The 56,672-nt window shown below is 71.6% G+C and carries 52 protein-coding genes and 1 pseudogene (2 of these 53 only partly in view); 30 read left to right on the top strand and 23 right to left on the bottom strand.

Annotated elements, in window-relative coordinates; genetic code table 11:
• Window positions 1-2,454 carry the 3' portion of a SpoIIE family protein phosphatase gene (locus ABT078_RS07190; RefSeq protein ID WP_351224721.1) on the top strand. 288 nt of this gene lie to the left of the window's left edge, so 2,454 of the gene's 2,742 nt are visible here — the last part of the coding sequence; its start codon lies beyond the left edge, outside the window; it ends in the stop codon at window positions 2,452-2,454.
• A gap of 144 nt (window positions 2,455-2,598) precedes the next feature.
• On the opposite strand, the gene ABT078_RS07195 is transcribed toward ABT078_RS07190, so the two are convergent.
• Both ABT078_RS07195 and ABT078_RS07200 read right to left on the bottom strand, forming a co-directional pair.
• Window positions 2,599-3,237: an SRPBCC family protein gene (locus tag ABT078_RS07195; protein WP_351224723.1), complete on the bottom strand. Its 639-nt coding sequence runs from the start codon at window positions 3,235-3,237 to the stop codon at window positions 2,599-2,601.
• The gene (locus tag ABT078_RS07200; RefSeq protein WP_351224725.1) at window positions 3,234-3,596 is read right to left on the bottom strand and encodes an ArsR/SmtB family transcription factor; all 363 of its coding nucleotides are present in this window, start codon (window positions 3,594-3,596) and stop codon (window positions 3,234-3,236) included. The genes ABT078_RS07195 and ABT078_RS07200 overlap by 4 nt, the downstream gene beginning before the upstream one ends.
• A gap of 141 nt (window positions 3,597-3,737) precedes the next feature.
• On the opposite strand from ABT078_RS07200, the gene ABT078_RS07205 reads away from it, so the two are divergent.
• A complete protein-coding gene (locus ABT078_RS07205) occupies window positions 3,738-4,724 on the top strand; it encodes a glycosyltransferase family 2 protein (protein WP_351224727.1) in 987 nt (328 codons plus the stop codon).
• Window positions 4,721-5,179, top strand: coding sequence for a GtrA family protein (locus ABT078_RS07210; protein ID WP_351224729.1), 459 nt, complete (start codon window positions 4,721-4,723; stop codon window positions 5,177-5,179). The genes ABT078_RS07205 and ABT078_RS07210 overlap by 4 nt, the downstream gene beginning before the upstream one ends.
• Here the strand turns inward: ABT078_RS07210 and ABT078_RS07215 are convergent.
• The 7 genes from ABT078_RS07215 to polX form a co-directional block, all read right to left on the bottom strand.
• A complete protein-coding gene (locus ABT078_RS07215; RefSeq protein WP_351224731.1) occupies window positions 5,154-6,650 on the bottom strand; it encodes a DUF6056 family protein in 1,497 nt (498 codons plus the stop codon). The two genes, ABT078_RS07210 and ABT078_RS07215, sit on opposite strands and share 26 nt — an antisense overlap.
• Before the next feature lie 141 nt (window positions 6,651-6,791).
• Window positions 6,792-7,685, bottom strand: coding sequence for an amino acid ABC transporter permease (locus ABT078_RS07220; RefSeq protein WP_351224733.1), 894 nt, complete (start codon window positions 7,683-7,685; stop codon window positions 6,792-6,794).
• Window positions 7,682-8,347 carry an amino acid ABC transporter permease gene (locus ABT078_RS07225; protein WP_351224735.1) on the bottom strand — a complete coding sequence of 222 codons (666 nt, stop codon included), beginning with the start codon at window positions 8,345-8,347 and terminating at the stop codon, window positions 7,682-7,684. Before ABT078_RS07225 ends, ABT078_RS07220 begins: the two co-directional genes overlap by 4 nt.
• A gap of 24 nt (window positions 8,348-8,371) precedes the next feature.
• Window positions 8,372-9,214 (bottom strand): glutamate ABC transporter substrate-binding protein, encoded by an 843-nt coding sequence (locus tag ABT078_RS07230; protein WP_351224737.1) that lies wholly within the window; start codon window positions 9,212-9,214, stop codon window positions 8,372-8,374.
• An 11-nt stretch (window positions 9,215-9,225) separates the two neighbouring features.
• Window positions 9,226-9,975: an amino acid ABC transporter ATP-binding protein gene (locus ABT078_RS07235; protein WP_351225065.1), complete on the bottom strand. Its 750-nt coding sequence runs from the start codon at window positions 9,973-9,975 to the stop codon at window positions 9,226-9,228.
• A 134-nt stretch (window positions 9,976-10,109) separates the two neighbouring features.
• A complete protein-coding gene (locus ABT078_RS07240) occupies window positions 10,110-12,137 on the bottom strand; it encodes a SpoIIE family protein phosphatase (RefSeq protein ID WP_351224739.1) in 2,028 nt (675 codons plus the stop codon).
• A gap of 140 nt (window positions 12,138-12,277) precedes the next feature.
• The gene (gene polX / locus ABT078_RS07245) at window positions 12,278-13,999 is read right to left on the bottom strand and encodes a DNA polymerase/3'-5' exonuclease PolX (protein ID WP_351224741.1); all 1,722 of its coding nucleotides are present in this window, start codon (window positions 13,997-13,999) and stop codon (window positions 12,278-12,280) included.
• A gap of 207 nt (window positions 14,000-14,206) precedes the next feature.
• Between polX and ABT078_RS07250 the strand changes: the two genes are divergently transcribed.
• Entirely contained in the window at window positions 14,207-15,010 is an 804-nt protein-coding gene (locus tag ABT078_RS07250; RefSeq protein ID WP_351224743.1) for a class E sortase, read from the top strand.
• Window positions 15,011-15,300: 290 nt separating this feature from the next.
• Here ABT078_RS07250 and ABT078_RS07255 read toward each other — a convergent pair whose 3' ends face one another.
• Genes ABT078_RS07255 through ABT078_RS07265 form a run of 3 tightly spaced genes read right to left on the bottom strand, consistent with a single transcriptional unit; the run spans window position 15,301 to window position 18,890 of the window.
• Window positions 15,301-17,604: an FtsX-like permease family protein gene (locus ABT078_RS07255; protein ID WP_351224745.1), complete on the bottom strand. Its 2,304-nt coding sequence runs from the start codon at window positions 17,602-17,604 to the stop codon at window positions 15,301-15,303.
• Between the two features lie 3 nt (window positions 17,605-17,607).
• Window positions 17,608-18,378, bottom strand: a complete 771-nt coding sequence (locus ABT078_RS07260; RefSeq protein WP_351224747.1) for an ABC transporter ATP-binding protein — start codon at window positions 18,376-18,378, stop codon at window positions 17,608-17,610.
• A complete protein-coding gene (locus ABT078_RS07265) occupies window positions 18,375-18,890 on the bottom strand; it encodes a PadR family transcriptional regulator (RefSeq protein ID WP_351224749.1) in 516 nt (171 codons plus the stop codon). Before ABT078_RS07265 ends, ABT078_RS07260 begins: the two co-directional genes overlap by 4 nt.
• 120 nt (window positions 18,891-19,010) lie before the next feature.
• On the opposite strand from ABT078_RS07265, the gene ABT078_RS07270 reads away from it, so the two are divergent.
• From ABT078_RS07270 to ABT078_RS07290, 5 genes are all read left to right on the top strand, one after another.
• Window positions 19,011-20,297, top strand: a complete 1,287-nt coding sequence (locus ABT078_RS07270; RefSeq protein WP_351224751.1) for an ABC transporter substrate-binding protein — start codon at window positions 19,011-19,013, stop codon at window positions 20,295-20,297.
• A gap of 231 nt (window positions 20,298-20,528) precedes the next feature.
• Window positions 20,529-22,214, top strand: a complete 1,686-nt coding sequence (locus tag ABT078_RS07275) for a glycoside hydrolase family 13 protein (RefSeq protein ID WP_502981171.1) — start codon at window positions 20,529-20,531, stop codon at window positions 22,212-22,214.
• Between the two features lie 95 nt (window positions 22,215-22,309).
• Window positions 22,310-23,635, top strand: a complete 1,326-nt coding sequence (locus tag ABT078_RS07280) for an ABC transporter substrate-binding protein (RefSeq protein WP_351224753.1) — start codon at window positions 22,310-22,312, stop codon at window positions 23,633-23,635.
• 6 nt (window positions 23,636-23,641) lie between these two features.
• Entirely contained in the window at window positions 23,642-25,018 is a 1,377-nt protein-coding gene (locus tag ABT078_RS07285) for a carbohydrate ABC transporter permease (protein WP_351224754.1), read from the top strand.
• Window positions 25,015-25,854, top strand: a complete 840-nt coding sequence (locus tag ABT078_RS07290) for a carbohydrate ABC transporter permease (protein WP_351224756.1) — start codon at window positions 25,015-25,017, stop codon at window positions 25,852-25,854. Before ABT078_RS07285 ends, ABT078_RS07290 begins: the two co-directional genes overlap by 4 nt.
• Window positions 25,855-25,934: 80 nt before the next feature.
• On the opposite strand, the gene ABT078_RS07295 is transcribed toward ABT078_RS07290, so the two are convergent.
• Complete coding sequence (locus tag ABT078_RS07295; RefSeq protein ID WP_351224758.1) at window positions 25,935-27,578, bottom strand: FAD-dependent oxidoreductase; 1,644 nt, start codon at window positions 27,576-27,578, stop codon at window positions 25,935-25,937.
• A gap of 262 nt (window positions 27,579-27,840) precedes the next feature.
• On the opposite strand from ABT078_RS07295, the gene ABT078_RS07300 reads away from it, so the two are divergent.
• From ABT078_RS07300 to ABT078_RS07330, 7 genes are all read left to right on the top strand, one after another.
• Complete coding sequence (locus ABT078_RS07300; protein ID WP_351224760.1) at window positions 27,841-28,956, top strand: SchA/CurD-like domain-containing protein; 1,116 nt, start codon at window positions 27,841-27,843, stop codon at window positions 28,954-28,956.
• Window positions 28,957-29,105: 149 nt separating this feature from the next.
• Window positions 29,106-29,546, top strand: coding sequence for a cupin domain-containing protein (locus ABT078_RS07305; protein ID WP_351224762.1), 441 nt, complete (start codon window positions 29,106-29,108; stop codon window positions 29,544-29,546).
• Window positions 29,543-30,811, top strand: a complete 1,269-nt coding sequence (locus tag ABT078_RS07310; protein ID WP_351224764.1) for a beta-ketoacyl-[acyl-carrier-protein] synthase family protein — start codon at window positions 29,543-29,545, stop codon at window positions 30,809-30,811. Before ABT078_RS07305 ends, ABT078_RS07310 begins: the two co-directional genes overlap by 4 nt.
• Window positions 30,808-32,058, top strand: a complete 1,251-nt coding sequence (locus ABT078_RS07315; RefSeq protein WP_351224766.1) for a ketosynthase chain-length factor — start codon at window positions 30,808-30,810, stop codon at window positions 32,056-32,058. The genes ABT078_RS07310 and ABT078_RS07315 overlap by 4 nt, the downstream gene beginning before the upstream one ends.
• Before the next feature lie 15 nt (window positions 32,059-32,073).
• Window positions 32,074-32,340: an acyl carrier protein gene (locus ABT078_RS07320; protein WP_351224768.1), complete on the top strand. Its 267-nt coding sequence runs from the start codon at window positions 32,074-32,076 to the stop codon at window positions 32,338-32,340.
• Between the two features lies 1 nt (window position 32,341).
• Window positions 32,342-32,821 carry an SRPBCC family protein gene (locus tag ABT078_RS07325; protein WP_351224770.1) on the top strand — a complete coding sequence of 160 codons (480 nt, stop codon included), beginning with the start codon at window positions 32,342-32,344 and terminating at the stop codon, window positions 32,819-32,821.
• Between the two features lie 27 nt (window positions 32,822-32,848).
• A complete protein-coding gene (locus ABT078_RS07330) occupies window positions 32,849-33,175 on the top strand; it encodes a TcmI family type II polyketide cyclase (protein WP_351224772.1) in 327 nt (108 codons plus the stop codon).
• A gap of 103 nt (window positions 33,176-33,278) precedes the next feature.
• Here ABT078_RS07330 and ABT078_RS07335 read toward each other — a convergent pair whose 3' ends face one another.
• The 5 genes from ABT078_RS07335 to ABT078_RS07355 form a co-directional block, all read right to left on the bottom strand.
• Window positions 33,279-34,325 carry a methyltransferase gene (locus ABT078_RS07335; protein WP_351224774.1) on the bottom strand — a complete coding sequence of 349 codons (1,047 nt, stop codon included), beginning with the start codon at window positions 34,323-34,325 and terminating at the stop codon, window positions 33,279-33,281.
• A 48-nt stretch (window positions 34,326-34,373) separates the two neighbouring features.
• On the bottom strand, window positions 34,374-35,453 hold the full coding sequence (locus tag ABT078_RS07340; protein ID WP_351224776.1) for a right-handed parallel beta-helix repeat-containing protein: 1,080 nt from the start codon (window positions 35,451-35,453) through the stop codon (window positions 34,374-34,376).
• Between the two features lie 102 nt (window positions 35,454-35,555).
• On the bottom strand, window positions 35,556-36,665 hold the full coding sequence (locus ABT078_RS07345) for a hypothetical protein (protein ID WP_351224778.1): 1,110 nt from the start codon (window positions 36,663-36,665) through the stop codon (window positions 35,556-35,558).
• Between the two features lie 101 nt (window positions 36,666-36,766).
• Complete coding sequence (locus ABT078_RS07350; RefSeq protein ID WP_351224780.1) at window positions 36,767-37,096, bottom strand: hypothetical protein; 330 nt, start codon at window positions 37,094-37,096, stop codon at window positions 36,767-36,769.
• A gap of 100 nt (window positions 37,097-37,196) precedes the next feature.
• The gene (locus ABT078_RS07355; protein ID WP_351224782.1) at window positions 37,197-38,114 is read right to left on the bottom strand and encodes a UbiA family prenyltransferase; all 918 of its coding nucleotides are present in this window, start codon (window positions 38,112-38,114) and stop codon (window positions 37,197-37,199) included.
• A gap of 77 nt (window positions 38,115-38,191) precedes the next feature.
• Between ABT078_RS07355 and ABT078_RS07360 the strand changes: the two genes are divergently transcribed.
• The 5 genes from ABT078_RS07360 (at window position 38,192) to ABT078_RS07380 (ending at window position 41,559) form a co-directional block, all read left to right on the top strand.
• Window positions 38,192-39,253, top strand: coding sequence for a type III polyketide synthase (locus ABT078_RS07360; RefSeq protein WP_351224784.1), 1,062 nt, complete (start codon window positions 38,192-38,194; stop codon window positions 39,251-39,253).
• Window positions 39,254-39,261: 8 nt separating this feature from the next.
• Complete coding sequence (locus tag ABT078_RS07365; protein ID WP_351225069.1) at window positions 39,262-39,813, top strand: isoprenylcysteine carboxyl methyltransferase family protein; 552 nt, start codon at window positions 39,262-39,264, stop codon at window positions 39,811-39,813.
• Window positions 39,810-40,835, top strand: a complete 1,026-nt coding sequence (locus tag ABT078_RS07370) for an NAD(P)/FAD-dependent oxidoreductase (RefSeq protein WP_351224786.1) — start codon at window positions 39,810-39,812, stop codon at window positions 40,833-40,835. Before ABT078_RS07365 ends, ABT078_RS07370 begins: the two co-directional genes overlap by 4 nt.
• 83 nt (window positions 40,836-40,918) lie before the next feature.
• Window positions 40,919-41,242 (top strand): plasmid stabilization protein, encoded by a 324-nt coding sequence (locus ABT078_RS07375; RefSeq protein ID WP_351224788.1) that lies wholly within the window; start codon window positions 40,919-40,921, stop codon window positions 41,240-41,242.
• A gap of 122 nt (window positions 41,243-41,364) precedes the next feature.
• A complete protein-coding gene (locus ABT078_RS07380) occupies window positions 41,365-41,559 on the top strand; it encodes a hypothetical protein (protein ID WP_351224790.1) in 195 nt (64 codons plus the stop codon).
• Window positions 41,560-41,651: 92 nt separating this feature from the next.
• Here the strand turns inward: ABT078_RS07380 and ABT078_RS07385 are convergent, their stop codons facing one another.
• Window positions 41,652-42,455: a VOC family protein gene (locus tag ABT078_RS07385; protein WP_351224792.1), complete on the bottom strand. Its 804-nt coding sequence runs from the start codon at window positions 42,453-42,455 to the stop codon at window positions 41,652-41,654.
• A 96-nt stretch (window positions 42,456-42,551) separates the two neighbouring features.
• Window positions 42,552-42,824 (bottom strand): ribosomal protein L7/L12, encoded by a 273-nt coding sequence (locus ABT078_RS07390; protein WP_351224794.1) that lies wholly within the window; start codon window positions 42,822-42,824, stop codon window positions 42,552-42,554.
• Window positions 42,825-43,102: 278 nt separating this feature from the next.
• Between ABT078_RS07390 and ABT078_RS07395 the strand changes: the two are divergent.
• From ABT078_RS07395 to ABT078_RS07410, 4 genes and pseudogenes are all read left to right on the top strand, one after another.
• Window positions 43,103-44,257: pseudogene (locus ABT078_RS07395) on the top strand (alpha-L-fucosidase); the annotation flags it as partial.
• A gap of 56 nt (window positions 44,258-44,313) precedes the next feature.
• Window positions 44,314-44,463, top strand: a complete 150-nt coding sequence (locus ABT078_RS07400; RefSeq protein WP_351225083.1) for a hypothetical protein — start codon at window positions 44,314-44,316, stop codon at window positions 44,461-44,463.
• Window positions 44,460-44,816 (top strand): hypothetical protein, encoded by a 357-nt coding sequence (locus ABT078_RS07405; RefSeq protein ID WP_351225085.1) that lies wholly within the window; start codon window positions 44,460-44,462, stop codon window positions 44,814-44,816. The genes ABT078_RS07400 and ABT078_RS07405 overlap by 4 nt, the downstream gene beginning before the upstream one ends.
• A 186-nt stretch (window positions 44,817-45,002) precedes the next feature.
• A complete protein-coding gene (locus ABT078_RS07410; RefSeq protein ID WP_351224796.1) occupies window positions 45,003-47,444 on the top strand; it encodes a SpoIIE family protein phosphatase in 2,442 nt (813 codons plus the stop codon).
• A 435-nt stretch (window positions 47,445-47,879) separates the two neighbouring features.
• Here the strand turns inward: ABT078_RS07410 and ABT078_RS07415 are convergent, their stop codons facing one another.
• Window positions 47,880-48,758: a (2Fe-2S)-binding protein gene (locus ABT078_RS07415; RefSeq protein WP_351224798.1), complete on the bottom strand. Its 879-nt coding sequence runs from the start codon at window positions 48,756-48,758 to the stop codon at window positions 47,880-47,882.
• Between the two features lie 186 nt (window positions 48,759-48,944).
• On the opposite strand from ABT078_RS07415, the gene ABT078_RS07420 reads away from it, so the two are divergent.
• From ABT078_RS07420 to ABT078_RS07435, 4 genes are read left to right on the top strand one after another with little or no spacing between them, the layout of a single operon-like run.
• Window positions 48,945-50,162 carry an ATP-grasp domain-containing protein gene (locus tag ABT078_RS07420; RefSeq protein WP_351224800.1) on the top strand — a complete coding sequence of 406 codons (1,218 nt, stop codon included), beginning with the start codon at window positions 48,945-48,947 and terminating at the stop codon, window positions 50,160-50,162.
• The gene (locus tag ABT078_RS07425) at window positions 50,159-51,931 is read left to right on the top strand and encodes an IucA/IucC family protein (RefSeq protein ID WP_351224802.1); all 1,773 of its coding nucleotides are present in this window, start codon (window positions 50,159-50,161) and stop codon (window positions 51,929-51,931) included. Before ABT078_RS07420 ends, ABT078_RS07425 begins: the two co-directional genes overlap by 4 nt.
• A 6-nt stretch (window positions 51,932-51,937) precedes the next feature.
• The gene (locus tag ABT078_RS07430) at window positions 51,938-53,887 is read left to right on the top strand and encodes an IucA/IucC family protein (RefSeq protein WP_351224804.1); all 1,950 of its coding nucleotides are present in this window, start codon (window positions 51,938-51,940) and stop codon (window positions 53,885-53,887) included.
• Window positions 53,884-55,107, top strand: a complete 1,224-nt coding sequence (locus ABT078_RS07435; protein WP_351224806.1) for a type III PLP-dependent enzyme — start codon at window positions 53,884-53,886, stop codon at window positions 55,105-55,107. The genes ABT078_RS07430 and ABT078_RS07435 overlap by 4 nt, the downstream gene beginning before the upstream one ends.
• On the opposite strand, the gene ABT078_RS07440 is transcribed toward ABT078_RS07435, so the two are convergent.
• A complete protein-coding gene (locus ABT078_RS07440; protein WP_351224808.1) occupies window positions 55,097-55,423 on the bottom strand; it encodes a hypothetical protein in 327 nt (108 codons plus the stop codon). The two genes, ABT078_RS07435 and ABT078_RS07440, sit on opposite strands and share 11 nt — an antisense overlap.
• A gap of 197 nt (window positions 55,424-55,620) precedes the next feature.
• Between ABT078_RS07440 and ABT078_RS07445 the strand changes: the two genes are divergently transcribed.
• The gene (locus ABT078_RS07445) at window positions 55,621-56,346 is read left to right on the top strand and encodes an AAA family ATPase (RefSeq protein WP_351224810.1); all 726 of its coding nucleotides are present in this window, start codon (window positions 55,621-55,623) and stop codon (window positions 56,344-56,346) included.
• A 49-nt stretch (window positions 56,347-56,395) separates the two neighbouring features.
• Here ABT078_RS07445 and ABT078_RS07450 read toward each other — a convergent pair whose 3' ends face one another.
• Window positions 56,396-56,672, bottom strand: partial view of a hypothetical protein gene (locus ABT078_RS07450; protein WP_351224812.1) — the 3' portion only. The gene runs 245 nt beyond the window's last position; the window shows 277 of its 522 coding nt (coding positions 246-522); the start codon falls outside the window, past its right edge; its stop codon occupies window positions 56,396-56,398.

Consider the following 56,672-nt stretch of genomic DNA (forward strand, 5'->3'; position numbering starts at 1 on the left):
CGCCGGGCGGCGGGCGTGGACTTCATCGTGGTGATGAACACCAATGGGATCCGCTACACGCATCCACAGCCGGACCGGATCGGACAGCGCTTCGTCGGCACCATCGAACCGTCGCTGAGGGGCGAGGTTCTGCTCGAGAGCGTCCAGGGGCCACTGGGCCATGAGGTGCAGGCGGTGGTCCCCGTCACCGACCGGCAGGACCGGGTCGTGGCCCTCGTCTCCGCCGGCCTCACTGTCAAGAACGTGACCGGCACGGTGAACCGTCAGCTCCCGGTCATTCTCGGCGCCGGCGCCGCGGGCCTCGCCCTGGCCACCGCCGGTACCGGGCTGGTTACCCGGCGGCTGAAACGGCAGACGCACGGCCTCGGGCCGACCGAGATGACCCGTATGTACGAACACCACGACGCCGTCCTGCACGCCGTGCGGGAGGGAGTCGTCATCGTCAGCGGCGACGGCCGGCTGCTGCTCGCGAACGACGAGGCCAAGCGGCTCCTGGGGCTGGGCCCCGACGGCGAGGGCAAGACCGTGACGGAGCTGGCGGGGCTCGACCCCGACACCACCGAGCTGCTGGCCTCCGGCCGCACGGCGACGGACGAGGTGCACACGGCGGGAAACCGGCTCCTCGTGGTGAACCAGCGGCCCACCGACGGCCCCGGCGGCCCCCTGGGCACGGTGGCGACCATTCGCGACTCCACGGAGCTCCAGGCGCTGACAGGCAAGGCGGACGTCGCCCGCAACCGCCTCCAGCTCCTGTACGACGCCGGGGTGTGCATCGGTACCACGCTCGACGTCACCCGTACGGCCGAGGAGCTGGCCGAGGTCGCGGTCCCCCGGTTCTCGGACTTCGTGACCGTCGACCTCGCCGACCCGGTCCTGCAGGGCGAGGAGCCGAACGGGTCGACCTCGGCCGTGCGGCGCACCGCCGTCTCCGGCATCCGCGACGGCCATCCGCTCTACGAGCGCGGCAGGCTGATCGCGTTCCTCCCGTCGACACCGCAGGCCATCGGACTCGGCAGCGGACGGGCGGAGCTGGTGCCCGACCTGTCCGACGCGCCCGGCTGGCAGGCCCAGGACCCGGAGCGGACGCTGGGGGTCGTCGAGTACGGCATCCACTCGCTGATCACGGTGCCGCTGCAGGCCCGCGGTGTCATCCTGGGCGTGGCCAACTTCTGGCGCTCGGAGAAGCCCGAGCCGTTCGACGAGGACGACGTCTCACTGGCCGAGGAGCTGGTCGCCCGCGCCGCGGTGTCCATCGACAACGCCCGCCGGTACACGCGCGAACACGCCCTGGCCGTGACCCTGCAGCGCAGCCTCCTCCCGCGTGCTCTGCCCGAGCAGAGCGCGGTCGAGGCGGCGCACCGCTACCTGCCCGCGCAGTCCGGGGTCGGCGGGGACTGGTTCGACGTGATTCCGCTGCCGGGCAGCCGTGTGGCGCTGGTGGTCGGCGACGTCGTCGGTCACGGACTGCATGCGGCCGCGACGATGGGCCGGCTGCGCACCGCCGTGCACAACTTCTCCACTCTCGACCTGCCGCCGGACGAGCTCCTCGGCCATCTCGACGACTTGGTCGGGCGCATCGACCAGGACGAGCCGGGCGCCGACAGCGTCTCCGAGGGCGGGCCGTCGATGACGGGTGCCACCTGCCTCTACGCGGTCTACGACCCCGTGTCCCGCCGCTGCGCCATGGCCCGGGCCGGACATCCGCTGCCCGCGCTGGTCCACCCCGACGGCACCGTCGAGTTCCCCGAGCTGCCGGCCGGGCCGCCGCTGGGGCTGGGCGGCATGCCCTTCGAGACCGCGGAGCTGGACATCGCCGAGGGCAGTCGGCTCGTCTTCTACACCGACGGCCTGATCGAGGACCGCAGCCGGGACATCGACGTCGGGATCGAACTGCTGCGCCGGACTCTCGCCCGCGCCGACCGCACACCGGAGGAGACCTGCCAGGACGTGCTGGGCGCCCTGCTGCCCGCCCGTCCGAAGGACGACGTGGCCCTGCTCATCGCCCGCACCCGGGTCCTCGGCCCCGACCGGGTCGCCGAATGGGAGGTGCCGTCCGACCCCAGCGCGGTCTCGGGCATGCGCGCCGAGGCCGTGCGGACCCTCGAGGACTGGGGTCTGTCCGATGTGGCCTTCGGAACCGAGCTGATCCTCAGCGAGCTGCTCACCAACGCCATCCGCTACGGCTCCGGGCCGATCCGGGTACGGCTGATCCACGACCAGTGCCTGACCTGCGAGGTGGCCGACGGCAGCAGCACGTCCCCGCATCTGCGGTACGCGGCCACGACGGACGAGGGAGGCCGCGGACTGTTCCTGGTGGCCCAGATGGCCGAGCGCTGGGGCGTGCGCTACACCCCCGAGGGAAAGATCATCTGGGCGGAGCAGTCCCTGCACGGCGCCCCGCCCCACATGGAGGCGGCGGCGCTGCTCGGCTTCACGGACAGCGAACTCCTCTGAGCCGGCGCGGCCGCCGCCGCGACGGACGGACCCGCGCCGGCGCCCGGCGCCCCCGCACCGCCGGTTCGCCTCGCCGAATCGTCACGACCGCCTCGCCGGCTCGTCAACCGCCTCGTCAGGGCCGAGGAACTCGCCGCCGCCCGGTCACTGCGCCGGCTTCGGAGGCGCGTAGAACGCCGTCGTCGCCTGCACCGCCGCGGCCACCACATCGGCCGGTGCACCCGACGCCCCGTACGCGGCACCCCAGGCCTCACTGCTGCGGGCCATGAACTCCCGGGCCTCGTCGGACGCCTCCCACTCCGACGGGTCGCCGATCGAGCCGCCCCGCAGGTGCAGTCCGAGCCCGAGAACGCTCAGATCCCAGCCCACGCCGACCGCGCCGGGGCCGAACTGGTCCCACATCTCCGGCGGGACGACCGCGACATGCTCCAGCTCGAACACCGTCCGCTCGTCGCCCTCCGGCGTCAGCCGCACCTCCACCTCGCTGAACCCGGGGTTCTCGCCGAACAGCCAGCTCACCTTGAGCAGCTTGGGCGGCTCGCAGCGCAGGATCTCCCCGCTCGCGTTGCCCTCCAGCCTGTAGTGGCCGCCCAGTTCGAACTCGCCGCTGACCGGGAGGAACCAGCGCCTGATCCGCTCGGGATCGGTGCACGCGTCCCACACGTCCTCGGCCGTGGCGTCGTAGGTGCGGCGCAGCAGGACCGTGCGGGCCTCGCCCTCGGCCACGGGCCGCATGCCGACCTCGCGGTGGATGTCGTTGATCTGGTCGACGATGTCGCTCATCGCTGCTCTTCCTGGTTCTCGTTCTCGTTTTGTCCGCGGCGCTCGCGCTTGCCTCGCGCGAGCTCGGTACCGAGCGCGTCCAGCCGCTGCTCCCAGAAGCCGCGGAACCGGTCGAGCCAGGCGTCCACCTCACGCAGGGGCGCGGAATCCACGGCGTAGAGCCGCCGGGTGCCCTCGGCGCGCACCGAAGCGAAGCCCGACTCGCGCAGGACGCGCAGGTGCTGCGAAACGGCGGGCTGCGAGATCCCGAACTCGTCCCGAATGACGGAGCTGACCGTGCCCGATGACTGCTCACCGTCGGCCAGCAGCTCCAATATCCGGCGCCGTACCGGATCCCCCAGTACATCGAAGGCGTGCACGGGCCCGACTATGGCATGTGCCGCTTATATAAGTCAACGCTTAACAATGCACGGCGCGACGCACGGTGCTGCGGATCGCCCGCACACCCGGGCGGAGTACGTGCGGCAGCCCCGTCGTGCTCCCCGCGTTCCACTGGGGAGATGCCAGTGATTTCGGTCGTCGTCCCGTGCTTCGACGAGAGCGAGGTGCTCGGCGCCTTCCACGACGCGCTGACCGCCGCGCTGGAGCGGACCGGGGAGCGCTTCGAGATCTGCTATGTCGACGACGGCAGCACGGACGGCACCGTGGAGCGCCTGCGGGACCTGGCCGCGGCCGCTCCGCAGGTGCGCTACACCTCCTTCAGCCGCAACTTCGGCAAGGAGGCGGCCATGCTCGCCGGGATGCGCATGTCCCGGGGCGCCGTGGTCGTCCTCATGGACGCCGATCTGCAGCACCCGCCCGAGCTCGTCCCCCGCATGCTGCAGCTGCACCGGCACGGCTACGACCAGGTCGTGGCGCGCCGCGACCGCACGGGAGAGGGCATCGTGCGGACCGTGCTCAGCCGCGCCTACTACCGCCTCGTGCGCCACTTCACGGACGTCGAGATCGTGGACGGCGCCGGCGACTTCCGGCTGCTGTCGCGCCGCGCCGTGAACGCCGTGCTGTCCCTGCCCGAGGGCAATCGCTTCTCCAAGGGACTGTTCTCGTGGGTCGGCTTCGACACGGTCAGCTTCACGTACCCGAACGTCCGGCGTGCCGGTGGGCGCTCCAAGTGGGGCGGCCGACGACTGATCAACTACGGCATCGACGGACTGCTGTCCTTCAACAGCCGTCCCCTGCGCCTCGCGATCCACACCGGTCTGTGGCTGTTCCTGTCCGCCGTCCTCTACGCGCTGTGGATCGTCGCCAACACCGTCCTGAACGGGGTCGAGACACCGGGATACGCGACCCTCATCACCGCCGTCGTCGCGCTCAGCGGAATCCAGCTCGCCACGCTCGGCGTCATCGGCGAGTATGTCGGGCGGATCCACCACGAGGCGAAGCGGCGACCGCACTATGTGGTGCGCGAGACGGACCGGTCGGGCCCCGCCCGCGGCACGGCCGGACTGCCGCCGTCGGCCGTCGCACGCGTGCGGCCGGAGCCGTGACGGCACGTGACGGGACGCCCACGGCCAGAACCAGGACTTCCGGCCTGTGGCGGTTCACCCTCTTCCAGTTCACCCTCTTCGCCGCGATCGGACTCGCCAACACCGGCGTGTACTTCGCCGTGTACGCCGTGCTGAACATCTGGCTGCCCTATCTGGCCGCCCACGCCGTGGGCTACGCGGTGAGCCTCACCGGCTCGTTCCTGCTCAACTCGTACATCACCCTCCGGACCAGGCCGACCTGGCGTGCCTTCGTCCGGTATCCCCTGTCGGGCCTGGCCAATCTCGTGGGAAGCGGGGTACTGCTCCATCTCGCCGTGACGAGGCTGGGCATGGACGAGCATCTCGCCGCGCTGGCCGCGGGTGTGCTCGTCACCCCGCTCTCGTTCCTGCTCGCCCGATGGGCCATCACGTCCGGCACGAACGAGCGCGTCACGGAGGGCGCGTCGAGTAGGTGACCCGGTCCAGGCGGTAGTAGTCGGCGACACACCGCGCCGGCCACGGGAGGCGCCCCTGGGCGCGGAAGGGTTCGAGCATGCCGCTCACCGGCAGCGGGGTGTACGGGAGGACCGTCGCGCCGCCGGCGGCACCGGCGCGCAGCCACGCGTCCTGCCGGTCCCACTGCTGCGCCCGGACGCGCATGTCCTGGCCCAGCTGGTGGAGCGGAACCGCGAGCCCCACCACGGTGATGGCGTACACCGCCGCGGCCGCTGCCGTCGCCACGCCCGCCCACCGCTCGTGCGTACGGGTACGCAGTGCGCGCCCCAGGAAGGCGCCCGCGGCCACCAGGAGCGCGACGTACAGCAGGAGGTAGTCGTTCCAGGTCCGTTCGGCGGACACCACGCGGGGGCCGAAGACGGGATAGGTGACGACGGTGCAGAGGTAACCGGAGACGAGGAAGGCGAGCGCGCCCGAGCAGAGCAGCAACCGCCCGGCGGGGCGCAGGATCCTGGGTGCGGTCGGCCCGGGGCCGGGCGCCCTCGGCCGCCACAGCAGCCCCAGCAGCACTCCCGCGGCGACGGCTCCCGCGTACTGCCAGGTCGTCAGGACGGTCTCCAGGATGCGTGCGTAGGCGCGCGCCGCGGCGAGCAGGGTCTCGGGGGCGACCATGGAGGCGGTCTCGGCGCCGAACCGTTCGCGGCGCCGGAGCGATCCGGGCGAGGTCACCAGTACGGCCGTGCCGATGGCGACGCCCGCGATACCGAGCAGGGCCCAGCGCCGGACGTGGGCCCGCATCCGCGCGGTGACGATGCGGCCGCCGAGCAGAACGACCGTGCCGAGCACCACGAGCGCGACGACCGAGGTCTCCTCGGAGAGCGTGCCCACGAAGATTCCCGCCACCAGGACGACGGCCAGGGCGGCGATCCTGCCCCGGCGGCTCCGGGCGCGCAGCAGTGGAATGACCGCCGCGCAGGCGAGCACGGGGGCGAGCGTGTGCGAGACGGAGGCGGCGGGCCAGTAGTACGTCTTGTACGTGTTGGGCGTGGCGAGGAGGAACACCGTGGTGACCATCGCAGCCACGAGCAGCGGCACTCCACGCGGCGTCACCAGGCCCGCCCGGCGCAGCAGGAGCACGGTGATGGACCGGAGCAGCGCGAGGACGAGGACCCCGCCGGCCAGGGCGAACCACTGGTGCCCGGCAACCGGGAACTGCGCGTAGAGCCCGACGAGCAGGCCGTTGCCGATCCGGCCGTTGTCGGTGACGTAGAACTTCCCGATCAGACCGCCGATTCCGTGGTCACGCACGACGGGCAGGAAGCACCATTCGTCGGCGCTGGGCCTGACATGGCGTCCGAGCCAGGCGGCGTACGCCAGCAGCCCGAGAGGCAGCAGGGACATCGCCACGGTCCAGGACAGCAGCCGTGAACGCGGGACGGGGGGCCCGCCCGGTTCCGGCGGGACGGTGACGCTCTTCGCGCCGACGGCCATGGTCGCACTGCCTCTCGGACACCCCCTTCACCGCCGGGCGCCCGGCGGGCCCTTCCCACTCGACGTCAGGTCGTCGCCGCCCGCAACCGGCGGCGGTCGGGCGGAGCAATCGCGGCCTGCCGCGGAGCGGGGCGTGAACCGTCACTTCGGAACGATGTGCTCGCCCGGCGCCGCCGCCTCCGCGACCGCGTCGACACCGACCACCGCTCCCGTGGACTTCTTGCCGCGCCGCAGCCGCCCCTCCAGCCAGGCGGCGAAGGTGGTGAGGGCGAAGTTCAGGACGACGAAGACCACGGCGACGACCGTGAAGCTGGCGATGGTGTTCGCCCCGTAGTTGGCGCTCATGGGCCGGACCGATGCCAGCAGCTCGGAGAAGCCGAGCAGCGCACCGCCGAGTGCCGTGTCCTTCACGATGACCACGAGCTGGCTGACGATCGCGGGCAGCATCGCCGTGACCGCCTGCGGCAGCAGTACGCACCGCATGGTCTGACCCTTGCGCATGCCGATCGCCTTGGCCGCGTCGGTCTGGCCGCGGGGCAGGGAAAGGATTCCCGCCCGTACGACCTCGGCGAGCACCGAGGCGTTGTAGAGGACGAGACCGGTGACGACCGCGTAGAGCGGGCGGTTGTCGGGACTGACGTCGGTGAACTCGGAGTACGCCGCGTTGGCGAACAGCATCAGGATGAGCACAGGGATGGCGCGGAAGAACTCCACGAACGCGCCGGCGGCGGCGCGCACCCACCCGTGGTCGGAGAGCCGGGCGATGCCGAAGAACGCTCCGAGCGGCAGGGCGATGACCATGGCGAGGGAGGCGGCGATCAGGGTGTTCTCGAGCCCCGGCCAGATGTAGGTGCTCCAGATGCGCGGGTCGGTGAAGAACGGCTCCCATTTGGCCCAGTCCAGCTGGTTCTTGTCCGCGAGGCTCTGGGCCACCCACCACAGCAGCGCGGCGAGGGCGACCAGGAAGACGACCGTGCAGAGGGCGTTGCGCCGCCTGGCGCGCGGCCCGGGGGCGTCGTAGAGGACGGAGGTCATCGCTTCACCGCCACCTTCTTGCTCACCCGGCCGAGGAACAGCCCGGTGGGGAGGGTGAGGCAGATGAAACCGACCGCGAAGATGGCGGAGATGAGGATGAGCTGGGCCTCGTTCTCGATCATCTCCCGCATCAGCAGGGCGGCCTCGGCGACACCGATCGCGGCAGCCACGGTGGTGTTCTTGGTCAGCGCGATCAGCACATTGGCGAGCGGCCCCACCACCGAGCGGAAGGCCTGTGGAAGGACGATCAGCGTCAGCACCTGGGTGAAGCCCAGGCCGATGGCGCGCGCCGCCTCGACCTGGCCGACGGACACCGTGTTGATGCCGGACCTCAGCGCCTCGCAGACGAACGCGGCGGTGTAGGCGATGAATCCGAGCACGGCGAGCCGGAAGTTGATCCCCTCGAACGTGTCCGCGCCGAGACTCACTCCGAGCGTCTGGAACAGGCCCAGTGAGGTGAAGACGATGATGACCGTCAGCGGGATGTTCCGCACCACGTTGACGTACGCGGTGCCGAAGCCGCGCATCAGGGGCACGGGGCTGACCCGCATCGCGGCCAGCAGGGTCCCCCAGACCAGTGCGCCGACGGCGGAGTACAGCGTCAGCTGCACGGTCGCCCAGAAGGCCCCCAGCAGGTCGTAGCCCTCGAGGAAGTCGAACACGGTCCGATGCACCTGTCCCGTGGCTCAGTTGACGACGACGCCGATTTCCGGCGGGGGCTCGTTCTTGTAGCCGGCCGGACCGAAGTTGGCCTCCACGGCCTTCTGCCAGGAGCCGTCGGCGACCATCTTCTCCAGGGCCGCGTCGATCTTGTTCTTGAGTTCGGTGTCGCCCTTGCGCACACCGATGCCGTAGTTCTCGTTGCTCAGCTTGAAGCCGCCCAGTTTGAACTTGCCCTTGAACTGGTCCTGCGCCGCGTAACCGGCGAGGATCGAGTCGTCGGTGGTCATGGCGTCGATGACCTTGTTCTCGAGGCCGGTCAGGCACTCCGAGTAGCCGCCGTACTCCTGGAGCTGGGCCTGGGGCGCGAGTTTCGTCTTGACGTTCTGCGCCGATGTGGATCCGGTGACCGAGCAGAGCTTCTTGTTGTTCAGGTCGGAGGGCTTGGTGATGGAGTCGTCGTCCGCCCGCACCAGGACGTCCTGGTGCGCCAGGAGGTACGGTCCCGCGAAGTCGACCTTCTTCTTCCGCTCGTCGTTGATGGAGTACGAGGCGACGATGAAGTCGACGTCGCCGCGCTGGAGCAGCGTCTCGCGGTCGGCGCTCTTGGCCTCCTTCCACACGATGTCGGCCGGGTCGTAGCCGAGTTGCCTGGCCACATAGGTCGCGACGTCGACGTCGAAGCCGGTGAAGTTGCCGTCCGGGGTCTTCAGGCCGATGCCCGGCTGGTCGTACTTGATGCCGATGGTGATCTTCTTCCCGTCGCTGTCCGCGCCGGTGTCGCCGCCCCCGTCCGATCCGCAGCCCACGGCGGTCAGGGACAGCGCGAGCGCGACGGCGGCCGCCGCGGTGGCCTTCTGAAGCTTCATGGTGATCATCCTCAGTGGTGAAGGATCTTCGACAGGAAGTCCTTGGCACGGTCGCTGCGGGGGTTGGTGAAGAATGCGTCGGGCGTCGTCTCCTCCACGATCCGGCCGTCCGCCATGAAGACCACGCGGTTGGCGGCCGAACGGGCGAAGCCCATCTCGTGCGTGACGACGACCATGGTCATGCCGTCGCGGGCGAGCTGCTGCATGACCTCCAGCACCTCGTTGATCATCTCGGGGTCGAGCGCCGACGTGGGCTCGTCGAAGAGCATGATCTTCGGATCCATCGCCAGCGCTCTCGCGATGGCGACGCGCTGTTGCTGGCCGCCGGAGAGCTGGGCAGGGTACTTGGCGGCCTGGGAGGCGACACCCACCCGGTCGAGCAGGGAGCGGGCCCGCTCCTCCGCGGCCTTCTTCTCCGTTCTGCGGACCTTGATCTGGCCGAGCGTCACGTTCTGCAGCACGGTCTTGTGCGCGAAGAGATTGAAGGACTGGAAGACCATGCCGACGTCCGCCCGCAGCCGGGCCAGCTCCTTGCCCTCGGCGGGCAGCGGCTTTCCGTCGATGAAGATCTCACCGGAGTCGATGGTCTCCAGCCGGTTGATGGCACGGCACAGCGTGGACTTGCCGCCGCCGGAGGGACCGATCACGACGACGACCTCACCGCGGTCGATCCGCAGGTCGATGTCCTGGAGCACATGCAGCGCGCCGAAGTGCTTGTTGACCTTGTGCAGCACGACCAGGGCACCGTCCGTGCCCGCCATCGCAGGGTTGTACGTCACTGTCGCTCCGCTCCTCGGCTTCATGCTCCGTCCTCGCCGGGTCGGCCGCACGCCGGAGCCCTGCCGGCCCGCGGTCGCGAGGCGGGCCACACTGCGGTGTCGCCGGGGCAGGGCGCTCAGGGAAGCGGCTGCTGCGTCCAGATGGTCTTGCCGCTCGCGCTGCGGCGGGTGCCCCAGTGCTGGGTGAAGTGGGCCACGAGGTCAAGCCCCCGGCCGCCCTCGTCGTCGTCCTCGGCATGGCGCAGATGGGGGGCGGCGCTGCTGGTGTCGGAGACCTCGCAGGTCAGGGTCGTGTCGCGGATCAGCCGAAGCCCGACGGGACCAGAGGAGTAGCGGACGGCGTTGGTGACCAGTTCACTGGCGATGAGTTCGGTGCTGAAGGCGAGATCCCGCAGATCCCAGTCCGCCAGTCTGCCGCCGACCAGCCGGCGGGCCACGGCGGCGCTCGCCGGCTCGTTCGGCAGCGTCCAGGAACCGAGCCGGTCCTCGCCGAGTACGCGGGTGCGTGCCAGAAGCAGCAGGACGTCGTCGTCGGGGCGCTCGGTGAGCATCGCGGTCACCAGGGCGTCGCACAGCTCCCGCACGCCGCCGGTGGGGGCGCCCAGCACCTCGCGGTAGAGATCGAGCCGGCCGTCGGCGCGGCCGTGGAGGAGTCCCGCGTTCTGGAGGGTGAGGATGCTGCCCTCGTACAGCTCCAGCTCGGTGTTCGTGTACGAGGGCAGGCCCCGCCCGAGGACCGGTCCCTGCGGGCAGTCGACGAACCCGACCGTGCCGTCGGGCAGGGCGAATACGGGTGGCGGGTGGCCGGCCCGGGCGACGACACACCTGTGGGTGGCCGGGTTGTAGACGATGTAGAGGCACGTCGCGGTCAGCAGTGGCTGGCCGGGGTCGTCCGTCGGGTACTCCTGTGCGAGGTCGCCGGTCACGTCGTGGAGCCGTTCGAGGAGTTCGTCGGGCTGCAGCTCCATGGCGGCGAAGGCGCTGACGGCCGTGCGCAGCCGGCCCATGGTCGTCACGGTGCGCATGCCGTGTCCTGACACCTCGCCCGCCACGAGCGCGACACGCGCTCCGGACAGCGGAAGGACGTCGTACCAGACGCCGCTGGAGGCCACCGGCATATAGGTGTACGCGGTCTCCACCGCGGTGTGCACGGGCAGCCGGGACGGCACGAGTGCCCGCTGGGTGAGGCGGGCGAGGGTGTGCTCCCGCGTGTACTGGCGGGCGTTGTCGACGCAGACCGCGGCCCGCGTGACGACGTCGCGGGCGAGCAGGAGATCGTCGTCGTCGAAGGACGGGGAGCCTCGCGTGCGGTAGAAGGCCGTCATGCCGAGCAGAACACCGCGGGCGGTCAGCGGGATGGCCAAGAGCGAGTGCGCGCCCGCTTCCCGCAGCAGCTCGGCCCTGGCCGGGTCCCGGACCAGCCATGCGTCATCGACGTCGAGATGGCGAAGGAGCCGGGGCCGCAGATCGGACAGGGCCTGGGCGTAGGGGGTGCCGAAGCGCAGCACGTTGACATCCCCGATCTCGTACAGGCCCGGCACCGCGACCGCGGCGGAGACCCGGAACCCCGCCCGGCGCACGGTGACCTGGTCGAGCGGCGGCCCGGGGGCGGGTGCCTCGCCGTGCAGTACGGCGTCCAGGATGTCGACCACCGCCACATCGGCGAGCCCGCGCGTGGCGGCGTCGGCGAGTTCCTGTGCCGTACGGAAGACGTCCAGCGTGGTGCCGATGGTCTCACCGGCCCGGTAGACCGCCTCCAGGCGTCGCTCGGCGCGGTCCCGCTCGGTGACGTCGACCACCATGACGGCGACGCCGAGGGGGCGGCCTTCGGCGTTGTCGAAGCGGAACGCGGAGATGGACAGCGTCCATTCCCCGTCACGGTTCGGCAGGCGCCCTCGGTACCGGAAGTCGTCGACGGGCCGGCCGGTGTCCAGCACCTCTCGGAGCATGCGTTCCACATCGCCCGCGCCGAATCCCAGGTCCCTCCAGGTACGGCCCAGGACATCGCGGGGGTCCACGCCCTGCGAGCCGGGCGCGGCAGCGCTGAACCGCACGATCCGCAGCTCCGGATCCAGCACGTGCAGCCCGACCCGGGAGTTGGTGAACAGTGCGTGCAGCAGGGCCGCACCGTATTCGGGGTCCATCCCGTGCGGGACCTCCTCTGTCGTACGGCGCCGTGCGCACACCCCTGTCGTGCGGTGTCCGGCGCACACCTCGCCCTCCATTGACCCGCAGCGTGATGCGTCCCGCATCTCCTGCGAGTGCCGCGCACGGGGTCGCGAGGTCAGGCGTTCGGGCGCAGGAACCGCCGCAGCTTCGCCAGGGTCCAGGTGTTGATGATGTCGTCCTCGGTCAGCCAGCCTCGCTGCGCCGTGGCCACTCCGTAGCGCATGTAGGGCAGGTGGGTGACGGAGTGGGAGTCCGAGTTCACGGCGAACTTCACCCCGTACCGCTTCGCGCGCAGGATGTCCTCGTCGCAGAGGTCGAGCCGCTCGGGATGCGCGTTGATCTCCAGAGCGGTGCCGGTTCTGGCACAGGCCTCGAAGACCGCGTCGAAGTCGGCGTCGATGCCGGGGCGCTTGCCGATGCGGCGGGTGGTGGGGTGGCCGATGATCGCGACGTACGGGTTCTCGCAGGCGCGGACGAGGCGGCGGGTGAGCTGCTGCCGGCTCTGGTTGAAGTGCGAATGGATCGAGGCGACGCAGATGTCGAAGTCCGCGAGGAAGTCGTCGGACCAGTCCACGTCGCCCTCCGGCCCGATGTTGAGCTCCGTGCCGTGCAGCAGCCGCATCCCCCGGTGCTTCCGGTCGAGCGCGCGGACGCGTTCGCGCTGCGCGAGCATCTTCTCCTTGGTCATGCGCTGCATGGCGAGATCGGGTGCGTGGTCGGTGACCGCGTAGTAGGCGTACCCGCGCTCGGCGGCCGCGGCGATCATGTCCTCCAGCGGGGCGAGGCCGTCGGTGAGGTCGGTGTGGGTGTGCAGGTCGCCTCGGATGTCCTTCTCGGTGACCAGGTCCGGGAGTTCGCCGCGCAGCCCGGCGGCGATCTCACCGCGGTCCTCGCGCAGGGTCGGCGGGATCCACGGCAGCCCGAGGCGGTCGTAGATCTCCTCCTCGGTCCTGGACGTGATCTTCTTGCCGCTCTTGGCGTCGAAGAGCCCGTACTCGGACAGTTTGAGCTTGTGCCGGACCGCGATCTCGCGGGTGCGGATGTTGTGGTCCTTGGAGCCGGTGAAGTACTGAAGCCCCGCGCCCCAGGAGTCGGGCGGCAGGACCCGCAGATCGACCTGGAGGCCCCGGGTGGTGCGGATGGAGGTCTTCTTCTCGCCGTGCGCGATGACTTCGGCCGTGTACGAGAGGCTCCCGAGCGCCTCCATGAAGGGCGCCGACTTCTCCGCGGCGACCAGGATGTCGATGTCCCCGATGGTCTCGCGCATGCGTCGCAGCGACCCGGCGTACGTGCACCCTTCGCAGCCCTCGATCCGGGACAGCTCGGCGATGATCTGCTCGGCGGAGTCCATCGCCGCGTTGAGGAGGATGCGGTTGCCGGCCTTCTGCATGAGGGCGATGCCGTGGAGGAGGTTCGCCTCGGTCTTCTCACCGAACCCCTTCAGATCGCGCAGCCTCTCCTCGTGGATGGCGTCGAGGAGCTGGTCCACGGAGGAGATCTCCAGCTCCTGGTAGAGCAGCATGGCCTTCTTCGGTCCGAGCATGGGGATCGTCATCAGCTCGCGGACGCCGGACGGGACTGACCGCCTGCGGTCCTCGACGGCAGAGATCTGACCGGTCGTCAGGTACTCGACGACCTTGTCTGCGATGGACTTCCCGACGTTGGGGATCTCCTGGAGCCCCTTGGCGTCGAGTTTCGATACGTCGGCGTGGTAGCCGCCGATGGCGCGGGCGGCCTTCTCGTAGGACCGGGCCCGGAAGGCGTCGCCGCCGGTGATCGCGATGAGGTCGGCGTACTCCTGGAGGAGCGCCTCGATCTCTTCGTTGGCCCTGGGCATGACTCCAGCGTCACACGGTGTCCGGCGGCGCGCCCGGCTGGTGCGTACACGACATCCCACGAGGTACCTCGGGTACGGGCAGCCCTGAGAAGCCGCAGGTCAGGGGGCCGACTTCATGGGTCGGGAGCACCTGATCGAGCCGTGGCATTCTTGGTTGCGAAGGCGTCCGTCGTCGACGAGCAGCGCCCTGGCCCCCTGCGGAGATGCATGTCCCGTTCGCGAACCTCCCCCTTCGCCCTGCGGCGTGGGGGGACCGCCACCGCCGCGCTCGCCGGTGCCGTCGTCGCCGTGCTCGTCGGCTGCTCCACCGGGAGCGGTGCCGGTGCGGCCGACAAGGCGGCCGCCGTGGGCACGGCGGCACCACGGGCGGGCGTGACGACGGCGATACCCGCGGCTCCGCCCCCGGCCGCGCCGACCACCACGCCGACGCCGCCCTCGACGCCCACCACGCCCCCCGCTCCCAGCGAGACCGGCACCCGGACGGAGCCGGCGTCGCTCTCCATCCCTTCGATCGGCATCGAGGGCCTGCGCGTGGTCCCGTACGAGGGGACGACCGACGATCTGCCGGGCACGCGGATCCAGAACGGCGGCGCGGCCGCCAGTCCGTACGGAGAGCACGGCGGCGTCGGCCCTGGCGAGGTCGGGAACTACCTGGTCACGGCCCACCGCCTCTCCGCCGGCGGGCCCCTGCGCGAGCTCCCGTCCGTCGGCGTCGGCGACAAGGTCCTGGTCGCCCACCGCGGCACGATCTACGAGTACACGGTCACCGAGAATCGCAGGACCTCCTTCCGCTCCGAGCGCTCGCCCGCCGAGCAGCGTGCGGCGGTCCCAGGCTCCCCGGGCAAGCAGCCCACCAAGGGGATGATCACACTCTCGACCTGCGCCACACCGGAGGACAACGCGGCCGGGAACTACTGGCGCGACGACAGGGGCAACCCCGAGCACCGCATCGACCGGGTCGGTGTGCTCACCGCGATGCGGGACTCGGCGAGCACCGGCACCGCTCCGTAGAACGAAGAGGCGCGCGCCGAGGTCCCAGCGTCGGCGCGCCGCCCCGGCAACAGCTCTCCGGTCCGCCCCGGACGAGAGCAAGGCGTGAACGGCTCCGTCGGCGCCGCGTACCGGTGACGGAGCAACGCTCCGGGCACCGTCCACGACTTCGTCGATACCCGGCGCCTTGCGCGCGGGACGGGGACGGCCGGGGCCGCCATCGCCCGGGAGCGCCGCGGCCACACCGGAGAACGCGCTCGACGGCGGCGGCCGAGTCCGAGTGGCAGAGCGTCGCCGGCGGCCGGCCGCCGTCAGGCGGCCGCGGCCAGCGTGTCCACCAGCCTGCGCCGGGCGGCACGCGCCGCGGGCAGCACCGAGAGCGCGACCGCCCCCAGCACGGCCGCCGCCGCCACCGCCAGCAGGAGCCCCGGGGACGGCGCACGGGCGATACCGGCGCCGATGCCGCTGGAGCGGCCCTCGGCGTCGATCAGCCAGTGCGCGAAGGGCACCCCCAGCGCCGCGCCGACCGCGGCGGCGGCCAGCGCGGTGCAGCCGACGGCCGTCACCGTGACCGCCGTGATCTGGCGCGGGGACAGCCCGATCGCCTTCAGCGCCAGCAGGTCGCGCTCGCCTTCGCGTACGGTCCCGCCGATCGCCGTCGACAGTTCGATGAGGCCGATCAGGGCCAGCACGGCGATCAGCCCGACCACGACCCCGCGCATCGGCGAGAGCCGGTCCGCCGGGCTGGTGACCTCGTGGATGTCCAGTCGTCCACGTGAGGCCTCCGCGAGCGCCGTGCGCACCTCGCCGGGATCGGCTCCCGGGCGCAGCTGGACCCGGTAGAGCGTCGCGCGCAGCGCCGGGTCGTTCTCGCGCAGGGTGTCGAGCGAGGTGGAGACGGTCCTGCCGCCGTTCTCGGGCTCGATGCTGCGGCCGACGATGTGCAGGACCTGCGGGTGCCCGCCGACCGTCATCCGGACCCAGTCGCCGACGCGTACGCCGAGCAGGTCCAGCAGGCCCTGGCCCGCCACCGCCTCGTCCGGCCCGTGGGGGGTCCGGCCCTCGACGACCGTGTACGGATAGGGCTGCTGCCGGGTGCCGAGTCCGCGCAGCGCGAGGGTCCCGGTCTGGCCGGGGACGAGGGCCGCGACCTCCACGCCCGGGTGGGCGGCGGCCACACGGTCGTCGGCTTCGAGGAGGGCCTGCGCCTCGCGTGGGCCCAGGCTTGCGTCGGCCCGCGCGGTGAGGGCGGCTGCGAGGCCGAGCTCCTCGGGCCTGCTGTCGAAGCGGCCGATGGTCGTCCAGGCGCTGAGGGCCACGGTGATCAGCAGGAGCGGCAGGGCCAGCCGGGCGACCGTGGCCGGGCCCTGGGGACCGCGCGCGAACGCCCGGTGGAAGCCGAGGACGAGCGCAGGCGGCACCCGTAGCCCCAGGGCGCGGCGGGCCGGGCCGCTCAGCGGTCCGCCCGCGCCGGGCGCGGCCGGCAGCACCGGTACGGGCGGCACCCGGCCCGCCCGCCACGCGGCGAGACAGGTCGTGGCGCCGATGAACAGCACCGCGGCGACCGGCACGGCGAGCAGTGCGGCGGTGTACGCGGGCAGTTCCTGCCATACGCCGACGGCCTCGCCGAGCCGGCCGGGCACACGGCTGCCGAGCGTCTCGATGAGCGTCGTGGCGACGAGCGCGCCGAGCGCGGCGAACGCGAGGTGCTGGACGAGGAAGACCCGTACGACCTGGCCCGGGGTGAAGCCGATGGCCTTCAGCACGGAGATGTCCCGCAGATGGCCCCGGACCCGGGTGCTGATCGCGCCGTACACGGCCAGCGCCGCGGCGAGCAGCGCACCGAGTCCGAAGAGTCCCAGCACCTGGCCGAGCAGTCGGGTGTCGCCCTGGGCCTCGGCGCGCGCCTCCTGCCAGTTGGACACGTCGGTGACGGCCCCGGCGCCGAGCCGGGTGACGGCGCGCTGCACGGCGTAGTCGGTGTCGTCGGGGTCGGCGAGGAGCAGCCCGACGACCTGCCCCGGGCGGTCGACGGTGCCCTGCACCGCCTGCACGGCGGAAGGCAGGGCCCAGACGGTGCCGGGGCGTTCGCCGGGGCGGTAGCGGGGCTCGGCGCTGTCCGCGATGCCGAGGACGGTGAAGGTGCGGCCGGTGCCGGGCAGGGTGAGGCTGTCGCCGGGCCCGGCGACCAGCGCTCGGGCGAGACTGCTCTCCAGGACGACGCCGTCGGGGGTTCCGGGACCGAGCCACCGGCCGGACGTGAGCAGCGGGCGGCCGGTCGTCGGCGGCTCCTGACCCGCGCCCCGCAGTTCCGCGGTGGCCCGTGCACCGCGCGACTCCACGGTGGCGGTGGAGGTGCGGTACGGCCCCGACACGGCTCTGACACCGTCCAGGGCCGCGAGCCCGCCCAGGTCGGCGGCCGGTCCGGTACGGATCCAGACATGCGCGCCGTGGGACTGGGCGAAGACGCGCTGCCAGGGGTTGGTCGCGTAACCGAACAGCGCGGCGGCCAGAAGCAGCGCGGCGACGATCCCGGCGGTGGCGGAGACGAGGAACAGCGCTTCACCTCGGTGCGTGCGCAGATCGGCGTGCGCCCAGCGCAGGGTGGCCCGCACGGGTCAGTCCTTCAGCTCGAGGACGCCGGCCAGACCGATGCCCCGGGCCGGCGTGCCGCCCAGCTCGGCGTCGTCGGCTATGCGCCCGTCGAAGAAGCTGATGACGCGGTCGGCGGCACTGGCGAGCCGTGCGTCATGGGTGACGAGCAGGATGGTCTGCCCGCGCTGGTGGAAGCGGGACAGCAGCCTCATCACCTCGCGCGTGCCCTTGCTGTCGAGGCTGCCCGCGGGTTCGTCGGCCAGCAGCAGCCGCGGATGGTTGACCAGCGCCCGCGCCAGCGCGACGCGCTGCTGCTCCCCTCCGGACAGCTCGCCCGGCATGCTGCGCGCCTTGCCCTCCAGGCCCAGCTCGGCCAGCAGCTTCTCCCGCTCGGCGCGGGCCTGTTTGGGGCCCGTGCCGGCGAGGAGCGCGGGCAGCTCGACGTTGTCGGCGACCGTCAGGTTGGACACGAGGTTGAAGAACTGGAAGACGATGCCGATCCGGCGCCGGCGCTCCATCGCCCAGCGCGCCTCGCTGTACGCGTCGGTGCACTCCCCGTCCAGCCAGATGCTGCCGCTGTCCGGGCGCTGCAGCCCGCCGAGCAGATGCAGCAGGGTGGACTTCCCGGCACCCGAAGGGCCGCTGACGGCCACGAACTCGCCGTGCCGTACGGACAGATCCACCCCGCGCACGGCGTGGGCCGGCGCGCCCTCGCCCTGGTGGGTCTTGACGAGGCCCTCGGCCCGCAGCAGCGGAACGGGGCCGGAGTCGGCGTGGTCGGCGGGCTGGCTCATTCCGACCCCTCCAGCTCCTCCTGGCAGCGCTCCAGCCAGTCGAGATCGGCCTGCAGATGCAGCATGGCTCCCTCGATCAGCAGGTGGGCGATGCGGTTCTCCCGGGCCTCGGTCGCGGACAGCTTGGACAGATTGCGCATGGTGTTGAGGTACTCGCGTCGCTGTTTGTTGATGAGGGCGATCTGGTCGGCGAGACCGGTCTGCGGTGCGAGCGCGAGCTTCATGAAGAACTCGTCGCGCACCCGCGGCTCGTCCGCCGTCTCCTCGAACCAGGCACGCAGCGCTTCCGTCCCCGCGCTGGTGAGTCGATAGATCTTCTTGTTGGGCCTGCTGGACTGGGCGACCTCCTCGCCCTCGATCAGCCCCGACTTCTCCAGCCGGCCGAGCGTGACGTAGATCTGGCCGACGTTCGGCTGAGGGTACGCGGCACCCAGCAGTTGCTCAAGGTCCTGCTTGAGTTCATAGCCATGGGCCGGGCCCCTGGACAGGAGGGCCAGGAGAGGCAGGCGCACGCGCTCTCCTCCTCATCTGCCCGAAATCCGATAGGGGCCTAGTATCGCCCATGCCTAACGGGTATACATGCCCCTGACGTCGGACAAGGATGCCCGGCGCCGATGTACTGGGAGGAACCTATGCGGTGGATACGTGCCGCGGGTAGGGGTCTCCTGGTCGCCGCCGTCGTCCTGAGCGGGTACGTCTCCTCGGGCGCGCAGGCGGGCGACCGGCCGCCCGGGGCGGCGCACGACAGCGGGCGCGGCCCGATGACGCTGGCGACGGCGGGTGATCTCACCGGCTATCTCGGCCCGCTGCTGGAAGGCTGGAACCGCAGCCACCCCGGCGAGAAGGTCACCCTTGTCGAACTGCCGGACTCGGCCGACGAGACCCGCGCCCAGATGACCACCGAACTGCGGTCGGGCGGCGGCCGGTTCGACATCCTGAACATCGACGTCGCGTGGACCTCGGAGTTCGCCGCCGCGGGCTGGATAGCCCCGTTGGAGTCACGCCGGTTCGACCTCGACGGCCTGCTGCCTCCGGTCGTGGACACGGCAACGTACGACGGAAAGCTGTACGCCGTCCCGTATGTCACGAATGCCGGAATGCTCTACTACCGCAAGGACATCCTCGACCGGGAGGGCGAACAGCCGCCGCGCACCTGGGCGCAGCTCGAGCGCCAGGCGAGGACCATCGCCCCCGCCTACGGCATCGGCGGCTACGCGGGCCAGTTCCTCCCGTACGAGGGCCTCACCGTCAACGCCACCGAGGCGGTCTACTCGGCGGGCGGCACGATCCTCGGCGACGACGGGCGGGTCACCCTGGATCCGGCCGCGGCCCGCACCGGGATCGGTTTCCTCGCCCGCGGGGTGCGGGACGGCTGGATCCCCGAGGAAGCGCTGACGTACAAGGAGGAGGAGTCCCGGCAGGCCTTCCAGGACGGCCGGCTGCTCTTCCTGCGCAACTGGCCCTACGCGTACGCCGGCGCTTCCGGCAAGGACTCCGAGGTCGCGGGGAAGTTCGGCGCGGTGCCGCTGCCGGGACCCGAGGGGCCGGGCACGAGCGTCCTCGGCGGATCGAATCTCGCGGTCAGCGCGGGCGCGCGGCACCCGGAGTCGGCGGGCGACCTGATCGCCTACCTCACCAGCGACCCCGTGCAGCGGAAGGTGCTCACGGAGGGCGCGCTGCCACCCGTGCGGGCGGGGGTGTACCAGGATCCCGAACTCGTGCGGGACTATCCGTATCTGCCGACGCTGCGCGAGAGCGTGCTGACGGCCGCGCCGCGCCCGAAGAGCGCGCGCTACGAGCAGGTGAGCCTGGCGGTTCAGGCGGTCGTGCACGACGCGATGGCGCAGCACCAGGAGCCCGACACCGCCGTGCGCAGGCTGACCAGGGAACTGGTCGCCGTCGCGTCGCGCCGCGGCTGAGCCCGGCAGCGCCGCCTCCTCGGAGCGTACCCCCTACCTACTTGTTAGGTATCTCCACGGCCGCTTCGAAGGGCGTTGAGGACCAGAAAATACGGGCAATAGCCCCCAACTTCCCTCTGGTTTGCGCATGACCGTTGACACCTTCTTGTCATACCTACCTAACATGCATGCATAACCGCTGGCCCAGCATCTCGGCCGCGGACACCCCTTCATGCAGAAACAGGTCAACGGGTGACGCTCACAGCTCCGGCCGGCGACGGCCCCTCCTGCCGCAGCGCGGCTCTCCGCGCGGACCACCACTGGTGGCGCGAAGCGGTGATCTATCAGGTGTACGTCCGCAGCTTCCTGGACAGCACCGGGGACGGGATCGGCGATCTCGCCGGGGTCCGGGCCGGGCTCCCGTACCTCAAGAAGCTCGGCGTCGACGGAATCTGGCTGAGCCCCTTCTACCCCTCGCCGCAGCACGACCACGGCTACGACGTCGCCGACTACTGCGACGTGGACCCGGTCTTCGGCGACCTCGCCGAGTTCGGTCTGCTGATCGCCGACGCGCACAGGCTCGGCATCAAGGTGCTCCTCGACATCGTCCCCAACCACTGCTCCAGCGAGCACGCGTGGTTCCGCGAGGCCCTCGCCACGGGGCGGGGCAGCGAGGCGCGCGCCCGTTTCCACTTCGCCGAGGGCCGCGGCCCCGGGGGTGACATGCCGCCGAACAACTGGCACGCGATGTTCGGCGGCCCTGCCTGGAGCCGGGTCACCGAGCCGGACGGCACCCCGGGCCAGTGGTACCTGCACATGTTCACGCCGGAACAGCCCGACCTGAACTGGCGCAACCCCGAGACCGCGGGCCACTTCGACCATGTCCTGCGCTTCTGGCTCGACCGCGGCGTCGACGGCTTCCGCATCGACGTGGCCGCCGGACTGTTCAAGCACCCGGAGCTCCCGGACTCCCCCGACCCGGAGGCCGACTCCCGCACCCGGGACTCGGTCAACCCGCTCGCCTGGAACCAGCCCGAGGTGCACGAGGTGTGGCGCCACTGGCGGGCGGTGTGCGAGGAGTACACGACGCGGGACGGCCGTGAGCGACTGCTGGTCGGTGAGGTGTCGGTGCCGACGGCACGCGAACACGCCCAGTACGTGCGCCCGGACGAGCTGCACCAGGCCTTCTTCTTCGACCTGCTCGGCGCCCCGTGGGACGCCGACATGTTCCGCAAGGTGATAGCCGAGGCGATGCAGGACATCGCGGGCACGGGCTCCACGGTCACCTGGGTCCTCAACAACCACGACCAGGTAAGGACCGTCACGCGGTACGGGGAGTCCGGCACCGAGGGCAGCGGACTCGGCGCGGCACGGGCGCGGGCGGCGGCGCTGCTGATGCTGGCCCTGCCGGGTGCCGCGTACATCTACCAGGGCGAGGAGCTGGGCCTGCCGGAGGTCGTGGACCTGCCGGACGAGGTGCTCACCGACCCGATCTTCCGGCGCACGGGCAGCAGGGCACGCATCCGCGACGGCTGCCGGGTGCCGCTGCCGTGGTCGGGCCACGCGTCACCGTTCGGCTTCACCTCGGGGGCCGACGGTGCCAAACCGTGGCTTCCGCAGCCGGGCTGGTTCGCCGAGCACGCCACCGACCGCGCGCTCGCCGACACCCGCTCGTTCTGGCACCTGTACCGCGACGGGCTGCAGCTGCGCCGCGGTCTGCCGCAGCTGGGCGAGGGCACCCTGCGCTGGCTGGAGTCCGAGCCCGGTGTCCTCGCCTTCGTCCGGGGCGACGGGCTCGTCTGCGCCGTCAACTTCGGCACCGCGCCCGTGCCCGCCCCGGTCTCCGGTGCCCCGCTGCTGTCCAGCGGGCCCTGCCCCACCGGCGTACTGCCCGGATCCACGGCCGCCTGGTGGATCAGCGACCGCACCGGCCCATGACCCCGACACGGCTCCCCGAACTCCCGCAACCCCACAACCTCGCAGTCCTGCTCCTTCCCTTCCGCCCCTTCCCCTGATCCAGAAGGACATCAACGATGACGTCACGACGAATCCTGCTCGCGAGCTGCACGGCCCTGACCCTCGCCCTCGGTGCGACCGCCTGCGGCGGCGGCCCCGTCACCACCGCGAGCGGCGGCGACAAGTCGCTCGACGGCCAGACCATCACCGTCGCGGGCGTCTGGTCCGGCGCCGAGCAGAAGAACTTCCAGAAGGTCCTCGACGCCTTCACGGCCAAGACCGGGGCCAAGACCCAGTTCGTCTCCACCGGTGACAACGTCTCCACGGTCGTCGGCAGCAAGATCGAGGGCGGCAACGCCCCCGACGTGGTGATGGTCCCGCAGGTCGGCGTCCTCCAGCAGTTCGCCGAGCAGGGCTGGCTGAAGCCGCTCTCCAAGACCGCCGAGAAGGCCGCCGAGACCAACTTCGCGAGCGTGTGGAAGGCGTACGGCACCGTCGACAGCACCTTCTACGGCCTGTACTTCAAGGCCGCCCACAAGTCGACCGTCTGGTACAGCCCCGACGCCCTCGACCAGGCGGGTGTGAAGGCGCCGAAGACTTACGCGGAGATGCTCGACGCCGGGCGGGCCGTCTCCGACTCCGGGCTGCCCGCCTTCGCGGTCGCCGGCGAGGACGGCTGGACCCTCACCGACTGGTTCGAGAACATCTACCTCTCGCAGGCCGGGCCCGAGAAGTACGACATGCTCGCCGCGCACACGCTCAAGTGGACCGACCCGAGCGTCGTCAAGGCGCTCACGACCCTCGGCGCGCTGTTCGCCGACAAGGAGCTGATCGCGGGCGGCCAGAAGGGCGCCCTGAGCACCGACTTCCCCGGCTCGGTCGAGAAGGTGTTCGGACCCGACCCGGAGGCCGGCCTCGTCTACGAGGGCGACTTCGTCGCCGGTGTCGCGAAGGACCAGTTCGGCAAGAAGATCGGCGAGGACGCGGCCTTCTTCCCGTTCCCCGCGGTCGACGGGGGCAAGGCACCCGTCGTCAGCGGCGGTGACGCCGCCGTCGTCCTCAAGGACGGCAAGAACCAGAAGGCCGCCATGGCGTTCCTGGAATACCTCACGACTCCCGAGGCGGCCGCCGTCTGGGCGGAGGCCGGCGGCTTCCTGTCCCCGAACAAGGCGCTCGACCTCGCCTCGTACGGCGACGACACCACCCGGCAGACGGCCAAGTCGCTGATCGAGGCCGGCGACTCCGTCCGCTTCGACATGTCCGACCAGGCACCCGCGGCGTTCGGCGGCACCAAGGGCGCGGGCGAGTGGAAGCTGCTCCAGGACTTCCTGCGCGACCCGTCGGACGCCACGGCCACCGCGGCGAAGCTCGAGGCCGCGGCGGCCAAGGCGTACCAGGGCTGATCGGTCATGACCACCGCTGTCACCTCCTCCGCCCGGAAAGCGGCGGGACCTCCCCCGCTCTCCGGGGCCGCGGATCCCCGGCGCCGCGCGCAGCGGCGCCTGCGGATCATCGCCGTGGCCTTCGTCCTGCCGGCGCTCCTGCTGCTCGGTGCGCTCGTCGTCTACCCGGTGCTGTTCTCGGTCGGCCGGAGCTTCTTCGACGCCGGCGGCACCCGCTTCGTCGGCGGCGAGAACTACACCGAGATGTTCCACGACCCGGCCACGCTCAAGGCCGTCCGCAACAGCGCCATCTGGGTGGTCGTCGCCCCGACACTCCTCACCGGCCTCGGTCTGATCCTCGCGGTGCTGGTGGAGAAGGTCCGCTGGGCCACGGCGTTCAAGCTGCTGCTGTTCATGCCGATGGCGGTGTCGTTCCTCGCCGCGGGCATCATCTTCCGGCTCGCGTACGACGAGGACCCCGACAAGGGCGTGCTGAACGCGGCCGTCGTCGGTGTGCACGACGCCTTCGAGGGCACGTCCTCGTATCCGAACGCCCGTGCCCGGGACGGTCAGGGCCTGACGAAGGCCGCGGACGGGTCGTACGCGACGGCCGATGCGGTGTCCCCGGGAGGGCGCAGCGTCAGCCTCGGGCTCGTCGGCGTACCGCCCAAGGAGCTGCCCGCCGAGGCGAGGCCCGCCCACGCGGCGGCCGCCCGGCAGGCGGCTGCGCGCGAGCTGCTCGGCGTCGTCTACCTGGACTTCACCCCGGGCGGCGGCGGTGAGCAGGGGAAGGCCGACAAGGCCGAGAGCGGCCTGCCGAGGATGACGGTCGAGGCGGTGCGCGACGGGAAGGCGGTCGCCACCGCGACGACCGCCGCCGACGGCTCCTTCCGCTTCACGGACCTGGACGCCGGCTCGTACACCGTGCGGTTGCCCGCGGCGAACTTCGCCCAGCCCTACGAGGGCGTCTCCTGGCTCGGGCCGGCGCTCGTCACTCCGGCGATCATCGGCGCCTATCTGTGGATCTGGACCGGCTTTGCGATGGTGCTGATCGGTGCGGGGCTGTCCGCGCTGCCGCGCGACACGCTGGAGGCGGCGCGGATGGACGGCGCCAACGAGTGGCAGGTGTTCCGCAGGATCACCGTGCCGCTGCTCGCGCCCATCCTGACCGTGGTCTTCGTGACCCTGGTGATCAATGTGATGAAGGTCTTCGACCTCGTCTACATCATCGCGCCGGGGCCGGTGCAGGAGGACGCCACGGTGCTGGCCACCCAGATGTGGCTGGTCTCCTTCGGCGGTGGCAACAACCAGGGGCTGGGCAGCGCGCTCGGTGTGCTGCTTCTGCTGCTGGTGATCCCGGCCATGGTGTTCAACGTCCGCCGATTCCGCAGGAGTCAGTCATGAACCGGCTTCGCAGCTGGCTGGGCCATGGCCTGGTCCAGGCGTTCCTGGTGGTCATCGGGCTGGTGTGGATCACTCCGCTGGCCGGCCTCCTCCTCTCCTCGATGCGCTCGGCGCAGGACAACGCCGGCAGCGGCTGGTGGACGACCCTGACGAGCCCGGGACAGCTGTCCTTCGACAACTACTCGGCGCTGCTCGGCAATGCCGGGATCACACAGGCGTTCTGGAACACCGTGCTGATCTCCGTGCCGACGACCGCCCTGGTCATCGTCGTCGCGGCACTCGCCGGATACGCCTTCGCCTGGCTGGAGTTTCCCGCCAGGGACTGGCTGTTCCTGCTGGTGGTGGCCCTGCTGGTGGTACCGGTCCAGGTCGGTCTGCTGCCGGTCGCAAAGCTCTTCGGCCAGTTGGGGCTGTTCGGCACGATCCCGGGCGTGGTGCTCTTCCATGTCGCCTACGGACTGCCGTTCGCCATCTTCCTCCTGCGCAACTACTTCGCCGACATCCCGCGCGAAATGCTGGAGGCCGCGCGGATGGACGGGGGCGGCGAGTGGCGGATCTTCACCCGGCTGGTGCTGCCGGTGGGGCGGCCGGCGATCGCCAGTCTGGCGATCTTCCAGTTCCTGTGGGTGTGGAACGACATGCTCGTGGCCCTGCTGTTCGCGGACAGTTCGTCCCAGCCGCTCACGGTGGAACTGCAGTCGCAGGTCAGGCAGTTCGGCAGCAACATCGACGTCCTGGCGCCGGGTGCCTTTCTGTCCCTGATCGTGCCGGTGGTGGTCTTCTTCGCCTTCCAGCGGCACTTCGTCCAGGGCGTGATGGCGGGCTCGGTGAAGTAGCCGCCGCGCCATGACAGCACGCCGCCCTGCCGGTCGCCCGCACGAGCGGGCGCACCGGCAGGGCGGCGTGGCGACGGTGGTCAGGAGCGGTGCAGCAGTGACCTCATGGCCGCCAGCAGCGTGGCCTCGGCATCGGGCACCGCATCGGCAGACCGCCAGGCCACGAAGCCGTCCGGGCGTACGACCACGGCGCCGTCGGCCGTCGTGCCGTGCAGCTCGGCCCAGTCGACGCCCTTCTCGGGGACGAGATCGGCGTCCGGTCCCTCGCCGATCCGGTACGCCGGGAACGTGACTGACAGCCGGTCGGCGACGTGTGCCGCGGCCTCGTACCAGGCCTGATCGCCGTCGGATCCGCACAGCAGGACGAACGTGCGCTCGTACAGGTCCACGGTCGACACCTGCCGGACACTGCCGGGCCGGTGCAGCCACATGTGCGGGGCGCGGCTTCCGGGCTCGCCGGTGATCTCCATCCGCAGAGGCATCACGGAGAGTTCGGGGTCGACGCCCAGGACCGCACCGCGCGGGTAGCGGTAGCCCATGGCGACGGTGAGCATCCCGCTCTGCCTGCCGCCCGGCATGTCCGGGCCGGGGGCGTAGCCCGGGTGGCTGTGCTCCACCGAGCGGGCCGATGCGCGGGCGCTCGTGGCCTGGGCCACCGGCTTGCGCTCGGCCTCGTACGTGCCGAGGAGACCGGGCCCGGCGGAGCCGTCCAGCGCCAGGGCGAGCTTCCAGGCGAGGTTGTGCGCGTCCTGGATACCGGTGTTGGAGCCGAACGCGCCGGTCGGCGACATCTCGTGGGCGGAGTCGCCCGCGAGGAAGACCCGGCCGTCGGCGTACCGTTCGGCGACCCGCTCGGCGGCGTGCCACGGGGCCTTGCCGGTGATCTCGACGTCGATGTCGGGGGCGCCGGTCGCCTTGCGGATGTGGGCGGTGCAGCGCTCGTCGGTGAAGTCCTCCAGGGTCTCGCCGCGGTCGGGCTGCCACGGCGCGTGGAAGACCCAGTTCTCCACGTTGTCCACCGGCAGCAGGGCGCCGTCCGCCTCGGGGGCGGTGAGGTAGCACACGATGAAGCGCCGGCCGCCGACGACGTCCGCGAGCCTGCGCGAGCGGAACGTGATGCTCACGTTGTGGAACAGGTCGCCCGGGCCCGTCTGCCCGATGCCGAGCTTCTCGCGGATGGGGCTGCGGGGTCCGTCGGCCGCGACCAGATAGTCCGCGCGCACCGTGCGGCGCTGTCCGGTGTCACGGCTCTCGATGACGGCGGTGACGCCCCTGGCGTCCTGCTCGAAGGACTTGAGCTCGGTGGAGTACCGCAGGTCGCCGCCGTTCTTACGGGCGCAGTCCAGCAGCACCGGCTCCAGGTCGTTCTGGCTGCACACGCACCACCCGGTCGGGCTGAACCGGGCCACCCCGCCGCCGGGGTCGATCTCCTTGAGCAGCCACTCGCCCTCGTCGCCCACGAGCGACGGCGTCTGAAGAATGCCGTGGTTGCCCGCGAGAAGGGACGCGGCGTCGTGGATGAGCGGCTCGGCACCGGCGACCCGGAACAGCTCCATGGTCCGCACGTTGTTGCCGCGTCCGCGGGGGTGCCTCGAGGTGCCGGCGTGTCGCTCGACGAGCATGTGCCCGACGCCGAGGCGACCCAGGAACAGCGATGTGGACAGACCCACCAGGGATCCGCCCACGATCAGGACCGGCACGCGGTCGTCGACGTGTTCTTCCATCAGTAGCTCCAGCTCCATCCGCCGGTAAGGGGAATGGAGTTTCCATGCCCTTGCGGGAGGGCCTCGATCGCCCCTTCACCCGCTTGGTTCACACATCTCGCGCCACCCGTGGTACCGGCCGAAGATCGAAGCCGGACAGCCCCATCGTGTCAGCGGTGACAGGCCGTCCGATCCGTCGGATCTCTCACTCCGAACCGCGGAGAGCCGGCTCCGTGCCACACGAGTGGCGCGGCTTCACTGTCTCGAAGGAGATGTGTGGAACATGACTACGCTGTCCGAACGTATATCTCAGTCGGCCTTCGACGGCTCCAGGCTGCGGGTCGTCCTCCTGCTGGACCTCCACGACGGCGCCCAGCAGCGCTTTCTCGAGGCGTACGAGCACATGCGCAACCAGGTGGCATCGGTCCCCGGGCACATCAGCGACCAGCTGTGCCAGTCGATCGAGAACCCCTCCCAGTGGCTGATCACCAGCGAATGGGAGAGTGCGCCGCCGTTCCTCGACTGGGTGAACAGTGAGGAGCATGTGGAGACGGTCCGGCCGCTGCACAACTGCGTACGGGACACCCGGTCGCTGCGCTTCAGTGTTCTGCGTGAGACCGGCAGGCTCCACACCGCGGCCGCGCCGGTCAGCGGTGGCCTGCAGCCCTTCCCCCGAGTGGGTGACGGTGTGGTGCGCCACGCGCTCACCTTCACGGTCAAGCCCGGCAGCGAGCCGCTCGTCGCGGAGATCCTCGCGGGCTACACCTCCCCGGAGGCGAAGGTCGACGAGCACACGCGGCTGCGCCGCACCACGCTCTTCATGCACGGGAACCGGGTGGTACGCGCCGTGGAGGTGCAGGGCGACCTGCTTGCGGCGCTGCGCCACGTGGCCCGGCAGCCCGAGGTCCGGGCCGTCGAGGAGGCCATCAACCCTTACCTGGAGCAGGACCGGGACCTCAACGACCCCGATTCCGCACGGGTGTTCTTCACCCGGGCGGCGCTTCCGGCGGTGCACCACCTGGCCACCGCCGGCGAGGGGCACCCGGACGTCAAGCGGCACGCGCTGTTGTACCCGGCCAAGCCGGGCTGCGGCATGGCGCTGGCCCGGCTGCTCGCCCAGCAGGACGAGGCTGCGGCGGACGACCCTTCGGCGTGCGTCGACAGCAGCACCGTCTTCCAGCGTGACGACATCGTCGTACGGCTGGTGGACGTGCGCGGCTCCATCGACTCCGACCCGCTGCTGGCACTCGGCGCGCACGGTCCGCGCAAGGCGGCGATGCTGGCGCGGCTGCTCGACGACGACGCGGTCGGCCGGGGCTCGCGGGCCTCGGAGGAGGACATGGCGCTCTTCCTCAAGAAGGCCGACATGCGTCTGATCACCGACCGCCGGGCCCCCTGAACCGCGACTTCCGGGCCCCGAACCGCTCGTCCGGCGCCAGGCGGTGCGGTGCGCGCACACCGCACCACAAGCACACCGCACCACGCGCACACCGCACCGCCGGCCCGCACGCCGGCACCACGCCACACGGCCACGTGGAGGAACCAGTCATGACCACACCCCATCGCATCGTCGACCTCAGCGAGACCCAGCCCAATCGCAGGCGCGGAGGCGATCTGCGCGCCATGCTCACGCCCACCGCGGTGGGCGCCACGAGCGGCTTCATGGGCCTGGCGATCGTGGAGCCCGGCGACCGCATCGGTGAGCACTACCACCCGTACTCCGAGGAGTTCGTGTACGTCGTCAGCGGCGCACTCGAAGTGGACCTGGACGACGAGACGTTCCCGATCCGGCCGGACCAGGGGCTGTTCATCCCCCCGTACGTACGGCACCGCTTCCGGAACGTGGGCAGCATCGAGGCCCGGATGGTCTTCCACCTGGGCCCGCTGGCACCCCGGCCGGAACTCGGCCACGTCGACACCGAGGAGACCCCAGCCATGGAAGGCGCCGCACAGCACCGGCCGCCGGAACCGACAAGGACGGCTTCATGACCCGGCAAGTAGCCGTAACCGGCGTCGGCATAGTGGCGCCGGGAGGCGTGGGCATACCGGCGTTCTGGGACCTGCTGTCGAACGGCCGTACCGCGACGCGCGGCATAACGCTGTTCGACCCGACAGGATTCCGCTCCCGCATCGCAGCCGAGTGCGACTTCGATCCGGAAGCCCACGGCCTCGGACCCGAGCAGATCCAGCGCGCGGACCGGTACGTCCAGTTCGCGATGGTCGCCGCCGGGGAGGCCCTGCGCGACGCGGGGCTCGACCCGGAGCGCGAGGACCCGTGGCGGATCGGGGTGTCCCTGGGCACCGCGGTGGGCGGCACCACCCGCCTCGAGCACGACTACGTGAAGGTCAGCAGTTCGGGCCGGCGCTGGGACGTGGACCACAGCGAGGCGGAGCCGCATCTCCACCGGGCGTTCTCGCCCAGCGCGCTCGCCTCCGAGGTGGCCGAACAGACCGGCGCCCACGGACCGGTGCAGACCGTCTCCACGGGGTGCACGTCCGGTCTCGACGCGATCGGTTACGCCTTCCACGCGATCGAGGAGGGCCGGGTGGACGTCTGCATAGCGGGCGCGTCGGACTCTCCGATATCCCCGATCACGGTCGCCTGCTTCGACGCGATCAAGGCGACGTCCCCGAACAACGACGACCCGGCTCACGCCTCCCGCCCCTTCGACGCGAACCGGGACGGATTCGTGATGGGCGAGGGCGGAGCCGTACTCGTCCTGGAGGAGCTGGAACACGCGCGTGCCCGCGGTGCCCGGGTGTACTGCGAGATCGGCGGTTACGCCACCTTCGGCAACGCCTACCACATGACCGGTCTCACCCGGGAGGGCCTGGAAATGGCCCGCGCGATCAACAGCGCACTCGACCACGCCCGTGTCGACGGGTCGGACATCGACTACGTCAACGCGCACGGCTCGGGCACGCAGCAGAACGACCGGCACGAGACCGCCGCGGTCAAGGAGTCGCTCGGACCGCACGCGTACGAGGTGCCGATGAGTTCCATCAAGTCCATGGTGGGTCACTCGCTCGGCGCCATCGGGGCGATAGAGATCGTCGCGTGCGTGCTGGCCATGGCCAACCAGGTCGTGCCGCCGACGGCGAACTACGAAACCCCCGACCCCGAGTGCGATCTCGACTATGTGCCACGCACCGCGCGCACCCGCAAGCTGCGCAACGTGCTCTCGGTCGGCAGCGGCTTCGGCGGATTCCAGTCCGCCGTGGTCCTGACCCGGCCAGGAGGGAGGACACGATGAGTCCTCGGCAGGACCGGCGTCCAGCCGTCACCGGTATCGGTGTCGTCGCCCCCAACGGGGTCGGCACCGACGCCTTCTGGAAGTCCACTCGCGAGGGCGTCAGTGTCCTCGACCACATCACCCGAGAGGGCTGCGAGCATCTGCCGGTCCGTGTCGCCGGAGAGGTCCGCGGCTTCGCTCCCGAGTCACTGGTCGAGGAGCGCTATCTCGTCCAGACCGACCGGTTCACGCATTTCGCGATGGCCGCCGCCGACATGGCCCTGGCCGATGCGCGGATCGCCCCCGGCGACTTCAGTGACTCGCCCTTCGCCGTGGGCGTGGTCACCGCCGCGGGGTCGGGCGGCGGCGAGTTCGGGCAGCGTGAGCTGCAGCGGCTGTGGGGTCAGGGCTCACGCTATGTGGGCCCGTACCAGTCCATCGCCTGGTTCTACGCGGCGAGCACCGGGCAGATCTCGATCCGTGGCGGGTTCAAGGGCCCCTGCGGTGTCGTGGCCAGTGACGAGGCGGGCGGTCTGGACGCCTTCGCGCACGCCGCCCGGGTCATCGGGCGGGGCACCGACGCCGTCGTCATCGGCGCGGCGGAGGCACCGCTCGCGCCGTACTCGCTGGTCTGCCAGCTCGGCTACCGCGAGCTCAGCACGGTCGAGGAACCGGAGCTCGCGTACCGGCCCTTCACCTCGGAGGCCTGCGGTTTCGTGCCCGCCGAGGGCGGAGCGATGCTGGTCGTCGAGGACGAGGCGGCGGCGCGCCGCCGTGGCGTTCCGGTGCGGGCCCTCGTGGCGGGCCACGCCGCGACGTTCACCGGGGCCTCCCGGTGGGAGCAGTCCCGCGAGGGACTGGCCCACGCGATCCGCGGCGCCCTGGCGGACGCCGAGTGCGCCCCCGAGGAGATCGACGTCGTGTTCGCCGACGCTCTCGGCATCCCGGAGGCCGACCGGGCGGAGGCGCTGGCGATCGCCGACGCCCTGGGCCCGCACTGCACCCGTGTGCCGGTGACGGCACCCAAGACCGGTACGGGCCGGGCGTACTGCGGAGCACCGGTGCTGGACACGGCCGCCGCGGTGCTCGCCCTGCAGGACGGCCTCGTCCCCCCCACGCCCAATGTCTCCGACGTGTGCCACGACCTTGAGGTGGTGACCGGCAGGGCCCGCCCCGCCGAGCTGCGCACGGCCTTGGTGCTGAGCCGAGGACTCATGGGCTCGAACGCGGCGCTCGTGCTGCGGCACGGCGCCGACAACCCCTCGTGAGAAGGAGGATCTCTCATGACCACACAGATCACGAAACTGACCATCGAAGAGCTGGCCGCTCTGATGAAGAAGGGCGCAGGTATCACCGTCGACCCCGCGGAGATGGGCGGCCGGCCCGAGGCACGGTTCGACGAGTACGGCCTCGACTCGCTCGGTCTGCTGGGCATCGTGGGCGAGCTGGAGAACCGGTACGGCCGGGCCCTGCCCGCCGACGCCGACCGCTGCAAGACCCCCCGCGAGTTCCTCGACCTCGTCAACAACTCCCTCATGGCAGGAGCCTGAAGTGTCAGGGCACACCGAAAACCAGATCACCGTCAACGCGCCGCTCGATCTCGTCTGGGACATGACCAACGACATCGAGAACTGGCCCCGGCTGTTCAGCGAGTACGCGTCCGTCGAGATCCTGGAGCGCGCGAACGACGCGACCACGTTCCGCCTGACCATGCACCCCGACGAGAACGGGAAGGTGTGGAGCTGGGTGTCGGAGCGGGTGACCGACCGCAAGGCGCTCACGGTCCGCGCCCGCCGCGTCGAGACGGGCCCCTTCCAGCACATGGACATCCGCTGGGAGTACCGGCAGACCGCGCAAGGCGTCCAGATGAAGTGGACGCAGGACTTCGCGATGAAGCCGGACGCCCCGGTCGACGACGACTGGATGACCGACAACATCAACCGGAACTCCCGCGTCCAGATGGAGCTCATCAGGGACAAGATCGAGCAGCGGGCCCGCGAGCGCGAGACCGTCGCGGCCGCCACCGACTGACCCCACCGACCGAAGGGACTCCCCCTGATGCACCAGGCTCTGATCGTCGCCCGAATGGCACCGGACTCGGCCTCGGACATCGCGAAGGTGTTCGCGGCCTCCGACCGGGGCGAACTACCGGGCCTCGTCGGGGTGACCCGGCGTACGCTCTTCCAGTTCGGCGACGTGTACATGCACCTGATCGAGGCCGACCGGCCGCCCGGACCCGCGGTCGCCAAGGTGGCGGACCACCCGGAGTTCCGGGACATCAGCGACAAGCTCTCCGCGTTTGTGAGCGCCTACGACCCGCAGACGTGGCGGAGCCCGAAGGACGCGATGGCCCAGGAGTTCTACCGCTGGGAGCGCGGCGCGTGATCCGTCGCCCGGCGTGACCGCCTACGACGAGTCGCCGGCCCCGCGCGAGGAACGCGGAGCCGGCGAGGGGGACGGGGGACGGGGGACGGGAAGACCCCGCCCGTCAGGCGGGGGTGATGCTCTCGAACGCGTGCAGATACGCGTTGACGGGACGGACGTCGCCGACGATGAGACCGGCTTCCGACATCCGGCCGACCATGCTCTCCGTGGTGTGCTTCGCGCCACCGACGTTGAGGAGCAGGAGCAGGTCCATCGAGGTGGTGAACTTCATCGACGGGGTGTCGTCGACGAGGTTCTCGATGACCACCACCCTGGATCCCGGCCGGGCCGCCTGGACGACGTTGCGCAGGGTCCTGCGCGTGCTCTCGTCGTCCCACTCCAGAATGTTCTTGATGATGTAGACGTCGGCATCGACGGGGATGGCCTCCCGGCAGTCGCCGGGGACGATCGTGACACGGTCGGCGAGCGAGCCGCCGTCGCGCAGCCGGGGGTCGGCGTTGGCCACCACGCGGGGGAGGTCGAGCAGGGTCCCGCGCATGTGGCTGTGCTTCTCCAGCAGGCTTGCCAGGACGTGCCCCTGACCGCCGCCGATGTCGGCGACCGTCGACACCCCGGTGAGGTCGAGGAGTTCGGCGACGTCACGTGCCGACTGCATGCTGGACGTGGTCATCGCCTGGTTGAAGACATGGGCCGATTCGGGCGCGTCCTCGTGCAGGTACTGGAAGAACCCCTTTCCGTACAGCCGGTCGAAGACGCTCTTCCCCGACCGCACCGCCTCGTCGAGGAGCGGCCAGGCGTCCCAGGTCCAGGGCTCGGTGCACCAGAGGGAGATGTACTTCAGGCTCTGCGGGTCGTCCTCGCGCAGCATCCTGGACATCTCGGTGTGCGCGAACCGGCCGTCGGCCCGCTCCTCGAAGATCCCGTAGCAGGACAGGGCGCGCAGCATCCGCCGCAGCGCCCGCGGGTCGGTCCGCACGGCGGCCGCCAGTTCCTCCGCGGTGGCCGGGGCTTCCCCGAGCGCGTCGGCGACGCCGAGCCTGGCCGCGGCACGCACGGCGGCGGCGCAGGCCGCCCCGAACACGAGCTCCCGCAGCCGCATGGACGGCGGAGTGGCCGCCTCCTGCGGAGTGGTGGTGCTTACGGTGGTCATACCGCCTCGTTTCTCATGGTGTGGGGGGACCGGGCGTGCGGGCCCGTGTCAGCACATGCCCGCGGGCTCGGACACGCTGCAGAAGTTGCCGCCGAAGGCGTTGCCTTCGCCGGTGTCCCGGTTGGCGAGGTCGGGCGAGCTGTTGAGCACCAGCGCGTTGTGCCTGATGACGTTGCGGGTGTTGGGAGAGCCGACGATGCTCTTGAAGAGCACGATGCCGCCGGCGAAGGGCGACGTGCCGGAGTGGCCCCAGACCACGTTGCGCTCGATGACCGTCTTCTCGACGCCGGTGAGGACGATCCCGGCGCCCTGGATCTGCGGCAGCCGGGCGGTCTTCGGGCAGAACTTGTTGTTCTGGCCGACCTGGTTGCGCCGCACGGACAGGGCACCGGTCCGCGGCACGCCCTCGTCGCCGACGACGAACACGCCGGCGCAGTTCCCGCGGATGGCGTTGTACTCGACGACGAGGTTCCTGAGCCGCCTGATGGTGACCCCGATCCTGTTGCCCTCGAGGCGGTTCCCGGTGACCAGAGCGCCCCGGGTGTCCTGGGCACCGGCCTCGGTGTCGGTCGTGTTCGACAGGAAGATGCCGGACTCGGCGTTGCCCCAGGCCGTGTTGCCCCGGAACTCCCCGCTGGTGGAACGCTCCTGGGCGATGCCCCAGTTGCCGTTCCGCTCGGATGTCACGTCCAGCACGCGCAACCGGTCGGTGCGCGAGGCCCAGATGCCGTTTTTCTTGAACGCCCGCACCGTCAGGGACTCGATCCGCACGTTGCCGACGTGCTTCGCGTCCGTCCCGGTCACACAGATCCCGTTGCCGGCCTTGGCGCAGGCGCCCCGGCCCGCGACGGCGCCCGGCTCGATGACGGTCCGCGGTCCAGCCCCGCGCAGAACCAGGCCCGGCTTGGTGACCGTCACGCTTCCGTAGTAGGTCCCGGGCGCGATGTCGACGACGGCGCCCGGCGCAGCGGCGTCCACCGCCGCCTGGATCGATTCCCCCGGACGGACGTCGTATGCGGACGCGCCATGGGCGTGCGCGGGCGAGGCCTGGGTGGGCGCGGCGGCGCCCACCCCCGAGGCCACCAGGAGGGCAACGCATCCGAGGTACATGATCTGTCGTTTCGTCATGAGCCGACGGTAGGACTCAAATGAGACGAATCGCCACATACCATGCGGTACCGGCGTACGTGTCGTGGGCGAGGCGGGCGGACGGCGCGACGCCCGCCTCGCTCACCAGTCCCCGTCCGCCACCGGTCGGCCGGGCTGTGGCGCGTCGCCGAGCGGTTTGATCTGGTGCACACCGGGCGGCACCCACGGGCTGTCGTCGTCGCCCAGCCAGTCGCCGACCGGCTTGACCCCGCTCAGCGGGTCAGCCGGCGCGAGGTCCGTGCCGTTCTCGTCGTAGTGGTCGAACCAGGGCAGCCCCGCCCGCGTGTACGCGGCGCGGTCGACGGGGGACGGCGGTGGCGCCTCACCGGTGATGCGCCGCCACTCGGGCGGGGTCACCAGATGGACGAACACCCGGCCGGAAGGCTCGTCGGCCCAGTCGGACAGGGGCCGGTCGTCCCGGTAGACCTCCTGCTTCATGGCGCCGCCCGCTCCCAGCCCCATCGCGGCGGCCACCGGGCGCGGCCCGCCCGGCGCGGGAGGCGCCGAGGGCGCGGCCATGGCCGCCGGGAATGCCGCCCCGTAGCCGCCGGACGGTGCGGGCGGTGCACCGGGCGCGGCCGCCGGCCCCCAGGGCGGCGGCGCGTGGACGGCTGCCCGCCTGGCGCGTTCCTCCCGCTCGGCGCGGACGTACTGCTCCTCGCGCCAGGCGTGCAGTGCGGACCCGGACAGTGCGTACGCCTGGAGCTGGATGCCGCCCCAGGTCTCCTCGCCCGTGACCTGACCCTCCACCGTGGCACCGAGCCCCAGCGGGACCGCGACGAACTGACGCACCGTCCCCCGGCCCGAGTTGATGCCGTCCAGCCACGGTTGCCGGGGCAGCACCACATAGTTCTGCGGCCGCCGGGCCAGCCTGCCGGTCCACCGCTCGCCGGAGACGGCGCACACCTTCCCGACGCCGACCTGGAGCGCGGCGGGTTCCTGGCTGCCCCCGAAGCTCAGCCACATCGCCTCCCGCAGATACACCGGCAGCATCACCCCGCCCCGTGCGAGCCACTGCGGCGGCACGGTGGCGGGGTGGTCCTCGACGCGCCGGACCGGGAAGTCACCGAGGCCCGGAGGCAGCGCATGCGTCCCGGACTCGGGCAGGCGCAGGGTGCGAACGAAGCGGACGCGCACACCACCGCCCAACAGCAGGCTCGTGCCGTCGATCCGTACGGCATTCGTGGCCATGGCGGACTCCCCCTCTTCTTCGGCTTCCTGTTCGCCGGTACCACGACCGGGCGCCCGTCGCGGTTCCCGGGTCCGCCACCCCCACCGGCACTTCGAACGGCTCACGGTGTGCTGGTGATCCAGCGCTGGACCGTCGCGTTCGTCCTGTCGTCGAGCAGACAGAGAGCCTCGATGGCCTCGAGATCGCCGGGCAGCGGCGGAATGCCCGCAGTGGTGAGAGCGGCGTGCAGATCGAGGCGCCGCCTGTCCATCGGGCTCAGTTGCATGGGCACCCGCCTCTCCGGGGCAGGGGCGGCCAGCAGAAAGTCGCCGGCACCGGAACCGCGGTAGGGGTCGACCGTCGAACCCGTCTCCGGCGCCGTCGCTGTGACCGTCGCCGTGGCCCGGTCGGTCGTCATCGTCGAGAATGCGGAATCCTGCCAAGCAGCCATGAGAGCCTCCTCGATTGGTGTCTCCGGCGGGTAGGAGTCGCGCACGGCCCGGTCCAGTTGCGGACGGGCCGGCTTACCACCCGGACGGCCGTATGGCGGCTCACCCGAGTTCGGCGCCACGCAGCAGGAGTTGGGTGACATCGATACCGGCGATGCCCATCGTGGCCAGGAACGGAACCCGTCCACCGGCCCTGCCGGAAGGGCGGGCCACGGCGACGACGCACAGCAGCGTCGTGACCGCAGCCACCGCCCGGCCCGAGGCGGAGACCGGTCCCGCGGGCGCGAACACCAGGACGAGGGAGGCGGCGAGGACGAGGAAGGCCGCCACCGGCCCCGACCGTCTTCCGCCGAGCCGCTGCGGCAGGCCGTTCACGCCCGCCGCGAGGTCGTGGTCGATGTCCGGCAGCACGTTGGCGAAGTGGGCACCCGTACCGAGCAGCGCGGCGGCGGTCGTCAGCCACAGCGGCGGCCAGGGAGCCCCGGCCAGACCGAGCGTGACGAAGGCGGGAAGGAGACCGAATGCGAGCGCGTACGGCACCCAGGACGCGATCGTACGTTTCAGCCGGAGGTTGTACGCCCAGGCCGCAGCCACGCTCACGAGATGGACGCAGCCCGCGAGCAGTCCGCAGGCCAGCGACAGCGGTACGCAGACGGCCAGGGCCGCCCCCGCGGCCGTGGCCACCGCCCGGGGCGAGGTCAGACCCGTGGTGAGCGGCTTGTCCGCGCGCCGGGCCGTACGGTCACGCACCAGGTCGGCCCGGTCGTTGCACCATCCGATCGACAACTGCCCGGCGGCCACCGCGCACACCGTCGTCGCACCGTCGAGGAGGTCGTGTCCACCGACGGCTGCGACCAGCGCCGCGGTGAGGACGGTGACCGCCGCGGCGGGCGCCGGGTGGCACGCCGCGAGCAGGCCCCTCACCGGCCGTCCCGGCGAGGCGCACGGCACCGTGGCCGGCGCAGCCGGGGCATCGGGGCTGTCGTGCGGGTCGCTGCGGGCAGTCCTGCTCGGCGTCACGTCCCCACGCTAAGTGACGACGCGCCCGGCATGTCTAATTTCATCATGTTGTGTCAGAACCTTTCTATGTTGGGTCGATGACACGTGTCCTGGCGGTGAGTACCGTGTTCCCGCCCCACCGCTATCCCCAGGCGGACATCACGGATGCGCTCGCCCGTTGTCTGCCGTCGGGATCGGATTCCGGTCTGTTGCGCCGCGTCCACTCCTCCGTCCAGGTCGACACACGGCATCTCGCCCTCCCGCTCGACGACTACGGGCAGCTGGGCGGCTTCGGCCGGTCCAACAACGCCTACCTGGAGGCGGCGTTCGACCTCGGCGTCAAGGCTCTCGAACTCGCCCTCACCGAGGCCGGCATGACCGCCGACGAGATCGACCTGGTGGTGTCCACGTCCGTGACCGGTGTCGCCACGCCGTCCCTGGAGGCCCGGCTGGCCGCCACCGTCGGGTTGCGCCGCGACGTCAGGCGCGTCCCCCTCTTCGGCCTGGGCTGCGCCGGTGGTGCCGCGGGGGTTGCGCGCGTCCACGACTACCTCACCGGCCGGCCGGACCAGGTCGCGCTGCTGCTCTCGGCCGAATTGTGCTCGCTCACGCTGCAGCCGTCGGACACCTCGATGGCGAACCTGGTGGCCGGCGCGCTCTTCGGTGACGGAGCCGCGGCTCTGCTGGCCGTCGGCAGGGACCATCCGCGCCACGGTGACGCATCCGGCCCCCTGGTCGTCGACAGCCGCAGCCGCCTGTATCCGGGCACGGAGCATCTCCTCGGCTGGGACGTCGGCGAGTGGGGCTTCCGCATGGTGCTCGGCAGCGACCTGCCCGACGTGATCAGGCTGAACGTGTGCGAGGAGATCATGTCCTTCCTGCGCGGGCACGATCTCAAGCCGCTGGACCTCGGGGCCTGGGTCTGCCACCCGGGCGGGCCGAAGGTCCTCGACGTCCTGGCCGACGGCCTCGGACTGCCCTGGCAGGCCTTCGAGCGGAGCCGTCGCTCGCTGGCCCAGGCCGGAAACCTCTCCTCGGCGTCCGTCCTGCACGTGCTGCGCGACACCCTGACCGCCGGGCCGCCGGAACCCGGGTCCGCCGGGCTGCTGCTCGCGTTCGGGCCCGGCGTCTCCTCCGAACTCGTACTGCTGCGCTGGTGACGTCGCCCATGGGTACGTACGCGGCATTCCTCGTCCTCGTCCTGCTGGTCGCGGGGGAACGGCTGGCAGAGCTCGTCGTGGCACGCCGCAACTCCGTGTGGAGCCGGCTGCGCGGCGGCCGGGAGTACGGACGCGGCCACTACCCGGCAATGATCGCCCTGCACACCGGACTGTTGCTCGGGTGTGTCGTCGAACCATGGGCCGCGGACCGCCCGTTCATCCCCCTGCTGGGCTGGACGATGCTGGCGCTGGCCGTCGCCGCACAGGCGCTGCGCTGGTGGTGCATCGCCGCCCTGGGTCCACGCTGGAACACCCGGGTCGTGGTCGTCCCGGATCTGCCGCTGGTCACGACCGGTCCGTACCGGTGGCCGTGGCTCGGACACCCCAACTACCTGGCCGTGGTCCTGGAAGGGCTGGCACTGCCGCTGGTGCACACGGCCTGGACGACCGCGCTCTGCTTCACCGCACTGAACCTGGCGCTGCTCACCGTACGGGTCCGCTGCGAGGAGAGGGCCCTGGCCGCCGGCCGGACCGTGCGCATGTCGGGCGCGGTGCGGTGATCGATCTGCTCGTCGCCGGCGGCGGCCCGGCCGGTCTGGCCACGGCCATCCACGGCGCACTGTCCGGACTCGAGGTCGTCATCGCCGAACCGCGCCCCACGCCCGTCGACAAGGCGTGCGGCGAGGGCCTGATGCCGGGGGCCGTGCGGGCCCTGGGCGAACTCGGCGTCACGGTCGCCGGCAGGCCGTTCCACGGCATCCGTTACGTGGACGGCGTCACCGGACGCACGGCCGAGGCGTGCTTCCGTGAAGGCCATGGACTAGGTGTGCGACGCACCGGTCTGCATGCGGCACTCGCCGGGCGAGCCGACGAGCTGGGCGTGCGGACGGTGCCGCGGCGCCTCGGCCCGGTGCGGCAGGACGGGCGCGGCGTGACGGCCGGCGGGCTGACGGCCCGTTATCTCGTCGCCGCCGACGGTCTGCACTCCCCCACCCGGCGCGCGCTCGGCCTGTGCGCGCCTTCTGATCCTCACCGGACCGCGCGCTACGGGCTGCGCCGCCACTACACCGTGGAGCCGTGGAGCGACCTCGTGGAGGTCCACTGGTCGGCGCGCTCGGAGGCGTACGTCACGCCCCTCGCGCCCGGTCTCGTCGGCGTCGCCGTACTCACCTCGGACCGTGCACCGTTCGACGCGCAGCTGGCGCACTTCCCAATCCTGGCCGGACGGCTGCCCGCTGCCCCGGACAGCCCCGTGCGGGGCGCAGGGCCGCTGCGTCAGGGGGTACGGTCGCGCGTCGCGGGCCGGGTGCTGCTCGTCGGCGATGCCGCGGGCTACACCGACGCGCTGACCGGCGAGGGCCTCACGCTCGCGCTGACCGCCGCCGACGAGCTGGTCCGGTGTGTGCGGGCCGGCCGCCCCGAGGCCTACGAACGGGCCTGGCTCCGGCTCTCCCGCAGCTACCGGCTCCTCACCGGCTCGCTGCTCTGGGCCCGCGAGCGTCCGCTGCTCGCCCCGCACATCGTGCCGCTCGCCTCCCGGCTGCCCCGAGTGTTCAGGGAAGGTGTGAACCTGCTCGCCTGACGTCCGGATTTGCGGGCGCGCCCACCCCGGCGCAGGGTGGCACGGAGGACCTACGCATGGATCGGAAGTTCGAAGGAGTCACCATGCCCCGCGGATCGAGCCCCAAGCGGGAGCGCCAGTACGAACACATCAAGGAGAGCGCGGAGGAGCGCGGTGAGAGCCCGCGTCGGGCCGAGGAGGTCGCCGCCCGCACGGTGAACAGGGAGCGGGCCCGCTCGGGCGAGTCCCGCACCGCGAGCAGGACCTCCACCCAGGACATGTCCTCCTCGAAGCGCGGCGGTCAGCGCTCGGGCAAGGGATCCGAGGGCCCGACGTACGACCAGCTGTACGCGGAGGCCCAGCGCCGCGACATCCACGGCCGGTCTTCGATGAACAAGGCGGAACTCGAGCGGTCACTCGGCCACTGATCGGCGCGGACGAGGCCGCCGGTCTCGCTCGTACGGGGGACGGACGAGGGACGTACGAGTGATGGCGGCACGATCCGGGTAGCCGGGCGGCACGGACCGGAAGGCACGGAAAGGAGATCGCCATGAAGCGAGCCAGGCAGCACGGCAAGCCCGCTCCGCCGGCAGGCGAAGAGCTCAAGCGGGAGATCATGGACGCCGAGCTGGAGCTGACTCCGCCCGGGCTCCGCGGGCCCCGCGGGCTCCGCGGCGGGGCGGGCGAGGCCGTCACCACGGGGCTGCGGGCCCAGGAGAGGCGCACCGAGGAAAGCGACTGGTAGCGGACGCCCTGGCGCGGGGCGGGCCGCGGCGGGTTCCGCCGCTCCGGAGGGAGGCCGTGGCAGGGTCGCGGCCGCCCTCCGGACGGAGCCGCTCAGCCGGGGTGGGCGTACCGGCCGATTCGTTCCCTCACCCTGAAGAGGACTCCGTCCGGGTCACGCAGGGTGACCGATGAGCGCAGCCCGTCGGTGTCCACGGGCGGAACGACGCCACCGCCGAGCCGGGTGGCCACGGCCACGGCTTCGTCGAGGTCGCTCACCCAGAAGTGGACGTCCCAGCGCGGTCGCACATGGGGGTCGGGGGCCGCTTCCACCGCGCCGCCGTGCAGGCGTGCGACCTGCTCCCCCTCCTGTCGCAGGACGACGTACTCGTCCTCGTACGCGACCTGGCAGCTGCCTTCGCGGTCCGTGGCCCAGTCGAGGACCTCGGCGTAGAAGATGGCGGCGTCGAAGGCGTCCCTTGTGTGCAGCTCCAGCCAGGCCAGCGCCGTGTCGCGCCCCACGGTCCAGCCGGGGACCAGCTCCCCCTCCCAGACCCCGAAGATCGCTCCGTCGCGGTCCGCGGCGAGCACCGCGCGGCCGGTACCGAAGGAGAGCGGCCCGACCGCGACGGTGGCACAGCGCTCACTGATCCGCGTGGCCGCCACGTCGGCGTCGCCGACCGCGAAGTAGGGAGTCCAGGCCACGGGAACGGAATTTCCTGCCAGGGCGCCGATGCCGGCCACCGGGGCGCCCTGGTGGTACGCGACGGAGAACTCCTCACCGGGCGGGCAGGTGCGGAACTCCCATCCGAAGACTGCGCTGTAGAAACGCTGCGCCGAACCGATGTCAGGGGCCACCAGACTGACCCAGCACGGGGCGCCGACCAGCACGGCATTCGACGTCGACACGGCAGCCATCCCCATCCATCGCACTCGCAAAGCGGAACCGTCCCAAGGTACCGCCGCCCCAGCCCCGTCCGGCCGAGCCACCCGGCGAGGTGGCCGGCGTCGTGTCTACATCCGCTCGACCGCCTCCTTGGCCTCCTTCAGACCGGCGCCGGTGAGCTGTCGGTAGACCTTGATGGCCTCGATCTTCCTGCCTTCGCGCACGAGCCCGGCCACCCGGTCCAGTTCGGGGACGGTCTCGCGGATGCCCAGGTGGTCCAGCACCAGATCGACCTTGCGCTCGATCGCACCGATCCGGCGGTCCAGCCGGCTGATGCGGTTCTCAACGACCGCGCCCAGCAGGCCGATCACGGGGATGAGCAGATACACGGCTATGTCCATGTTCCACGATCGTAGCGACGTCCATGCCGCGCTCCGGTGCGTTCCGCGTCCGGCGAGGGATGTCGTCGACGCCCGGATCCCCGGCGCTTGAGCACGCCTTGCCCGTGGCGAGACACCGCCCTGGACGTGCCACGGCCACCGCGGGGTGAAAACCGACCAGTGATGGTGATCGGCCCCCACGCGTGGGACCCCGGTCCGGCACAGCGTCTGAGGGGTCGCGGACGGCGGATCCTCCGGGCCCACGACCTCCCGTACCCCTTCACCGAGGAACTGATCCCATGCCGATGCAGCCCTGGTTCCCCGATGCCAAGCTGGGCATCTTCATCCACTACGGCATCTACGCGGTGGACGGTGTTGCCGAGTCCTGGTCCTTCTATCGGGGCGACGTGCCGCACGAGCGGTACATGAAGCAGCTCGACGGCTTCACGGCGTCCGCGTACGACCCGAGGGCCTGGGCGGAGCTGTTCGCGCGCGCCGGGGCGAAGTACGCGGTGCTGACCGCCCGTCACCACGACGGCGTCGCTCTGTGGGACACCGCCCACGGCGACCTGAACGTGGTGCGGCGGACACCGGCCGGCCGGGACCTCCTCGGCGGTTACGCCGACGCGCTGCGCGAGCAGGGCCTCAAGGTCGGTCTCCACTACTCGCCCTCGGACTGGAACCACCCCGACTACGCGAGCGTGGTCCACACCGCCCCGCCCAACGAGGACGTAGGCACCAACCGTTTCGTGACGCCGAAGGACGGTGTCGAGGACCCGGATGCCTGGGCCCGGTATCTCGCCTGTCGCAACGCGCAGGTCGGCGAGCTGGTCGACCGTTTCCGCCCCGACCTGCTGTGGTTCGACGGCGAATGGGAGCGCAGCGAGGAGCAGTGGGGGATGCGTGAGCTCGCCGAGCTGATCCTCGCGGGGAATCCGGAGACCGTACTCAACGCGCGCATGCTGAGCCACGGCGACTACGCGACGCCCGAGCAGGGCGTTCCGCTGCTGCCGCCGGAGGGGCCGTGGGAGCTGTGCCTGACGGTCAACGACTCCTGAGGTTTCCAGCACCAGGACCACAACCACAAGTCGGTCCGCCGGCTGGTGCGTTACTTCACCGAGACGATCGGCATGGGCGGCAATCTGCTGCTCGACGCCGGACCGCGCGAGGACGGCACGATCCCGGCGGAGCAGGCCGCGCGCCTCGAGGGCCTCGGGGCCTGGATCGCCGGCCACGCGGAGGCCGTGTACGGCACGGTCGCCGGGCTCCCGGCCGGGCACCACTACGGTCCGAGCACCCTGTCCGCCGACCGCCGCACGCTGTTCCTGGTCTGCTTCGACGCCCCGCGTGAGTCGGTCTCGCTGCGCGGCCTGCGCAACCAGGTCAAGCGCGTGAGCGTGGCGGGCACGGGTACGGAACTGGCGCACCGCGTCGTCGGCGGGCCCGGCATCTCGCGCTCGAGGATCCCGGACCGGCCACCGCCCGCCCGCTGCTCGGCGCCGACGAGGCGGTGTGGGAGGAGGTGCTCGCGGACGCCGACACGGTGTGGCAACGAGTGCCGCGGACCTGGTACGAGGGCCCCTTCCTCGGCAATGCCCTGCTCGGCTCCGGCATCCACGCCGAACCGGGTGCCAGCGGCGTGCGGTTCACCGCGGGGTGATCCGGGTCTTCCCCGCGATCCCCGGCGCCTGGCAGGACCTCACGGTGCACGACTTCCGGACCCCGGGCGCCTTCCTGCTCAGCGCCGTACGCCGGGGCGGCCGGACCCGCTGGGTCCGGCTGTGCAGCGAGGCCGGAGCGCCATGCGTGGTCGAGCGGACCTCGCTGGGCGGCAGCCGTGGTGGACGGCCGGGGCGGCCGCTGCCCCGGACCGGCCTGGGCGGCGGCAGGATCGGCATTTGGCCCGAACGCGGGGGTGAGGCACTGATCCACCCCGAAGGGGCGACGCCGGACCTCACCGTCACGGCCGTCCGGCACCCCGACCCGGGCACGCGCTGGGGTCTCCTCGTCTGAACGGGCGGGCCGGCGCACACCCTGCGCCGGCCCATGGCCTCAGCCCCTACCCTCCCAGTAGGGTCTTCGCCGACCCGCTGAGCTCGTCGCCGTCCGTTCCTGACTCGCCCCCGGGGTCCAAGGCGCGACAGCATGGGGGTAGGTCGGTCGACGGTGGCTGCCCGGGCAGAGAGGTGGTTACGGACTGTGACCAGGCCAGGCTTTGCGTTCTGCGGGGCTGAGCTGGCCGCTGTCTACGTCCTCGCCGAAGGCGGCAAAGAGCTTCATCTCGCCGAGCTGGCCGGAGGCAGGGGCGTGCTGTACGGGCTGCCGGCGATCCTTGCCGTGGAAGGCCACTCCCCTGCCGCGGAGGCCTTCCGCGTCGGCACCCCGCTGTGGCTGACTCCCGATGAGCTCGCCGCGTACGTGGAGAGCGACCCCCACCACTTCGCGGGCCGGGTTCTCCGGCAGAGTTCGGCGACCGAGGCCAAGATCTCGCTGGGCGCCCTGCCGCTGGGGCACGGCCCCAAGGAGCTGGGCTGCCTGATCGTCGCCGGAGAGGTCCCCGACGGGTTCAGCCCCGACCGCCGCAGCCTTCTGGAGCTCTACGCCGATCAGGTGGCCGCGGGGCTCGAATCGGTGGCCGGGCTCCCGGAGCGGGCGGTGGCGACACCACGGCCGCCGCTCGGGCACTCGCTGATGCCGGTCCAGGGCGGCGCCTTCATCCTCGAGCTGCGCACCGGCCGCATGGAGGCGCACGCGCACGTGCTGGATCTGCTCGGCATTGCTCCTGAGGACTTCGACGGGCGTGTGGAGAGCCTGCTCGCCTGCGCCGCACCGGACGACATGCCCGCGCTGATGGCGATCGTGGAGCCGGACCGGCTGTCCGCCGACGGGCAGCAGCTGGCGTTCCGCATCCGCCGGCCCAACGGCGAGCTGCGGTGGCTGGGACTGCGGTGTCGCGTGGGGCTGGACGCCGACGGCGAGCCGGAGCGCGTGCTCGGCGTGGTCGCCGACGCCTCCTACCTGCGCCCCAGCGCCGACGAGGTCTCCGTCGTGCAGCGGCTGTCCGCCAGGCTGGCCGGTGCCACGACCATCCGCGACGTCAGCCAGGTGGTGGTCGCCTCGCTGCGCGAGCCGCTCAACGCCAGCCGCGTCGCGGTCGCGGAACTGGAGGGCGACCGGCTCGTGGTCACCTTCCTGGACCCCCCGGAGCCCGACGCCTGGCCGGTGTGGCGGTCCGAATGGCGGTCCGAATGGCCGGAAAGCTCCACCCACGACCTGCCCACCCTGCAGAGTGCGCTGCGCGAAGGCCATGTGAGCCTGTGGCCCCCGGGGGCGAACCTCGAACCCGGCCTCGCGGGCATCGGACCCGGTGGTCTCGCGGTGCTGCCGCTGCCGGCCGACGGCCGGATGGTCGGGGTGTGCATGGTCGGCTGGGACGAGGAGCACCTGTTCGGGCCCGAGGAGCGGTCGCTGCTGACCGCGACGGCCGCTCTCGTCGGGCAGGCCCTGACGCGCGCCCATGCGCTCAACGCCGGTCACGAACTGGCCAGGATGCTCCAGCGCAGCCTGCTGCCCCGCAAGCTCCCGGAGCTGCCCGGAGGGGAGGCCGTGGCACGGTATCTGCCGGCGACGGTGGGGCTCGCCGTGGGCGGCGACTGGTACGACGTCATACCGCTCGGCGACGCCCATGTGGCGCTCGTGATCGGCGACGTGCAGGGCCACAGCGCCGGAGCCGCGACCATCATGGGCCAGATGCGCACGGCCGTCAGGGCCTACGCGGTGGAGGGCCATCCGCCCGATGTCGTGGTCTCCCGGGCCAATCTGCTGCTCGTCGGCATGGAGACCGATCTGTTCGCCACCTGCCTCTACGTGGACCTGGACATGGAGGAGGGCATCGCCCGGCTCGTAAGGGCCGGGCATCTGCCTCCGATCGTCCGCCACCCCGACGGCACCACCGAGGAACTACCGGTCGAGGGCGGCCCCCCACTGGGCGTGCTCGCCAACGCGGAGTTCCCCATGACCGAGGCCGGCCTGGTGCCCGGCACCATCCTCGCGCTGCTGACGGACGGTCTGGTGGAGTCGTCGACCCTCCACCTGGAGGACGGCCTGCGCCGCGTGTGCGACGTGCTCAGCGCGGTCGACCCGAGCGATTCCGGTCGGGTGGCCGACGAACTGCTCGGCGGCGTGCCGCGGCGCGACGACGACGTGGCTTTGCTGCTGCTGCGCTACGACGGCACCCGTATCCGGCCGATGCGGACCCACTGGACGGTGTGGCGGCTGCCCAACGCCGTTCAGCACGCCCGCCGCTTCACCGCGCGCACGCTGCGCTCGTGGCACGTGGTGGACGAACTCGACGCCGCCCTGCTCGTGGTGTCCGAACTGGTCACCAACGCCATCGCGCACACGCAGGGAGAGGTGCGGCTGGACCTGACCCTGTCCGCGGACCGCCTGCGGATCGCCGTGAACGACACGTCGCCCCGCACTCCCGTCAAGCCGGCGGACGTCGACTGGAAGTCGACCGGTGGCCGTGGCCTGCTCATCGTCGAGGCGACGACGGCGTCCTGGGGTTCCGTGCCGCTCAGTGGCGGCAAACAGGTGTGGGCCGAGATCCCGCTGGCCGCACAAGAACGGCAGTCGAGGTGAACAGCGGGCCGGCGAGGTGGCATCCGGGGACCCGACGCGTACCTGGGCAGGCTCCTGGTCCGGGCGGCCGTTGTGCGCGCGGGAGTCTCGACGGGCGTCCCCTGGGGCGTCCGTCGCCGCGTCGGCGGCGCTCCACCGCTGCCGGATGTGGGCCGCCTGCCGGGTGAGGGCCGCCACCAGCTCGCCGGTGCTGCGTGCTGCGGTGGTTCGCAGCACCGCGACGCTGATCTCGCGGGCGAGCGGCGGGGACGAAGCCCACCGCAGGCGCCACCGGCCGCCGCTCCTGCCGGACGCGGATGCAGCCCATGTACACCGTCGAGTTCGCGTCGGCGTCGCGTCGGCGTCGGCCAGGAGCCGCGCAGACCTGGAACACGCGGCCGCGATGCGGCGCAGGAGTCCAACGGCAGGGGCGCACAGTCCACGTCCGCCCGAGCGTCACGGGGACGCCGCGCCGGTCTCCGCGTCACCCTCGAGACGGCGCAGCCGCTCGGCGTCGCAGGTCCGGGGGCAGGTGGCGCACGCCTCGGCCGGGCGGATCGTGTAGTACAGGCAGCAGCCGAGGCGCGTACGGGTCGGGTACGACTGTCCGTCACGGCCCGCGAGGCGGCGGAAGTCCGCGCCACCCGGGAACGGCCCCACGGGCCCCGGCAGCACCTCACCGGCAGCCCGTACGCCCTGCTCCTCCTGCCCGAGCATCCGGCCGAGGTACCAGATGCCGGAGACCAGATCGTCTCCCACCATGCCCCACAACGCCCGTGGCCCGCGCCGCACCCGGGGGCCGATGGCGGACAGCAACGGCCGTACGTGGTCGGCGACCGCCGCGCGCAACTCGGCCCGCAGCGCATCCTCGTGCGCCAGCACGCGTGCGCCGGGCAGTGCGGCGGCCGGATCGTCGGGCAGGCACGCGAACCCGCCGGGCACGACGGCGAACTCCCCCGTCGTCAGGCTGACCCTGACGTCCTGCGGACGGATCCGCGGCACGCGCCGTTCGAGGTACCAGGGGCCGCTCATCAGGAGACAGACGGACCAGAGGTAGTCGTGCAGCGCCCGGGAGGCGACGACGTCGGGCCGGGCGGTGTGCGTGTGCCGGTCCTGGATGCGCAGTGCCTCGGAGTCGAGACAGGCGTCGAGGAGGTCCGGACGGAACGCCAGTTCCGCCCCGTCGGCCCACCCTTGGCCGGCCGGCGCGCCCGGCTCCGCGATGTCCGCCTGCCACGCCGGGCAGATCGCGGTGAGCCGTCGATAGCCCGAGGCGAGCAGGGCAGGGCAGCTGACGGCGGGTCCGGCCGATGGGCATGCCGGGGCCATGGTCACGGGGCGCTCCTGAACAACAGCGAACACGAGAGAGGTAAGGCTCACCTTAACCACACGAAGATCCATCCGAGTCAACCGGGGTCGTGTCGCCGCGAATTGACAGGGTTAGGTGTGCCTAACCTAGGCTCTCGCCTCGTGTTCCCGACGTCTGGGGCCACGCGACTCCCTGCACGGAAGTGATCCCTCATGCAGCTGTACCTGCTTGCCCTGAACCCGACCGACTCGGTCACCGAGGGATTTCTCCCCGCCGCCCTGCGGCTCGGCCTCGCTGTCACCGTGCTCACCGACCGGCCCGATGCGCACCGGGCCGTCGCCGCGGATCTCGAGGGCGAAGGCGGGGTCGGGGTCGAGGTCCTGAAGTGCGACGTGCGCGACTTCCGCGCCGTCATCGCCCGGATCTCGGCCCACCGTGCCCCTGACGCGGTCTTCAGCAACAGCGACCATCTGCAGACCCAGACCGCCCTGGCCGCGGACTACTTCGGCCTGCCCGCCAAGAGCTGGCGGGCCGCGCTGCGCACCAAGGACAAGGCGGAGATGCGCCGTCGTCTGGCCGCTGCCGGTGCCGACGCCGTCCGGTCGGTGGAACTCTCCCCCGGGCAGGACCCGGCCGCGGTGAGCGCCGCTCCCGGCATGCCGTACCCGTGTGTGGTCAAGCCGCGTGAGGGGGTGGCGAGCGAGGACGTCGTCCTCGTCGAGGGACCTCAGGAGCTCGTGCGGCGCTGCGAGGAGATCCAGGCGCGCCGGCCGGGGGCGGCGCTGGTCGTCGAGGAGTACCTCGCCGGTGAGCTGTACACCCTGGAGACGCTCGGCGACGGCCGTGTCCGTCATGTGCTGGGCGGGTTCCGTACCGAGCTCTCCCCTCCCCCGTACTTCGTCGAGGAGCGGCTGACGTACGTGCCTGTCCACCCCGAGCCGGTGGTGGACCAGGTCCTTTCCCAGCTGGACGCGCTCGGAGTCGGGTTCGGCGCCTGCCACACCGAGTTCGTGGTGCACGAAGGGCGCGCACGGATCATCGAGGTCAACTACCGTGCCATCGGCGACCAGTGCGATCTGCTGCTCACCCAGCTCCTGGACATCCCGCTGTTCGAGCACATCCTCCGTACCCATCTCGGTGAGTCGCTGCCGCCGGACCTGGGTGTGCGCACGGACGTCGCGGCGCGGCTCGACTATCCGTGCGCCGACCGGGCGGGGATCCTGGCCTCGGGACCCGGCGCGGCCGATCTGGAGTACGGCGACGTGAAGCTGACGTACCGGCCGCTGCGCGGGATCGGCGAGCGCCACGAACTCCACCGCACCAACCGCGACTTCCTGGGAGTCGTCCGCGCCACCGGCACGGACCAGGAGCTGGTGGACCGGGCCGTGGCCGAGTTCCTGGCCGCGCAGCGCTGGGAGATCACGCCGTGACGCTACCGGCTGCCGGAGCCCCCGGCACGACGGAGGCGGACCTGCTCCTTCGTGTGCTGAGCGCCCTGCTGCGCGAGGACGTGGTGGGACTGCGCACCCGCAGTGCCCTCGTGGAGCGCCCCGACGGAACATGGCTACGGCTGGAGACCCCCGGGGCCGACGCGTGGCTGCTGCCCGTGCGCGAGGACGGCTTCCAGTGCGAGTGGGCCGCCCGGGAGCCGCTGCTGCGCCAGGAGTCGGCGGGTCCCTCCGGGACGGACCTGACCACCTGCGACGAGGTCCTGACCGCCCTGAGGGCACTGGCCCCTCCCGAGGACCGCGCAGGCTTCGACGCCTTCGCCGCCGAGTGCCGCCAGACCCGTACCACCCTCCAGCTGCACGCCGATTCGGCGGACGAGGTCCTCGCGACGCTGGCGGCGCGGAACGGCGCCGACCCGGCGTACTGGACCGGGCTCTCGGGCGTACTGGCCCATGACTCCCTCGCCGCCCGGCTCGATCACCCCGTGTATCCGACGGCGCGCGGCCGCTCCGGGCTCACGGCCGGAGGACTGCGGGCGTACGCGCCCGAGTTCCATCCCCGATTCGCCCTGCGCTGGCTCGCCCTTCCCAGGGACGCGGTCACCGTGGTCACCGGCCCGGGTCCGGTTCCCGCACCGCTGCCCTCGGCGCTCGGGCTCCCCGGACTCGACGACAGCCATCTCGCGCTCCCCGTCCATCCGCTGACCGTGGCCGGCCCTCTGCATGACGCCGTGTGCGCCGCCGGGCTCGGCGGCCGTGCCGTCCTGGCAGGGAGGCCGCACCTCGACGTCGTGCCGACCCTGTCCATGCGGACGGTGGCACTCGCCGACGACCCCGGGGTCCATCTCAAGGTCCCGCTGGCCACCTCCACCCTGGGCAGGCTGAACCGGCGCACCATCAAGCCCGGCACCCTCGTCGACGGCGCGGCGGCCCAGCACCTGCTGCAGTCGGTGACCGCCCGCGAGCCCCGCTTCCGGGACAGCGTTCTGCACGCCGACGAGACGTCGTACGCCCATGCCGGGCACGAACTTCTCGCCGTGCTCGTACGCCGCTTCCCCGCCGGACTGGACGACGCCGTGGTCGTACCGATGGCCGGGCTGCTGAGCCGGGCACCCGGTGGACGGCCGGTCGTCGACCATCTCGCCGACCGCTTCTTCGGCGGCGACCCGCTGGCCCTCCTCGACACGGTGCTCACGCTGCTGTTCGACTGGCAGACCACACTCTTCGCGTACGGGATCGCCCTGGAGTCCCACCAGCAGAACGTGTCGCTGGTGCTGGACGAACGAGCCGGCCGGCCGCGCCTGCGTCTGCTGCTCAAGGACAACGACGGCCCGCGCGTCAACCGCGTCCGGCTGCGCGAGGCCCTCGGAGCCGACGCTCCGGCCCCGTCGTCGTTCGACGATGCACGGATATGCGGTGACAGCGACGGTCCGGTCGTCGACCTGTTCACCACCATCACCGTCCATCTGTGCGCGGGCGCGTACGCGTTCGAGCTCGCCCGGCTGGGCCGTGCCCCGCTGGAGCGGCTGCTCGGGCTCGTACGGGAGCGGCTCGCCGAGGCGGTGGAGCGCCTCGGCACCCGGCCGGGAGAGCCCGGTGCCGTCCTGCGCGCACACGTCCTCGATGCGCCGCGGCTGCCCGTCAAGGCGATGGTCTCCGCGGGAACCCTGCTCACCAAGGAACGCTCAGGAGCATCCGACATCAACAAGCACTACACATCCGGACCCAACTATCTGCTGCGGGGAGTGTGACCGGCGATGACGTCCACTCGTCCCTCTCCATCCTCTCGATCGTCCCGGCCTTCCGGGTCCTCTGCCGGTCTCCCGGACCGGCTCCCGGGCCAGATCCCGGCCGAGCGCTCCGCCGCGGCCGGGCTGCCCACCGCCGACGAGGCAGTGGCCCACACGCTGCTCAACTGCCTGCTCCGTGAGGTGTCGGGACCCGAGCACCAGACCGCCGTCATCGACGGCCATCTGCTGCTGCGCCTGCCCCGACGCGGGATCCTGCTCCGGGTGGCACTGCGGCGGAGATCCCTCCTCGGCGCGCACCGCTTCTCCGGCCCGGTCGCCGAGGAGACCGCCGGCGGCTGGACCGAGCTCGACTGGCGGCGCCTCGCGGAGCACATCCATGAGGAGCTCTCCCTCCGCACGGGTACGGCGAACGACGAGTTCCTGGTCCAGATCGCCGCCAGCCGTCGGGGAGTTGCCGCGGCCCTCGCCGCGCGCGGGGCGGCGGCGGACGGGGCTGCCGTGACTGGTGCGGCCGCGAACGGGGCCGCCTCGGACGCGCCTGTGGTCCGCGTGGGGGAAGCGGATCCGCTCGCCGTCTACCTCGCCTCCGAGCAGTCCCTCGCCCTCGGGCACCGCTTCCACCCCACGCCGAAGGCCCGCGGCGGCGACCCCGCCGCCTGGTCCGCGTACGCGCCCGAGGCCGCCGCCTCCTTCCCGCTGCGGCTGCTCGCCGTCCGCGACCACCTGATCGCCGAGGAGTCGGCCGAACCCGGCGCCGCCCGGCCGCTGGACCGGCTGGGACCGGTGCCCGAGGGATACCGGCTGCTGCCCGCGCACCCGTGGCAGTACACGCTCCTGCAGCACCACCCGGCCCTGCGGGACGCCCTCCGCCGGGGCGACGTCCTCGATCTCGGCCCAGGCGGAACGCCCTTCACCGCCACGGCTTCGGTGCGCACCCTGTACGACGGTGACAGCTTCCTGAAGTTCAGCCTGAATGTGCGCATCACCAACTGCCTGCGCAAGAACGCACGTTACGAGCTCGGCGGCGCGGTCGCCCTCACCCGCCTGCTCCGACCCGTACTCGCGGATCTGGCCGCCCGCTTCCCGGGCACCGGCCTGCTCCGCGAGCCCGCCTACCGCAGCCTCGCCCTGCCCGGTCCCGACGGCAGCCCCGTCCTGGCCCTCCTCGAGGGCTTCGGCGTGATCGTGCGCGAAGGACTCGACCGCCACCTTCGTACCGGGGTCACCCCGCTCCTCGCCGCAGCCGTCGCCGACGAGTACCCCACCGGGCCCGGCCATGTCTCCCGTCTGCTGGCCGGCGCGGACGCCGGCGCGGCTCTGTCGTGGTGGCGCGTGTACCTGGAGCTGCTCGTTCCGCCCGTCCTGGCCGCGTACTTCGACCACGGTGTGGTCCTCGAACCCCATCTGCAGAACGTGCTCGTCTGTGTGGACGCCGACCGCAGGCCGGTCCGGGTCCTCTTCCGCGACCTGGAGGGCACCAAGCTCCTCCCCGCACACCATGCCGGCACGCTCGCGGCTCTTCCCGACGAGGTGGCGGTCTCGTTGACCTACGGCGCCGGGCGCGGCTGGGACCGGGTCGTGTACTGCCTGGTCGTGAACCACGTCGCCGAGATGCTGGCCGCCCTCGCCGATCTGCATCCGGGGTCCGAACCCGCGCTGTGGTCCGAGGTCCACCGCACGCTCCGGAGGTACGCGGACGAGCACGGCTGCCCGCCCCGCCTGGGCGCCCTGCTCGCGGGTGAGCCGCTGCCCGCCAAGGCCAATCTGCTCACCCGCTGGGCGCGCACGGCCGACCGCGAGGCGCGCTATGTGCGCCTGCCCTCGCCGCTGGCCTCGGCCGTGTTGTCCGGCGCGAGCCGCACCCACAGCGCCGACAGCACCCACAACACGAACAGCATCGTCGAATTCGCCGAATTCGCCGAATTCGACGACATCGACGCCTGGAACGCCCGTTGACGACCACCGTCCTCACTCCTCCGGTCCGCGAACGGGCGCTGTCCCTCGCGTCCGGTGAGCTGCCCGCCTATCTGTACGACCTGGCCGCGCTGCGCGAGCACGCCGTGTCCGTACGGTCGGCGCTGCCGGAGCGCGTCGAGCTGTACTACGCCGCCAAGGCCAATCCCGAGCCGGAGATCCTGACCGCGCTCGCACCGTTCGTGGACGGCTTCGAGGTCTCGTCGGGCGGCGAACTCGCCCATGTCGCCAAGGCCGTTCCCGGCCGTCCGCTGGCGTTCGGCGGCCCCGGGAAGACTCCCGACGAGACGGCGGCGGCGCTGACTGCGGGTGTGGAGCGGTTCCATGTCGAGAGCGCCCACGAACTGCGCATGCTGGCGGACCTCGCCTCCCGCGTGGTGCCCGGGGCGCGGGTCGCGGTCCTGCTCCGCTTCAACCTGCCGCTCGCCGACGGCGCGTTGGCGGCGAGCGCGCTGTCCATGGGCGGCCGGCCGACGCCGTTCGGTCTCGACCCGTCCGAGGCCGATGCCGTGATCCGCCTGCTCACGGACGGCAGCCATCCGCACCTTGAGCTGCGGGGCATTCACGCCCATCTCGCCAGCGGCCTCGGCGCCCCGGCGCAGATCGCCGTCGCCGAATCCGTCGTGACCTGGGCGGTGCGCCTCGCCGGCCGCCATGGCATCACCCTGCAGGAGGTGAACGTCGGTGGCGGAATGACCGTGGACTACGCCGATCCCGGCGCCCTGTTCGACTGGGCGGCGTATGGTGCCGGCCTCGCCCGCCTCACGGCCGCCCACCCCGGGCTGCTGCTGCGCATCGAGCCGGGCCGGGCCCTGACCGCGTACTGCGGCTGGTACGTCACGGAGGTCCTGGACGTGAAGCGGAGCCTGGGCGAGGAGTTCGCCGTCGTACGCGGGGGCACGCACCATCTGCGCACTCCCGCGACGAAGGGCCACGACCAGCCCTGCACGCTGCTGGCCGTGGACACCTGGCCCCATCCCTGGCCGCGGGCCGCGTCCCGGCAGGATCTGATCACGCTGGCGGGACAGCTCTGCACCCCCAAGGACGTCCTCGCCCGCCGTGTCCCTGCGAGGGGGTTGCGGGCCGGGGACCGCGTGGTGTTCGCGCTTGCGGGTGCGTACGCGTGGAACATCTCGCACCACGACTTTCTGATGCATCCCCGGCCCGGCTTCCACTTCCTGGGTGGTGCCGTCAGCGGTTGAAGTGGCTGAAGCCCACCTCGAACCCCTCGACGGAGAGGACCCGCTGGCCTTCTCTCCGTGCGGTCTCCTCACGGATCCGGCCGGCTCTCTCCTCGCTGGCCTCCATCGACGGTTCGTCCTCCCAGAGAGTCATGGACACCGCCTTTCCGGTGGACCGGTCGACGAGGTAGTAGACGCCGACGAAGCCGGGCACGTCCTGGATCTGTTTGACAACCGCTTCCGAAGTGGCCGACAGGTCGCCCTCGGCCGGCACGGGTGATCCCTGATAGGTGCTCAGTCTCGCGAACATCGCAGCACCCCTTCCCTCGACGACCATCGGCCGGACGGCCGACGGCCCCAGACCAGCGTGCCCCGGCGCACCGGGGGGCGCATGCCGGGGCGGGAAAGCTGCTGGTCAGCGGGCCCGAGCGCGCTGGTTCGCCCCCCCGGACCGCCGCCCCGGACCGGCCCCTGGATCACCCGAGTTGCCCGCGGGCAGATGCGGGCGGCTCTCCCACGGATACAATCGGGCGGGTGATTATCGAACGTGCGTACGCCCACCTCTCCTCGTACGACGCGGACGCATGGCCCTGGTCGGTGCCGTGCGTCAGGCAACTCCTGGGCGAGGGGCTGCGGTTCACGGCGCCCGTCACCTTCCTGGTCGGCGAGAACGGCTCCGGGAAGTCGACGCTGGTCGAGGCGCTGGCGGAAGGGTTCGGGCTGGACTCCTACGGTGGCTCGCACGACTGGAAGTACGCCTCGCACCGCAGCAAGTCGGTGCTGGGCGAGCGCATCCGCTTCGACGCCGCACCACGCGGGCGCCGCATGGCCGGCAGCTGGTCGGCGCGCAAGGGCTTCTTCCTGCGGGCGGAGACCGCCATGGACGCCCTGGACCGTGAGGGCCTCGCGCCGGACACGGTCAGCCACGGTGAAGGGTTCCTGGCGGCGTTCCGCGGGAAGTTCCTGCGGACCGGGCTCTATGTGATGGACGAGCCCGAAGCGGCGCTCTCCTTCTCGTCCTGTCTCGAGCTGATCGGCCACATGGACCAGTTGGCGAAGAACGGCAGCCAGATCGTCTGCGCGACCCACTCACCGCTGCTGACCGCCCTGCCCGGTGCCGACGTCATCGAGGTGGGCGAGCACGGCATGCGCCGGGTCGAGTGGCGCGACCTCGGCCTCGTCGACCACTGGCGGCGGTACCTCGCCGACCCGCGGGCCTATCTGCGGCACGTGGTGGGGCCGCTCGACGCCGACGAGTAGCCCTCCGGATCCTCCGGGGCCCGATCCGCCTCCCGCGTACGGGCCCTGCTCAGTGGCCCGCGAGGAGCTTCACGGCGACGACCCCCACGCCGATCGCGGTGTCCAGCAGACCGGAGATCAGCGCACTCACCGGCCCGTTGCCCATCCTCAGACCGGTCCGCCAGCCCCACATGAACAGGGTGGCCACCTCCACGCCGGCACCGATCAGCAGGGCGGTGACCAGGCCCATGGCCCCGAGCGCCGACAGGGTGATCAGCACCAGCGGTCCGACAGCGGTGAGCAGCAAGGGGCTGGAGACGTGCAGCGCCGTCCGGATCTCCCGCCGG

Origin of the sequence: Streptomyces sp. NPDC002133, from assembly GCF_040296405.1 — a bacterium.
Lineage (GTDB): Bacteria > Actinomycetota > Actinomycetes > Streptomycetales > Streptomycetaceae > Streptomyces.

What these genes read in the sequence shown, in the direction of transcription:
- ABT078_RS07305 (WP_351224762.1), top strand. Translation starts at nt 29,106, where the DNA reads ATGACCACACCCCATCGCATCGTCGACCTCAGCGAGACCCAGCCCAAT.
- ABT078_RS07260 (WP_351224747.1), bottom strand. Translation starts at nt 18,378, where the DNA reads ATGAGCCAGCCCGCCGACCACGCCGACTCCGGCCCCGTTCCGCTGCTG.
- ABT078_RS07270 (WP_351224751.1), top strand. Translation starts at nt 19,011, where the DNA reads ATGCGGTGGATACGTGCCGCGGGTAGGGGTCTCCTGGTCGCCGCCGTC.
- ABT078_RS07290 (WP_351224756.1), top strand. Translation starts at nt 25,015, where the DNA reads ATGAACCGGCTTCGCAGCTGGCTGGGCCATGGCCTGGTCCAGGCGTTC.
- ABT078_RS07195 (WP_351224723.1), bottom strand. Translation starts at nt 3,237, where the DNA reads ATGAGCGACATCGTCGACCAGATCAACGACATCCACCGCGAGGTCGGC.
- ABT078_RS07315 (WP_351224766.1), top strand. Translation starts at nt 30,808, where the DNA reads ATGAGTCCTCGGCAGGACCGGCGTCCAGCCGTCACCGGTATCGGTGTC.
- ABT078_RS07340 (WP_351224776.1), bottom strand. Translation starts at nt 35,453, where the DNA reads ATGACGAAACGACAGATCATGTACCTCGGATGCGTTGCCCTCCTGGTG.
- ABT078_RS07220 (WP_351224733.1), bottom strand. Translation starts at nt 7,685, where the DNA reads ATGACCTCCGTCCTCTACGACGCCCCCGGGCCGCGCGCCAGGCGGCGC.
- polX (WP_351224741.1), bottom strand. Translation starts at nt 13,999, where the DNA reads ATGCCCAGGGCCAACGAAGAGATCGAGGCGCTCCTCCAGGAGTACGCC.
- ABT078_RS07360 (WP_351224784.1), top strand. Translation starts at nt 38,192, where the DNA reads ATGACACGTGTCCTGGCGGTGAGTACCGTGTTCCCGCCCCACCGCTAT.
- ABT078_RS07430 (WP_351224804.1), top strand. Translation starts at nt 51,938, where the DNA reads ATGACGTCCACTCGTCCCTCTCCATCCTCTCGATCGTCCCGGCCTTCC.
- ABT078_RS07350 (WP_351224780.1), bottom strand. Translation starts at nt 37,096, where the DNA reads ATGGCTGCTTGGCAGGATTCCGCATTCTCGACGATGACGACCGACCGG.
- ABT078_RS07420 (WP_351224800.1), top strand. Translation starts at nt 48,945, where the DNA reads ATGCAGCTGTACCTGCTTGCCCTGAACCCGACCGACTCGGTCACCGAG.
- ABT078_RS07375 (WP_351224788.1), top strand. Translation starts at nt 40,919, where the DNA reads ATGCCCCGCGGATCGAGCCCCAAGCGGGAGCGCCAGTACGAACACATC.
- ABT078_RS07330 (WP_351224772.1), top strand. Translation starts at nt 32,849, where the DNA reads ATGCACCAGGCTCTGATCGTCGCCCGAATGGCACCGGACTCGGCCTCG.
- ABT078_RS07345 (WP_351224778.1), bottom strand. Translation starts at nt 36,665, where the DNA reads ATGGCCACGAATGCCGTACGGATCGACGGCACGAGCCTGCTGTTGGGC.
- ABT078_RS07295 (WP_351224758.1), bottom strand. Translation starts at nt 27,578, where the DNA reads ATGGAAGAACACGTCGACGACCGCGTGCCGGTCCTGATCGTGGGCGGA.
- ABT078_RS07280 (WP_351224753.1), top strand. Translation starts at nt 22,310, where the DNA reads ATGACGTCACGACGAATCCTGCTCGCGAGCTGCACGGCCCTGACCCTC.
- ABT078_RS07230 (WP_351224737.1), bottom strand. Translation starts at nt 9,214, where the DNA reads ATGAAGCTTCAGAAGGCCACCGCGGCGGCCGCCGTCGCGCTCGCGCTG.
- ABT078_RS07385 (WP_351224792.1), bottom strand. Translation starts at nt 42,455, where the DNA reads ATGGCTGCCGTGTCGACGTCGAATGCCGTGCTGGTCGGCGCCCCGTGC.
- ABT078_RS07365 (WP_351225069.1), top strand. Translation starts at nt 39,262, where the DNA reads ATGGGTACGTACGCGGCATTCCTCGTCCTCGTCCTGCTGGTCGCGGGG.
- ABT078_RS07380 (WP_351224790.1), top strand. Translation starts at nt 41,365, where the DNA reads ATGAAGCGAGCCAGGCAGCACGGCAAGCCCGCTCCGCCGGCAGGCGAA.
- ABT078_RS07390 (WP_351224794.1), bottom strand. Translation starts at nt 42,824, where the DNA reads ATGGACATAGCCGTGTATCTGCTCATCCCCGTGATCGGCCTGCTGGGC.
- ABT078_RS07215 (WP_351224731.1), bottom strand. Translation starts at nt 6,650, where the DNA reads ATGGCCGTCGGCGCGAAGAGCGTCACCGTCCCGCCGGAACCGGGCGGG.
- ABT078_RS07320 (WP_351224768.1), top strand. Translation starts at nt 32,074, where the DNA reads ATGACCACACAGATCACGAAACTGACCATCGAAGAGCTGGCCGCTCTG.
- ABT078_RS07240 (WP_351224739.1), bottom strand. Translation starts at nt 12,137, where the DNA reads ATGGACCCCGAATACGGTGCGGCCCTGCTGCACGCACTGTTCACCAAC.
- ABT078_RS07250 (WP_351224743.1), top strand. Translation starts at nt 14,207, where the DNA reads ATGTCCCGTTCGCGAACCTCCCCCTTCGCCCTGCGGCGTGGGGGGACC.
- ABT078_RS07335 (WP_351224774.1), bottom strand. Translation starts at nt 34,325, where the DNA reads ATGACCACCGTAAGCACCACCACTCCGCAGGAGGCGGCCACTCCGCCG.
- ABT078_RS07235 (WP_351225065.1), bottom strand. Translation starts at nt 9,975, where the DNA reads ATGGCGGGCACGGACGGTGCCCTGGTCGTGCTGCACAAGGTCAACAAG.
- ABT078_RS07285 (WP_351224754.1), top strand. Translation starts at nt 23,642, where the DNA reads ATGACCACCGCTGTCACCTCCTCCGCCCGGAAAGCGGCGGGACCTCCC.
- ABT078_RS07310 (WP_351224764.1), top strand. Translation starts at nt 29,543, where the DNA reads ATGACCCGGCAAGTAGCCGTAACCGGCGTCGGCATAGTGGCGCCGGGA.
- ABT078_RS07440 (WP_351224808.1), bottom strand. Translation starts at nt 55,423, where the DNA reads ATGGTCGTCGAGGGAAGGGGTGCTGCGATGTTCGCGAGACTGAGCACC.
- ABT078_RS07300 (WP_351224760.1), top strand. Translation starts at nt 27,841, where the DNA reads ATGACTACGCTGTCCGAACGTATATCTCAGTCGGCCTTCGACGGCTCC.
- ABT078_RS07205 (WP_351224727.1), top strand. Translation starts at nt 3,738, where the DNA reads ATGCCAGTGATTTCGGTCGTCGTCCCGTGCTTCGACGAGAGCGAGGTG.